The following is a 57,259-nucleotide window of genomic DNA, read 5'->3' as shown; positions in this document are numbered from 1 at the left end:
TCCAAAAACAAGAGTTGGGCCACAATAGAAGACGCCACGCTATCATTGATCTCACCGCTCAATAAAACAATGCGATCCTTTAAAAGACGCGAGTAAATATCATAGCTACGCTCCCCACGATCGGTATTCTCTATCACATAAGGAATGTATCCCATCATCTCTCCTTTTTAGCTGTTTAACCCGCTTGAGTTTTTTGAGCGTTGGGTCTCATTTTCTCTAAAATTTCTTGCTGCTCTTTAGGCAAGTTTTTATCCAACAAATAAGTCAGCACCCTATCTTCAATCATCGCCATTTTCACCGCCGCTAACATGTTATTTTTGCGGTATTGTTCAATGAGACTTTCTGGGTTTTGCCCTGTCATCATCGCCTCATAATACAAAGTTTGAAAGACTTCATTGTCATGCACGCCGATTTTTTCTTCCTTCGCTAAAGCGTCAATGATAAAAGTGATTTTCACGCTTTTGATTGCATCATTCCTAAAGCTCTCACGCTTTTCTTTGGCTTTTTCTTGGCTTTCTTGTAAGGATTTGACTTCCTCAGCTTGCATGGAATAAAGATCGTTCCTGAATAACAAATCCATTTCTTGCTCAATGATTGTTTTAGGCAAATCAAAAACAATCTTTTCATCTAAATTTTCAATCAATTGTTCTTTCAACTCTTCATTATAAAGCCTGGCTTTATTTTCTAAAAATAACTGCCCTTCAACCCTTTCTTTTAAAAGCTTTAAAGTCGCATTCTCTTCATTAGCTAGCGCAATTTTAGCGAGTTCGTCATTGATTTCTAACACTTCACGCGCTTGAATCTGGTGTAATTTCACTTTAAAAAGGGCTTCTTTGCCGGCTAAATGCTCTGCGTGGTATCCGCTAGGGAAAGTCAAAGGGAATTCTTTTTCTTCGCCCGCTTGCATGCCTAAAAGAGCCTTTTCAAAATCTTCTAGCATTTGCTTACTGCCTAAAATCACACTGAAATTCTCAGCCTTGCCCCCTTCAAAAGGCGCATTATCTATAAAGCCTTCAAAATCAATCGTTAATTTATCGTCGTTTTGAGCTTTTCTTTGAGCGTCAGTATCCACAAATTTCGCATAGTCTTTAGCGAGCTGTTTCAAACGCTCACCAATTTTTTCTTCATTTGGAATTTCTACTCCCACGCTAGGCACACACTCTTTGATCTTGTCTAAAACAATCGTGGGTTTTAAGCCGATGTCCGCTTCTATTTCAAAATGCGTGTCTTTTTTTTCAAATTTAGTGAGATTGGGGCTGCCGATTAAATCCTTATTTTCAATCCCTAATTCTTTAAGCGCATTTTTTAAAACCTCTTGAATCATTTCTTCTTGAGCGTCCTGTTCAATTTGGGCTTGATAACGGGTTTTCACTAAGCTAAAGGGGACTTTACCTCTTCTAAAGCCATCAATTTTAACTTTTTGGGCGATTTTTTGAGCGATTTTATCATAACGCTTTTCTAAATTTTCAACGGAAGGTTTAGCGCTTAAATGGGCGTTAGCGGTGTCAATCTTTTTCACTTCAAGATTCATTTTTTTCCTTAAATGGTTAAAAAATTAAATTTTTGTATCATTATAGCTTAATTTGTTTTAATTCTAGTTTATAAAAAGCGGTTTTAATTCTAGTTTTCAAAAATTTAAAAAACTAAAAATCATAAGTTGAAGTGAGATAGACAGAAATATTGCGCTTGAAATAAAGGGTGTATAAAGAGGTTTTAAAATAATCATTGGTTAAAAAGGGGATGCGCGCACCAAATTCTATCGCCCAATTCTTATACCTTGAAAAGCGGTAACGATACCCCACATTTAACATCACTTGAAACATGTAAGGGTGATAAACGCTCAAAGGATCTTTAGCCCACTTTTTAAAAATCTTTGTTTCATAAAACCAGGTTTCTCCCACGAGATTCATCCCTAAAATCAGCGTTCCAAAAGCGCGTTTGTATAAAAAGTCAGCCCCAGCGCCATAAAAAATAGCGTTAATAAAAGTCTCTTTTCTTTGCATTTTTTCTCTATAGCTTTTAGGGATCTGCGAACTCTCTCTCAAACTATCGCCCAATACGCCTTTATTTTTAAGAAAAAAACCATAGGCATAGTCCAAAGAAATATAAAAGCGGAAACCATAGCGCTCTTTTTTAGGAAAAAATTGCTTATAGCCATAAATCAAACTGACTTCAGCAAAAGGAATGTCTCGGTATTTTGAATGGTTTTCAAATTTTTCCCTGCTCTGTAGCCATGACATTTGCACCACGCTTGTGCCGTAATAATGGGAACTTTTGTCTGTGTTAAAAAGTTTTCTCTTGGGCTTTTTAGGCTCAGTGAAACATGGAGGATGGGTTTTACTCCTCAAACACTTCTTTGCTAAAAACCGCTGGTATCCTAGATCTTCTTCTTTGATGATGGTGTAAGTAACTAGATCATCAGCCCTTAAACACATGCTCAAAAAGAACGCTAAAAACCCCCTTTTAAGCAGTCTGTTCAAGCGTTCTTTTCTTATGGGTTATTTGTTTTTATCGGTTTTTTTTGTTTTTCAATTCCTTGGCGTCTTTTTGATAAGATTCTAAATTCTTTTGAGTGAGTTTTTTGTCTATTTCTTGCATGATATTTGCAAAAATCTTATTCAAAGCACTCTTAATCGCATCATTAGAATTATCCGTTCCCTTAACCATCGTGCTAACTAACCCCCCACTATGGCTTGAATGGGTGGTTTTTAAAAATTTTTCTTGGATGTCCAACTCGCTCAAATCCATCGTAAAAGAATCTAAAGATTCCCCACTCATAGGCTCTAGTATGGTAACCTTGATAAACCCAGCTGGGATTAAAACCCCTTCCATTTTATCCAAACCAGTGGAGAACAATAACCCAGGTTCTGATTTTTTCTGTATGGTCCTTTTAGGATCGGGGCGTAAAACAATTTCACCATTCATAACGATGGCCAAATACCCTTCTTTTTTTTGTGCAAAAGAAAAATCGTCTTTATCACTGCTATCTACATTAATAACCTTATAGCCCTGATTTTGCAAAATCTGTTCAACCTTGAGCGCGGTTTGATTCTTGAACTTGTTTTCATACTCTTTAGCGATATTATCGCTATATTGAAAAGCTGGCTTTAAAAGCAGAATCTTTTCATCTAACGCTTGAACTTTCTCGCTAGCTGGATGATAATTCAACTTCAAAGAGACTTCATTGGTTTCAATAATATGCGGGCTGCATCCCACTAATAAAGCCACCACGCTCGCGCCTAAAAGGCATTTTTTCCATGCAAAATCTTTAAAATGACCATTTGCTTTCATCGTTCTATCCTTGATTGTAATATTTCAGACTTCTATAACAACAAACCCGAAGCAACAACACGCTTTTGTTGTCAAAATGTTATTTTACCCTAACATCTTTAGATTATCAGTCTTTTTCTATTTTTTAGCGTTATAATCCCCGCTTTTGCCTCCACTTTTATATTCCAACATCACACCGCTAATTATCATGCTCTTATCAATGGCTTTCACCATGTCATAAATGGTTAAAAGCCCTACGCTCACACCCATAGCGCTTCCATTTCTACGCCCGTTTTAGCTTGAGTTTTGACTCTCGCATAAAGTTTAAAACTATAAGTCTCTTTTTCTTCTAAAATATCAATATCCACCCCATTGAGCATGATTGAATGGCACATGGGAATGAGCTCGCTTGTCTTTTTAGCCCCCATAATCCCAGCAATAATAGCAGTCTGTAACACCGGACCCTTTTTGACGCAATGATTAATAATAGCGTCATAAGCCTCTTTATTCATGCTGATACGACCGCTTGCTAGAGCGATTCTTTCAGTGGTTTCTTTATCCCCTATATTCACCATTTTAGGCTGATTTTCTCCATTCAAATGAGTGAGTAGCATTTTTTACCTTATTGTTTGGGGCGAAACGCTTGAATGTTTTTTTATTCACTTGCATATAATTTCCTAAAATCAAATCCACGCAATAAGGAATTGCTGGAAAAACCGCTTCTAAGCATTCTCTAATACTTTTTGGCTTACCAGGGAGATTGACAATCAAACTCTTATTCCTGATACCAGTGCTCTGGCGTAATAGAATCGCTGTAGGCACATATTTTAAACTAGTCATTCGTATAAGCTCTCCAAAACCAGGAAGCATTTTTTGGCACACTTTTTCTGTGGCTTCTGGGGTTATGTCTCTTAAAGCAGGGCCTGTGTCTCCTGTAGTAACGACTAGATCGCATTGGTATTCATCGTGCATTTTAATCAGCGATTTTTCAATCAAATCCCTTTCATCGGCGACAATTTCGTAATGGAATTCTAAAGGATTGAGCAGATATTCGCCCAACACTTCTTGTATCGCCTTACCGCTTAAATCTTCATAAATCCCTTTTGACACTCTATCGCTCGCGCTCAAAACGCCTATATGAATCGTTTGCATTTTAACTCCTTTTTAAGGCTAAAAGCCCGCTCCCTTTTAGAAGGTGGCTTCTTTGTTTAGCGTAGATGCGTTGATTATGGATTAAATCGTATTTCCAAATAGGGGCGTTACGCTTAAAATCTTCAATAAAATCTTCGTATAGTTCTAAGGCATTTTTTCTATTCTTTCCCATTAAAACGCATAAAAATGAGCTTTGTCCTATCAAAACATCGCCCAAGCTGTGCGCCATTTTTAACACCTAGCCCCCACAAACCGGTGGCAACAAACTGATCTCACATCGCCATCTTTTAAAGGCGTGTTTAAATTGTCTATTAAATGATCATTAAGGGCTATCGCGCAAACGCCTAACCACTTTTTTAAGCCCTCTTTTTCTTGTAAAATCGCTCTTAATTCCTTTAAATCACCCGCTTTGACGGAAAAATTTTCTTCTTTTATGAGTCCAAAAAATCGCACTTCTACCATCATTTACCCTTATATTAAATCTTTTTAAAACCTCTTTAAAGCGCTCATAATTTTCACAATAAATGCCCCATTTTGAGCTTTTTGACTTCCAAATACCCTTGATTGTGCTCATTAGCGCACACGATCAAGCTCTCTCTTGTTATCTCAGCGTATTTTTCTAAAGCGGCGATTTTTTTAGGGTTGTTTGTGAGTAAGCGCATTTTTTTAATGCGGTAATATTCTAAAATTTCACCCACAATACTATAATCCCTTTCATCGTCTTTAAACCCTATCATTTCATTGGCTTGAATGGTATCATAGCCCTTATCTTGCAAAGCGTAGGCATTGACTTTGTTAAATAGCCCTATCCCACGCCCTTCTTGGCGCAAATAAATCACTAGCCCCCCTTCTTTAGAAATCCTTTCTAACGCCATTTGCAACGCCCCCCCACAATCGCATTTTTGAGAGCCTAGAGCGTCGCCGGTCAAGCATTCTGAATGCAAACGCACTAAGGGGTTTTGAGAAAAATTAGGGGTGAAAACCACTAAATGATCTTTAGAACCATTAGAACCCTTTTCTCTAAAACACTGGATATAAAACTCCCCAAATTGAGTGGGTAATTTGGCTTGGTTAGAAACTTCTAATCGTTTCAAGGATACTCCTAAAATTAGTTTTAAAAACGCATCTTTTAAAAAAAGGTATTCTATCAAAACTCTTTATAATTTTTTTAAAAAGTTATTGAACGAACAACCCCATCTTTTAAAAACCTCCAACAGACTCACCGCCCCTAAAACGAGTTGATTCTTTAAAATTTGTAAGTCAAATTCAAACCATTGGGGCTTAAGCTAGAACGGATTTCATGTTTATTATGAATCCCTAAAGCTTCCCCAAGCCCTAAATCCCTGATCACAAAACCGATAGGATCCATAAGAGCGATAACTAAACGCCCTAAAAATAAAGAGCCAAAAAGCTTGCCTTTGTTGCGTTGGATATAGTGCGTGAGCTGATAAAACCCTTCCCCTAAAATGGAGCCTAATAAAGGCGTGATCACTAGATCCTGCCAGCTAGGCACTTCCACAAACGCTTCCAAGCCATATTCCCAAAAAAGCGTGGAAGTGATAAAAGAAAAAAACGCTGATACCATCCAGCTAAACCCAGCCATGCGCGGTTGCATATAATACATAGCCCCAAAATAAGGGTGCAAAATTTCATTGAAAATAAAACTATCATTGTCTAATTTGGGCCCCATGCGGACATTTTCAAACCAACTTTTGACGCCAAACTTTTCTCTATCCCAATTCGTTACGCTCTCTGGCATGAGATACAACCCCACAATCCCTATCACCAAAGACACGCCTAAAATCCCAACACTCGTGCCTAAATATTTCCAACGGCTATTTGGGGCATAAGGGATCGTATTACTCTTTTTGAACTTCTTTTTAAAGTGTTGCCAAATAAGACTTTTAGGACTCCGCCTGAGCGTTTCTTCTAATTGAATACTGTTAGCGTTTAAAACACTACAGCCCAACCCCCAAATAACAACGAAAACCACCCAAATCTTTTGGAATGTTTTTAGGAATATTTTCAATAATATTTTTAGGAATGTTTTTAATGAAATCAGCATAAACTCTATTATTACTCTCATCAGGTTGCAAACTTTATTGCTTGACTTAAAAAGAGTTTATTATACCTTAAAAACATTACAACACATTCAATGAAACCCAACAAGCCTCAAAGGCTAATCGTTTCTACAAGCTTAAGCCCAAACCCGCTCAAAGCCTTATACTGCCTGTCTTCAGAAGAGCTTAAAAGCCTGAAATCCTTTATCCCCAAATTTTTTAACACTAACGCCCCAATCCCAAAATCTTTAACGATATTGTTTTCTTTAGAATGCGTGTTCATAAAGATCAAATAACCCCCTTCGCGCTTTAAATATTCTAAAGCCTTAAAAAACACTTCAAACGCATCAGTCGTTAAAAAATCAAAATCCTCTTTGATAGGGTGGAAACGCACTAAAGGGGCTAAACCATTGGTTTTTACGCCTTTAAACTTAAAAGCGTAATGGTTTTTTTGCTGGTGGTCTAAAAAAGTGTAGCATTGCGTTTGGTGTTTTAAAAATTCTCTTTCTTCTTGGCAAAACATTTTCAGCAAACTTTCATTTTCTAAACGATAGCTAATCAAATCAGAGACATAGAGGGTTTTAAGGTTATGTTTAATGGCGAAATCGCTCAAAAATTTATCCCCTCTCCTCGCCATAGAGCCATCTTCTTTCATGATTTCACAAATCACGCTCACGGGCTTTAATCCAGCTAATTTGCATAAATCCACACTCGCTTCAGTATGACCCGTGCGCGCTAACACGCCTCCATCTTTTGCGATTAAAGGGAAAATATGCCCCGGGCGCACGAAATCGCTAGGTTTGGTGGTGTCTTTACACAGCAATTCAATCGTTAAATGCCTTTCAAAAGCAGAAATCCCGGTTTTAGCTTCTTTAGCGTCAATAGAAACCGTGAAAGCGGTCTCATGGTTAGAATCATTCACACTAACCATAGGGGGTAATTCAAATTTTTTCGCTAAATCTTTGGTTAAAGACACGCAAATCAACCCCCTAGCATGCGTGGCCATGAAATTGATTTTCTCAGGGGTAGAAAAAATCCCGGCTAAAACCAAATCCCCCTCATTTTCTCTGTCTTCATCATCCATAACAATGAGCATTTCGCCATTTTTATACGCTTCTAAAGCTTCAGTAACTCGTTTTAAGATCATTCTAACTCCCTAAGTCTTTCCCCCTAATTTCATTCAATTAAAAATTAATTCAGATTGTAAAAAAGAAATATAGCATGTTTAATAACGATTATTACTTGATTGCTTGATTCAGATACAAACCGCTAAAACCTTTAAATTAAAATTAAGGTAAAACCAAGCTTGACAGCTTACAAGCTGAAAGAGAGTTTTTAAAACTCTCTTTCATTTATGTGAATAAAGAGATCAGTTACAAATGGAAAGCAATGGGTAAAACTTTTACCATGCACCAGCATGTCTATGAGCCTATTTTTGAAGCGCTTAAAGATATTCTATCGTGAGCGCGAAAGAAATTCAAGATATTTTAAGCGCACATTACAAAAGAAAGGCGGCTTTTAGTGAGCTTGTAGATGTGATTGTGAATTTAAAAACGCAAGGCAGTTTGCAAGCGGCTCAAGAAAAAAGCGTTATAGAGCAAGCCAAACACTCTAGCGATCGATTCAACCAAGCCATTATTGAAGAAAACCAATACGCCTATTACTTAAATCATTTGGTTTCTCCTATCAGCGCGAAAGGGATTTATTTGAATCATTTGGAAATGGATTTCTTGTATGCGCGCATGCACCACATCAAAGATCCCATCAAATGGCTTTCTCAAAAGCCCTATATTAAACAAACAGAGCAAGAATTGCAAAACGCGCTTCAAGATTTTGAAAAAGACCTACCCCGATTGAAAAAATTAGGCGTTATCCCTAAAGAAATTAAAAAATAAATTTTAAGAGGGCTTTTAAGCTTTCGTTAAAAACTTCAATGGTAATATTTGCAAAGCCTAATGGTTAGTTTTTCTGATGATTAATTTTTGGGTTATACCTAAAAACTTTATCCAAGATTGAAGCGTGCTTTTATGCAAAAAACGGCCAATCCTAATGCTTAAAGGTAATTTTTTAGGCCTTTGTTTTTCGGTGTTGGAGTTTTGAGTATTCATTCCATCGCAAGCAATCGCAAACTCTTCTAACACATAGTTTTTGACCCCATGCCAATAATGCCTATCCATCACGCAATCTATAGGCATCACCCATTTTTTCGTGCTGTATTTCAATAATTTTTGCGCGGCTTTTGGGGCTAAAACATACCCTTGAGTGCCAATGCCATCTTTAAAATTTAAGATTTGAGAAACCCCTTTAACGGGAGTTTTTTGTTTAGCCACATTTTCTTCTAAATGCATCAAACGGATATAGCCTAATTCGTTGATGTGTTGATGGCAAAACTCCAAGCTCTCTTTAAAACGCTCTTTTACAATAATATCATCTTCTAAAATACAGATCGCTTCATTGAGTTCTATGCATTTTTGCCACAATGAATAATGGCTCGCATAGCACCCAAGCTCCCCAAACCCCATCCTCTTCCCACAATGCTTGAGCGCGTAAAAGAAATTTTTTAACGCGCAAGGGGGGTGTTTTTCATTCTTGCAAAAAGCCAATAAATCTTCAATCATAAAAGAAGGGTGCAAATGCTCTAAAATCAAGGGGTGTAATTGAGTGGGAGAGATTTTAGAATAGATCGCATCAAAAATTTCATAAGAGATTCCTTGAAGTTTAAGGCTCTCTAAAAGGGGGGTTATATGAGTTTCTTTTAAAGAAAAATTTTGACAGGTTTTTGGGCTTAAATGAATAATAAAAACACGCATGTTAGCCTTAATTCTTAATGCAAATAAAATCAATATTAAACAGACTTACATTCTAGCGCAAATTTTAGTAAAATACGCATCATGTTAGACGATATTCCTATTACCATTCAAAAAAGTAAAAAAATCAAAACCCTGAGCTTGAATATCACGCCCTCTTTAGAAGTGATTCTAAAAATGCCCCATTCTTGCTCTCAAGCTAGAGTGCATGCTTTTTTAAAAGAACAAAAAGCTTGGATACAAAAAACCCTTTCAGCCATGCAAGAAAAATACTCCCTTTTACACTCGCACCTAGAAACCTATCACAACAAAATCCTTGTGTTTGATGAGGTGAAAAACGCCAACGATTACACCCTAACAGAGCTTAAAAAAATCTTAAAAACTTATTTGGAGCAGAAACTCCCTTTAAGCGCTCAAAAAATGCAAACTTCATACACCCGTTTTAGCGTTAGAAACAACGCTAAAGTTTTGGGGAGTTGCTCTTATCATAACCGCTTGAGTTTTGCATTATTATTGGTTTGTGCCCAAAAAGAAGCGATTGATTATGTCATCATCCATGAGCTAGCCCACACGATCCACAAAAACCATTCCAAAAATTTCTGGCGTTGCGTGGAATCGTTTTGCCCTAATTACCGCGCTCTAAGAGAGCATTTAAAACAAAGGGTTGTTTTTTATGCCCAACTGCTCAAGCGGCTACAACCATAAATATTAAACCTTAAAAATGATAACTCACATACGCTGTGATGCTTCTAGGAGGCGCGGCTTCTTTACCATTAGGGCTAGTGCCTATCCCGCTAAACCAATATTTCATGTTAAAAATGTTATTGATTTGCAAGCTCGCATTAACGCTTTGATTTTTGCGTTCCCACAAAGTGCTAGAAATTTGCAAATTCCACACCCAATACCACGGCGTCATGCCCGCTGTTCTGGTAGTGATGGCCTCATTTTTAATCGTGGGCGCGTATTGAGTGAAAGGCACGGTGTTTAACACATCACTATAAGCGCGGCTATAAAAGAAAGAGCTCAACCCAATCGTGGTTTTAGCGTAGGTGTAGCTCGCATCTAAAATAAACTGGTGCGGGCTTACAAAAGGGAGTTTTTTACCAAAAATATCTTTTTTAGGCCATTTGGGATTGGCAGGGTTAGTAACCATCGTATGGCTTGTGATAACAGCGTCTATAAAAGTGTAGGCCGCATGGAAATTAAGCCCCCTAATAGGCGTGTAATACAATTCCAGCTCCACGCCTTGCGATCTCGCATTGACGCTCTCTGTTATCCCCATAGCGCCCGGTAAAATAATTATTCGCAAAAATCACAAAATAATTCGCATTAAAACTCACTTGATTGTTAAAATAATATCTTGATCCGCCTTCCATGACATTAAAGATTTGAAAATAATCCGTGCTTGTGCCTACAAAATTACCGATATTGCTGAATTGGGGAGGGATGTAGCTTCTTTGGTAGTTGAAATAAAACAACCAATCTTTAATGGGTTTATAGCCGATATTCACTGCCGGATTGAATTGGTTATAACGCTCTTTCGTGGTTGTTGGGGTTTGGCCTTCTTTAAAAGGGGGAGCGTCTTTTTTTTCGTAATTTAAAAAAGTGTATCTCAAGACAGGCGTGATCGTTAGCATGCCGTCATTGAAATTGATTTCATCGCTGGCATACACAGCGGTATAATTGTTGAAATTATTGATTGAAGTTCCTGCATCAAACCCACTCCCATTATTAGGCATATTAGGGTTTTTCATGGTGGTGGATCGGCGGTATAAATCTTCCGTTAAAAACCGCATTCCCATATTAAAAGTTTGTTTGACTTTACCGGTATTGATGATGAGATTGAGTTTTGGATCAAAGGCATTCACCACGAAGCGGCGGATCTGATCAAGAAATTGCCAACAAGGGCTACTCGTATCGCTATAAGAATACAAACCGCAATTAGGGTTTTTCGCGCTAATTTCTCCCTTGCCTTTAAAGGGTAAAATCTTATTTTGACTGCTGCTCATATACACGCTTTGGTATTGGTTGGAAAACCCAAAATCCCTACTCATGTCATGCGTGAAATAAGTGAATTTAAAATCTCCCCCCACTTTCCTATCCGGATCGCCAAAATAATTTTGATACACAATCCCAAAACGCTTGGCTCGCCCCCCATCTTGATTGTCAGGGCGCTCATTAATGAAGCGGTTATAGGCATAATCTTGCGCACTCAAAGTGCCTGGATGGTAAGAGTTGTATTGATAATACTGGTAATAAGCTTTAAAAGTGTTGGTCGCATTAATCTTATAAACCGCATCAAGCAAGTAGTTTTGCACCTTTGTGGGGCTGTTTTGCCTGAAACCTTGTCCGTTAATCCAATTGCCCTGCATACTAATGCCTATATGTTTGCCTAGCATTCCAGCTGTTCGCCCATAAGTGTTAAACAGCATCTGATTGCCTAAAGTTTGGGCTAAAGGCTTGCCTTTTTCTTTGGGATCTACAAAATTCCCATTAGAGGATCGCCCCAAAAAGTGATCCTTTCAGCCGCTTGATTTTCCCACTCTTTAGGGATTTCTTTAGTGATGATATTCACCACGCCTCCAAAAGTGTTAGGGCCGTATTGGACGCTCGTGCCCCCTTTAATCACATCAATCCTATCCACTGACTGGAAAGTAACAGGGAAAATCGCCAGTTCAATATTGGAATACGGTGCACCATAAATGGGGATACCATTGACTAAAATCATGCCCGTATTGCTGTGCCCGTTACCGCCCCCACCAAAACCGCGCACCAAAATTTTAGGCAACACGCCTGTGCCTGTAGCGTCTCTGATTTGAATCCCTGGCACATTTTGCAAAGCGTTTTCAATATTCAAATTACCCGTTTTTTTGAGTTGTTTGTTGGAAATCACCGTGCGAGAGCTTGTGGAATTACGCGCTTCTTCGCTTTGCCATGAAAGCGGGGTGCTTGAATTGAATTTTTGCTCGGTGGTTGTAACTTTTTTTAAAAAATAGTGCTTATCTTTGCCAACCAAAGAATTAAAAGACAAAAAAGTCAAAGTGTATAACGCTAAAAAATAAGGGGTTTTTACTCTCAAATAACCATTCATTATGATAACCTTTCTCGTTTAATTCAAACCGATGTATACTTACTAAAATAATTATTATAATTACCTTAAATTTTGAAGTTTGATTTTATTGATTTACAATTTGTTATCAAAACAATTTGAAACAGGTTTTTTGTGTTTTTTAACAGCCGCTAAAGCGCTTTTTAAAACAGAATGTTATGGGAGTTTTAGAATGCGTTGTTTATCAATTTGACGCAGAAACCATCACAACCGCTATCGCAAAACCAGCGTCATGGCTGATGCTTGCGCTCAAGCTTTGGATGTTGAAATAATCCATTTTTTCTTTGGAAAGGGTGATTAAGGGGGCGTTTTTAGGGCTTTTAGAAATATGCATATCCAAAAAGCTCAATTCCTTACCAATGCCTACTTGAAGGGCTTTAGAGCAAGCCTCTTTAAGCGCGAAAAACCCGGCGATACTGCTGGATTTATCCTTACATAAAACAATCTCACTTGGCGATAAAAAACGCTCTAAAAACTTCATTTTAAAGCGTTTTACACACTTTTCTACCCTAGCAATAGAGACAATATCTATGCCAATCATTTAAAATTATTGGATGATAAAATCGGTGAAAAAGACATTTTTAATAAAGCCATCAATCAAAAACGAATTCAGATGGCTCTTAATTTCATCTTTAAGCTTGTTTTTGCCCTTGTTGGTAACCACTTCTTCCACGCTTTTAGATGATAGAATTTCTATGATCGTGTCTTTAATCGCTGTATCTTTAACCTTAACTTCATTTAAAAGCTTTTCATTACTCAATTCTAACGAAATAGAAGCCTTAAGGTAGCGTCTGCCGTTTTGAGAGACCAAATTCACCGCAAAAGGTGCATCAATCGCATACAAAGGCCCAAGCACCAAATATTGCTGGATATTAGAACCTTCTTTAGCCTCTTGATTTTTGTTCGCCATAGGATTAGCTTGAATTTCTTGGGTGTTTTTAGAAGCGTTTTCTTTAGATTCTTCCTTATTCCCCATAAGCAGCATGATAATCACCCCTACCAATAAAAGCATCACTAACACGCTTCCAATAATGACAAATAAAAGGGCTTTGCTTTTTTTGGGGGGTTGTTGCGCGGTATTTTCTTGTTCTTCTGCCATGCCTATTCCTATTGAAAATAAGTTAAAGTGGTTTTTCCAAATTTTTTCTGTTTGATTATAGCTAAAGTTGCAAGACTTTTAGGCATTTCATGCACGCTTTCATGCTCAAAAACCACTAAAAGATTTTTTTGATTCGAGCGTTTCAATAACATTTCTAAAGCTTGAAAACACTTTTCATAAATCCCTAAAAATCCGCTTGTTTCAAAAGGAGGATCAAAATAAAGGATATTCAAAACGCCATCTTTTAAACACAGAGAGGGCAAAAGCTTGAAAGCGTCATCTAAAAAGGTTTGAATTCCAATTTCCTTTTTCAGGCGGTTTTTAAAGAGGGAAATATTTTCTAAAAGTGTGGCGTAAGCGCTTTTGTTTCGCTCAAAAAACACCGCGCTTTTAGCCCCCCTACTCAAAGCCTCCAAACCCATAGAAGCGCTGCCTGAAAACACTTCTATAAAATGCGCGCTTATAATTTCTGCTTGCAAGGTGTTAAAAAACGACTCTCTTACGATCGCTTTCGTGGGGCGCGTGCTAGAAATTTTAGGCAAATTCAAGCCTAATCCCTTACAAGCCCCCCCAATAATCTTAAATTTTTTTACTGGCTGATGATTTGGCATAATTTGTGGGTGTATTCTTCTAGTAATTGCTGGATCTTTTGCTCTTTAGAAAATGGGATTTCTTCGCAAGGTTTTTCGCTCTCTTTTAAAGCGTGATAAAAATTTTTTATATCTTCTTTCACGCTCTGTTTAGTGAAAGGCTTTCTTAAGCGCTCTTCTATAAAGCATAGGGGCTTATTGGTTTCTAGCTTTCCATCATCGCTTAAAACAAAGTCGCACACTTCCATAGGAGAAAGACAATCGCTCAAATAAAATTCCAAACTCCTTTGGATCAACAAAGACTTGCAAGAAAGAAAAATTTTCAAAAAACCCCTTTTATCCCATCAATTTAAATTGTTTCAAATTATAGCAATTCTTTCTTTTAAGCACCATATTAAATAAATAAATTCAAAAATTGTTTCATTTTGTAAAAAAGTTAAAAAGAATGTTAAAAGTAGAGTTTAAATAACATCGTTTTTTTTTTTTTGTATAATGCTCGGCGAAGGTAAGAGCAAAAGGCGTTTTATATTCCTTCCTTCTTTACTATAACTTAGCATTTTAATAAACTTTTTCGTTAAAATGTCTTGATGCTCTTACCTTTAATTGAGAAAGCAAGTTAGCCTCTCTCAACTTTTCACACAAACTAATCTTGAAAGCGTAGTGTTTAAATAGTAAATACTTAGTATTTAATATTCTAAAATCCAATATACCAATCCCCTCCTTAAAAATACGCAAACTCTTTATTATTTAGATTGTAAAATGCTTTACATTTTATTTTTTTTCACAAACTCTAACGCTTTGAAACGCTCCCCCAAGCCCCCAGGGCTAATTAAGGGCTTGATTTTAGCCGCTTCTTTTAGATACCTTTCATAACTCACGCTCTTTGAAAATGTTTCTAATAATTCCATAAGCCCCATATCCAATAAAGCGTTAGCCTGCGATTTGAAGAATGAAAATTGTGCATGGTGTTTTTCAAACAAAAAACGCACCAGAGAAAAATTGACATCATAAGTCAGATCACTCTTTTGATACAAAGAAGCTAGATTGTTTAAAATATCCTTAAAATCCAGCGCTTGGTGGTTTTTAAAGGCCCTTAAATGCATGTCTTTTCTCTCTGTTTCATCGCCATAATCAAAGCTCAAAAACACCCAAGAATAAGCCTCATTCAATTTCTCTAACAAATCCTTAATAAAAGCGTTCAAAAATAACGGCGCACACCCTTGTTGTAAATCCAAATTTTTAAGAAGTTCTTTAGTGGGTTCATCAATACCGCCCCAAACGCCCTTATGATTATGGGTAATAAAAAGCATTTGATTATCTTTAATGATCTCGCAAGCGAACGCATCAAACAATTCATTAGAGACAACAAACGCGCTTTTTTTTTCTTTAAAATCAAGCTCTTCCAAACTGCAACTGATCAAATCCAATTGCGTGGCTTGTTTAAAAATAATTCGTTGGAGTTTTTGCAATTCCTTTAAAGGCTCACAGCTGATAAACTCGCATTTTTCCATGACACCCACGCTCAAAGCGTTTAAAAAACTGGCTATGTCGCTCAAAAAATGCCCATGATGAGAGCCAATTTCTACAATTTTTAAAGGCAAAAATAATTTTTCTTCTTCTAAAAGCTTGATGATATAAAACGCAATAGTGCCCCCAAAAAACTTACTCAAAGACACCGAAGTGTAAAAATCCCCTTTTTGACCGATTACAGCCTTTCTGTAATACCCCTTTTCTCCATAAAGCCACTCTTGCATGTAATTCCCAAACGATCGCACGATTTTCCTTTCATTAAACCCATCTCAATCAACAATAACAGACCACTATTCTAGTCAAAATCGCCTTATTTTTGCGCTATGATATTCAATAATGATGACTTTTTAAGCTAGTTTGAAGGGAGTTTAGAGTTTGGAAATTTTAAGGCGAGAATGCGGGGCGGTTGAAGAAAACGCTTATATTGTGAAGCTTTCTAGTGGGATAGATTTTATTATTGATCCTGGATTTTCTAGCAGCGAATGGGTGTTAGAAAACGCCAAAAACCCTAAGGCGATTTTAATCACGCATGGGCATTATGATCATGTATGGGATAGCGCTCAATTGTTAAAAACCCTTAAAGACACCCCCATTTACGCCCCCAAAGACGATGTGTTCATGCTAGAAAATGATATTTTCCATTTAGGCATGCCGGTTTTTAGCCCTTCGTTTAGCGTGCCTTGCAATAAGGGTTGCACCACTTTAGAAATAGAAAACACTACCATTAAATATTGGCATTTTCCCGGACACACGCCCGGTTGCTCTATCATAGAAATAGGAGGGGTGATTTTTAGCGGGGATTTTATTTTTTATCGCAGCATTGGCCGTTATGATTTCCCTTATTCTAATGAAAAAGACATGAAAGAGTCCCTGTTAAGGTTTCAAAATTTAGATTTCCCTAAAGACATAGAGATTTATCCAGGGCATGGGGATAAAACAAGTTTTTTTGCTGAAAGAGAGCATTCTAAAATTTGGGTTTCAAGGATGACTTGATTGTTAAGCCGGCTAGAAAAAGAGCGTTATTTACACCATATCATGCTAGAAGATGTGGGCGAAGAAGACCAATTGAAGCTTTTAAAATCTAGCGTTTTAGTCGTTGGGGCTGGGGGTCTTGGATCAGCGGTTTTAATGTATTTGTGTGCCGCTGGGATAGGAAAAATAGGTGTTGTAGATTTTGATGTGGTAGATATGAGTAATTTGCAACGCCAAATTATCCATTCACAGGATTTTTTAAACCAATCTAAAGCCTCTAGCGCGAAAGCACGCTTAAAACAACTCAATGCTGGTATTGAAATAGAGACTTTTGAAGAACGCTTTAAGGCTCATAACGCTCTTTCTCTGATAGAGCCTTATGATTTTATCATAGACGCTACAGACAATTTCAACGCTAAATTTTTGATCAATGACGCTCGTGTGTTAGCCCAAAAACCCTATTCGCATGCCGGGGTTTTAAAATACAGGGGACAAAGCATGAGCGTTTTACCCAATAGCGCATGCTTAGCGTGTGTTTTTGATAAGCCCCCTAAAAAGGGATTAAATCCTATTTCATGGCTTTTTGGGGTCTTACCCGGGGTTTTAGGGTATATCCAAGCGAGCGAATGCCTTAAATATTTTTTAGGGTTTGAAACTTTACTTATAAATACTTTACTTATAGCCGATATTAAAACGATGGATTTTAAAAAAATTCAAGCACCCAAAAACCCTGAATGTAGGGTTTGTGGCACGCATAAAATCACGCATTTACAAGATTATGAAATTTAGATTAAGGGGTAAGTTTTGGATTTATCAACCATACTAGGCTTGGTATTGGCGGTCGCTTCTATTTCGTTAGGCGATATTTTAGAAGATGGCAATCCGTTGCACATTATCCATTTGAGTTCAGTCATCATCATCGTGCCTACTTCGCTTTTTGCCGCTATGACAGGCACGCATGCTCGTTACGTGAAAGCCGCTTACAAAGAGATAAAAATTGTTTTTTTAAACCCTAAAATCAATTTAAACGAAACCATTAAAAATTTAGTGGAATTAGCCACTTTAGCCAGAAAAGATGGGGTGTTGAGTTTGGAGGGGCGAGTGGCACAAATTGAAGACGATTTCACCCGTAATGGCTTGTCTATGATCATAGATGGCAAGGATCTCAAATCCGTTAAGGAAAGCTTAGAAATCAGCATTGAAGAAATGGAAGAGTATTACCACGGTGCCGCTCATTATTGGGAGACTGCCGGCGAGACCGCTCCTACTATGGGGTTAGTGGGGGCGGTTATGGGGCTTATGCTAGCCTTGCAAAAACTAGACAATCCGGCTGAAATGGCAGCAGGGATCGCTGGGGCTTTTACGGCTACTGTTACAGGGATTATGTGTTCTTATGCGATTTTTGGCCCTTTTGGGCATAAGCTCAAGGCTAAGTCTAAAGATATTATTAAAGAAAAAACCGTTCTTTTAGAGGGGATTTTAGGCATCGCTAATGGGGAAAACCCAAGGGATTTAGAAAACAAACTCTTAAACTACATCGCTCCCGGTGAGCCTAAAAAATCTCAATTTGAGGGCTAAACATGGCTAAGAAAAACAAACCCACCGAATGCCCCGCCGGCGAAAAATGGGCGGTTCCTTATGCGGATTTTTTGTCGTTGTTGCTCGCGCTTTTTATCGCTCTTTATGCCATTTCAGCGGTCAATAAATCCAAAGTGGAAGCCTTAAAAACCGAATTCATTAAGATTTTTAATTATGCTCCCAAGCCAGAGGCGATGCAGCCGGTTTTAGTGATCCCCCCTGATTCAGGGAAAGAAGAAGAGCAAATGGCGAGCGAAAGCTCCAAACCGGCTTCGCAAAATACCGAAACAAAAGCCACTATCGCTCGCAAAGGCGAAGGCAGTGTTTTAGAGCAAATTGATCAAGGCTCTATTTTAAAGCTCCCCTCTAGTTTGTTGTTTGAAAACGCTGCATCAGACGCTATCAATCAAGACATGATGCTTTATATTGAACGGATCGCTAAAATCATTCAAAAACTCCCTAAAAGGGTGCATATTAATGTGAGAGGTTTTACAGACGACACGCCTTTAATTAAAACCCGTTTTAAAAGCCATTATGAATTAGCCGCCAATCGCGCTTATAGAGTGATGAAAGTCCTTATACAATACGGCGTAAATCCTAACCAATTGTCTTTTTCTTCTTACGGATCCACAAACCCTATTGCGCCTAATGACTCCCTAGAAAACAGAATGAAAAACAATCGTGTGGAAATCTTTTTTTCAACCGATGCGAACGATTTGAGTAAGATCCATTCTATTTTAGATAATGAGTTCAACCCCCACCAAGAATGAACCATGAATAAATTTTTTCTCTTCATCTTTCTTTTTTTAGTGAGCCTTATTGCTAGAGAAAAGGACGCTTCTTCAAACCTTTTTGATTTGATTGATAAAGGGATCAACAGAGAACAAGAATTAAAAGAGCAGGAGCAAAAAATGCGCTTAAAACTGGCTCAAAGCCCTTTAGTGGCTTTAGAGATTGTCCCCCAAGAAACGCCCTATTTAGAATGGCAAGGGGCTAGGGAGTCGTATTATTTAAAGGTGAGCGCTGTAGTGGAGAGCGTGGTTATCTTAAAAATTGACATCAATCAAGGGCGTTCTTGCTCGCTCTACCCCACGCCTAAAAGCGTTTCTTTAGTAAGGAATCAAAGCGTAGCCTATGAGATTTTATGCGAAAACCAGCCGTTATGGATAGAAGTGAGCACGAATTTAGGCAAACGCACCTTTCAGTTTTAATTTTTCCACCGGTTTTATAAACATTTGATGCTATAGTTGTTGGCATGAATGAAAATTTTTGGTATAGAATGATAAAAAAATAGGTTTGGTTACATCTTAAAATGAACGCTTTAAAATATCTGATCAAAGAATTTCATGATCGCTTCATTTATTTTATAGACTTACTCGCGCAGCATTTTATCATCGTTGCGCTTTCTAGCTTTCTCGTGCTAGTCTTTGGGGTTTTGATTGGGGTTTTTGTGTTTTATAACTCAAAGGCTAGGGCGTTTTTGCTCCCTGTGGTGAATTTCCTTTACACCATCCCATCGCTTGCGTTATTCGCTTTATTCATTCCTGTGATTGGGGTGGGGTTAAAAAACGCGCTTTTGGTGTTGGTCTTATACGGCTTATTACCCATTGTCCATAGCACTTATAACGCTTTAAAAGAGGTGAGAGAAGAGGTGATTAAGGCCGCTATCGGTCTAGGGTGTAACCCAAAAGAGTTGTTTTTTAGGGTGCGATTCTTGCTCGCTATCCCTCAAATTTTAGTGGGCTTAAGGATTGCGGTGGTGATGTTAGTAGCGATGGCTGGGATTGGGGCACTCATTGGGGCTGGGGGCTTAGGGCAGGCTATTTTTAGAGGGCTAAACACGCAAAACACCACGCTTTTAGTGGCGGGTAGTTTGATTATTGCTCTTTTTAGTGTTTTAGCGGATAAATTTGTGAGCGTCTTTCAGCATGAAAACGCTTTGCAACGCCTAATTTCTCAAAACGCCACCCAAAAACAAAAAAGAAAAGTTTATCTTAATTTAGCGGTGTTGTTTTTTTTATTGCTAGCGAGCGTGTTATGGCTCATTCCTAGAAACACCACAGAAGAAAAGCCCTTAGTCGTGGCGACAAAACCTAGCAGCGAGCAGTATATTTTAGGCGAGATTTTAAGCCTTTTGTTAGAAAAACACCATATTCCTATCAAGCGAGCATTTGGCATTGGTGGGGGGACGATGAATATCCATCCGGCATTGCTTAGTGGCGATTTTGATTTATATGTGGAATATACCGGCACCGCTTGGGTGAATACGCTCAAAAACCCTTTGACTCAAAAAGTGGATTTTGAAACGATTAAAAAGCGTTATGAGAAGGAATTTAATCTTTTATGGGTGGGGCTTTTGGGCTTTAATAACACCTATTCCTTAGCGATTTCTAAAGAAGACGCTCAAAAATACGCTATTGAAACTTTCAGCGATTTAGCCTTTCATAGCCCAAATTTTGATTTTGGAGCGGAGTTTGACTTTTTTGAAAGAGAGGACGCTTTTAAGGGCTTAGTGAAAGCTTATCGCTTTCATTTTAGAAGTTTGCATGAAATGGATATTAATTTGCGTTATAAAAGTTTTGAATCCCATAAAATCAACGCTTTAGATGTCTTCACTACAGACGCTCAAATCAAAGAGCTGGATTTAAAAGTGCTTAAGGACGATAAAGGGTTTTTCCCTAATTATCAGGCCGGTATTGTTATAAGAAAAGAAATGGTGAAAAAGTATCCAGAAGCGTTAAAAATCTTAGAACAATTAAATTCAAAAATTAACGATGAAATGATGCAAGATTTAAACTATCAGGTGGAAGTGTTGAAAAAAGCCCCCAAAATAGTAGCTAAAGATTTTTTAGAAAGATTGGGGTTATAGCATGAAAGAAATCGTCAAAATAGAGAATGTGTCTTTTAACTACCACAATCGCACTGTTTTTAAGGATTTTAATTTAAGCATTCAAGAAGGGGATTTTTTATGCGTTTTAGGGGAGAGCGGGAGCGGTAAAAGCACGCTTTTAGGATTGATTTTAGGGCTTTTAAAACCCAGTCTGGGGAGCGTTAAAATCTTTAATGAGACCCTTTCAAACAACGCTTTTTTACGCCAAAAAATAGGCTATATCGCTCAAGGCAATTCCTTATTCCCTCATTTAAACGCTCTACAAAACATGACTTTTTGCCTTAATTTGCAAGGCATGGATAAACAAGCCGCTCAAAAAGAAGCCAAAGCCTTAGCGTTAAAAATGGGGTTAGATGAGAGCCTTATGGATAAATTCCCCAATGAATTGAGCGGGGGTCAAGCCCAAAGAGTGGGCATTATTAGGGGGATTATCCACAGGCCAGAACTCATTTTATTAGACGAGCCTTTTAGCGCTTTAGATAGTTTTAATCGTAAGAATTTGCAGGATCTTATCAAAGAGATACACCAAAATTCTCACGCTACTTTCATTATGGTAACGCATGATGAAGCCGAGGCTCAAAAGTTAGCCACAAAAACCCTAGAAATCAAAGTCCTTAAATAAGAGCGGTGGTTTTAAGGCTGATTTAAAAATTCTGGCGTAGTGTTGTTAGCGGGCGTTTGCATAGAAGAATTAGAGCTGTTTGAGGTTTTTTTAGCGGGTTTTTCATTGAATGGGGGGGCTTTATAGCCACAAGCTTGAATGTTTAGCGCTACAAGCGTTAAAAAGCATGTTAAGATAAGTTTATGGAACACAATATTTTCTCCTTACTCATTCAAAAAAAGTCTTATAAAAAGCTTGAAACTCTTTTGAAACTCAAAAAGCTTAAGGTTTTTATGCCTTTAAGTTTACAAGAAAATTTGCTTTTTATCTTCATAAAAGGCTCTAAATTGCTTTTTGCGTTTAAAGATCTTTGGGCTTCTAAAGAATTTAACCAGCGATTCGCTAAAGAAATCAGCCATTTTTTAAACACGCAAGGGCATGCTTATGGGTTTAACGGACTGATGGGATTAGAAATTTTAGGTTATGTGCCTAAAGATTCCTTAGAAAAAGCCAATTTTTATGCCCCCATTAAAAAACAAGCCCGATTTTATCGCCCTAGTGCTTTAGGGTTGTTCCATAACCCCATTAAAGACGCTCGTTTGCATGAATGTTTTGAAAAAGCGCGCTCTTTGATCCACTACCAACGAAGTTTTTTTGAGAAGTAAATGGCTTATTTATTGTCCAGTTTGAAAAACCTTTCTAACAGTAGCGGCGTGTATCAATATTTTGATAAAAACCGCCAATTACTCTATATCGGTAAGGCGAAAAATTTAAAAAAACGCATCAAAAGCTATTTTTCTGTCCGTAATAATGAAATCACGCCCAATTATCGCGCCAGCTTACGCATCCAAATGATGGTCAAACAAATCGCTTTTTTAGAAACCATTTTAGTAGAAAACGAACAAGACGCTTTGATTTTAGAAAATTCTTTAATCAAACAGCTCAAGCCCAAATACAACATTCTTTTAAGAGACGATAAAACTTACCCCTACATTTATATGGATTTTTCCACTGATTTCCCTATCCCTTTAATAACACGAAAAATTTTAAAACAGCCTGGCGTTAAATATTTTGGCCCTTTTACAAGCGGGGCTAAGGATATTTTAGACAGCTTGTATGAATTGCTCCCGTTAGTTCAAAAGAAAAATTGCATCAAAGATAAAAAGGCATGCATGTTTTATCAAATAGAGCGTTGTAAAGCCCCATGCGAGAATAAAATCACCAAAGAAGAGTATTTAAAAATCGCTAAAGAATGTTTAGAAATGATTGAAAATAAAGACAAACTCATCAAAGAGCTTGAATTAAAAATGGAGCGCCTTTCTAGCAACTTGCGTTTTGAAGAAGCCCTCATTTATAGGGACAGGATTGCAAAAATCCAAAAAATCGCCCCTTTCACTTGCATGGATTTAGCCAAACTCTATGATTTGGATATTTTTGCTTTTTATAGTGGGAGCAATAAGGCGGTGTTAGTGAAAATGTTCATGCGTGGGGGTAAAATCATTTCTTCAGCGTTTGAAAAAATCCACTCTCTCAATGGGTTTGACACTGATGAAGCGATGAAACAAGCCATTATCAATCATTACCAATCGCATTTGCCTTTGATGCCTGAACAAATCTTATTGAACGCTTGCTCTAATGAAACGCTTAAAGAATTGCAAGAATTTATCTCTCATCAACACTCTAAAAAAATCGCTCTTAGTGTTCCTAAAAAAGGCGATAAGCTCGCTTTAATAGAAATCGCTATGAAAAACGCTCAAGAGATTTTTAGCCAAGAAAAAACCTCTAATGAAGATCTGATTTTAGAAGAAGCGCGATCGCTCTTTAAATTAGAGTGCATGCCTTATAGGGTAGAAATCTTTGACACAAGCCACCATGCCAACAGCCAATGCGTGGGGGGAATGGTCGTGTATGAAAATAACGAATTTCAAAAAAACTCTTATCGGCGCTACCATTTAAAAGGCTCTGATGAATACACTCAAATGAGCGAATTGCTCACTAGAAGGGCTTTAGATTTTGCTAAAGAGCCACCGCCTAATTTGTGGGTGATTGATGGAGGGAGGGCGCAATTAAACATCGCTTTAGAAATTTTAAAAAGCAGCGGGAGTTTTGTAGAAGTGATCGCTATTTCTAAAGAAAAAAGAGATTCTAAAGCTTATCGCTCTAAAGGGGGCGCTAAAGATATTATCCATACGCCTAGCGATACTTTTAAATTGCTCCCTAGCGACAAACGCTTGCAGTGGGTGCAAAAATTGCGCGATGAAAGCCACCGGTATGCGATAAACTTCCATAGATCCACTAAACTTAAGAACATGAAACAAATCGCTCTTTTAAAAGAAAAGGGCATAGGAGAAGCTAGCGTGAAAAAATTGTTGGATTATTTCGGGAGTTTTGAAGCGATAGAAAAAGCGAGCGAGCAGGAAAAAAACGCTGTTTTGAAAAAACGAATTTAAAAGGAAAAGGCATGAAAAAAAGATTGAATATAGGGCTTGTGGGTTTAGGGTGTGTGGGGAGCGCAGTCGCTAAAATCTTACAAGAAAATCAAGAAATCATTAAAGACAGAGCCGGCGTGGGAATTGGTATTAAAAAAGCGGTGGTGCGAGATGTGAAAAAGCACAAAGGCTATCCTTTTGAAATCAGTAATGATTTAGAAAGCCTGATAGAAGATGAAGAGATTGATATTGTCGTGGAGCTTATGGGTGGGGTTGAAGCGCCTTATCTTTTAGCTAAAAAAACTTTAGCCAAACAAAAAGCCTTCGTTACAGCCAATAAAGCCATGTTAGCGTATCACCGCTATGAATTAGAACAAATCGCTAAAAACACCCCCATAGGCTTTGAAGCGAGCGTGTGTGGGGGTATCCCTATTATCAAGGCTTTAAAAGACGGCTTGAGCGCTAATCACATCCTTTCTTTTAAAGGGATTTTAAACGGCACAAGCAATTACATTTTAAGCCAGATGTTTAAAAATCAAGCGAGCTTTAAGGACGCTTTGAAAGACGCGCAACATTTAGGCTACGCGGAATTAAACCCTGAATTTGACATTAAGGGCATTGATGCGGCACACAAATTATTGATTTTAGCGTCTTTAGCGTATGGCATTGATGCGAAATTAGAAGAAATTTTAATTGAAGGCATTGAAAAAATAGAGCCAGACGACATGGAGTTTGCTAAAGAATTTGGTTACAGCATTAAACTTTTAGGCATCGCTAAAAAACACCAAGATTGCATTGAATTAAGGGTGCATCCAAGCATGATTAAAAATGAATGCATGCTCTCTAAAGTGGATGGGGTGATGAACGCTATAAGCGTTATAGGGGATAAGGTGGGCGAGACTTTGTATTATGGGGCTGGGGCTGGGGGAGAGCCTACCGCAAGCTCGGTCATTAGCGATATTATAGAAATCGCAAGGAAAAAAAGCTCTTTAATGCTAGGCTTTGAAACCCCTCAAAAACTCCCCCTGAAACCCAAAGAAGAAATCCAATGCGCTTATTATGCGCGTTTGTTGGTGAGCGATGAAAAAGGGGTTTTTTCTCAAATTAGCGCGATTTTAGCCCAAAATGATATTTCGCTCCACAATGTCTTACAAAAAGAAATCCCGCATTCTAACAAGGCTAAAATCTTATTTTCCACGCACACCACCAACGAAAAGTCTATGCTGAACGCCCTTAAAGAGCTTGAAAGTCTAAAAAGCGTGTTGGACACCCCTAAAATGATCCGTTTGGAAAATTGAATGCACTTTTTGAATAACAAGCATAAGCAAAAAGGCTTAAAGGCTGAAGAAGAAGCTTGCGAATTTTTAAAAACGCTGGGTTTTGAAATGGTGGAAAGGAACTTTTTTTCAAAATTTGGCGAAATTGATATTATCGCTTTTAAAAAAGGGGTGTTGCATTTCATTGAAGTCAAAAGCGGGGAAAATTTTGATCCCATTTATGCGATCACGCCGAGCAAATTAAAAAAGATGGTTAAAACGATCCGCTGTTATTTGTCCCAAAAAGATCCCCATAGCGATTTTTGCATTGACGCTGTTATTGTGAAAAATGGTAAATTTGAGCTTTTAGAAAATATCACTTTTTAGATTTTTATCCAAAATCAATGCGTTTTCATTAACATTCTTAAGCTAATATAATTCTCGTTAATCAAAATCATATATTTAGGAGTAACCAATGAGTCACTATATTGAATTAACTGAAGAAAATTTTGAAAGCACCATTAAAAAAGGGGTTGCGTTAGTGGATTTTTGGGCACCATGGTGTGGTCCTTGTAAGATGCTATCCCCTGTGATTGATGAATTAGCTAAAGAATATGAAGGTGAGGCTAAGGTTTGTAAAGTCAATACTGATGAGCAAGAAGAATTGAGCGCGAAATTTGGTATTAGAAGCATTCCTACGCTTTTATTCACAAAAGATGGCGAAGTCGTCCATCAGTTGGTGGGCGTGCAAACTAAAGTTGCTTTAAAAGAGCAATTAAACAAACTTCTAGGTTAGTAGCCATGATAGATTGCGCGATTATTGGAGGTGGTCCTGCAGGTTTGAGTGCGGGACTTTATGCCACTAGAGGCGGTGTTAAAAACGCTGTTTTATTTGAAAAAGGAATGCCTGGGGGGCAAATCACTGGCAGTAGTGAGATTGAAAACTATCCGGGCGTTAAGGAAGTGGTGAGCGGGTTGGATTTCATGCAACCATGGCAAGAGCAGTGTTTTCGCTTTGGCTTAAAGCATGAAATGACCGCTGTTCAAAGGGTTTCTAAAAAAGACTCTCATTTTGCTATTTTAGCAGAAGATGGCAAGACTTTTGAAGCTAAGAGCGTGATTATCGCTACCGGTGGTAGCCCTAAACGCACAGGCATCAAGGGCGAGTCAGAATATTGGGGTAAAGGCGTTAGCACTTGTGCGACATGCGATGGCTTCTTTTACAAAAATAAAGAAGTAGCGGTGCTTGGTGGAGGCGATACCGCCGTAGAAGAGGCGATCTATCTAGCCAACATCTGCAAAAAAGTCTATCTCATCCACAGAAGGGATGGTTTTAGGTGTGCGCCTATCACTTTAGAGCATGCCAAAAACAATGATAAGATTGAGTTTTTAACCCCTTATGTGGTGGAAGAAATCAAGGGTGATGCTTCTGGCGTGTCTTCTTTAAGCATTAAAAATACAGCCACTAATGAAACAAGAGAATTAGTCGTGCCGGGGTTTTTTGTTTTTGTGGGTTATGATGTGAATAACGCTGTGTTGAAACAAGAAGACGACTCCATGCTATGCAAATGCGATGAGTACGGCTCTATAGTCGTGGATTTTTCCATGAAAACGGATGTTCAAGGCTTGTTTGCAGCAGGAGATATTCGCATTTTTGCCCCTAAGCAAGTGGTTTGTGCTGCAAGCGATGGTGCTACGGCAGCCTTAAGCGTGATTTCTTATTTAGAACACCATTAAATCAAGATTATAACCCTAGATTTAGGGTTATGAGTTCTCGCTTCAAACATTCATTGGATCTTCAAAACCTGTAGGTTTTTGTAGCCGTGATGCGATTTTATTCGCATGGTGTTGGTTTTTAGCTAGATATTAATCATCAAATTTAAAAAAAGTTTTATTGTAAAATGTAGCCTAAAAACGATATACTCTATTAAAAATTATGAGGAGTTTGGCTTGCGTGTTTTTATCATTTCTTTAAATCAAAAAGTGTGCGATAAATTTGGTTTAGTTTTTAGAGACACCGCAACTTTACTCAATAATATTAATGCCACCCGCCACAAAGCGCAAATTTTTAATGCGATTTATTCTAAAACTTTTGAAGGCGAGTTGCACCCTTTAGTTAAAAAGCATTTACACCCTTATTTCATCACGCAAAACATCAAAGACATGGGGATTACAACCAATCTAATCAGTGAGGTTTCTAAGTTTTATTACGCTTTAAAATACTATGCGAAGTTTATGAATTTGGGAGAGCTTGGGTGCTATGCGAGCCATTATTCCTTGTGGGAAAAATGCATAGAGTTAAATGAGCCCGTTTGTATTTTAGAAGACGATATAACCCTAAAAGAGAATTTTAAAGAGGGATTGGATTTCTTAGAAAAACACATCCAAGAACTAGGCTATGTGCGTTTAATGCATTTGCTGTATGATGCCAATGTAAAAAGTGAGCCATTGAACCATAAAAACCACGAGATACAAGAGCGTGTAGGAATCATTAAAGCTTATTCTCATGGGGTGGGGACGCAAGGCTATGTGATCACGCCCAAGATTGCCAAAGTTTTTTTAAAATACAGCCAAAAATGGGTTGTTCCTGTGGATACGATAATGGACGCTACTTTTATCCATGGTGTGAAAAATTTGGTGTTACAATCTTTTGTGATCGCTGATGATGAGCAAATCTCTACGATAGCACGGAAAGAAGAACCCTATAGCCCTAAAATCGCCTTAATGAGAGAACTCCATTTTAAATATTTGAAATATTGGCGGTTTGTATAGCCAATAATAAAAAATACTAAAGAGCGTTTTAAAGCGTTAGTTGTCCCTATTTGATTAGAACAAAACCAGTTTTTAATCGCCTTTTTAAAAATAGATTAAAATTTTAAATGATTCTAAAAGGGTTTTAACCCCTTTTAGCTTCTATGCATGATCTAAATAAAATGCGTTAAGAGAATGAAAGTGCATTAGAAAATGATTTTCTAATTTTCTAATGCTATTAAGATTTTTTAGGATTAGCTTCGGTTACTCTAATCGTTCTGCCCATAAAATCCGTATTATCCAATTTAGCAATCGCTTCACTAACGCCCTCTTCTTGCATTTCTACAAAGCCAAAACCTTTAGGTTTCTTCGTTTCTCTGTCATAAATTAGCTTGACATTAAAAACTTTGCCAAATTGACTGAAAAGCTCCTTGACTTGCTCGCTAGTAGCGCTATAAACCAAATTCCCTACATAAATGTTTTTCAAGATAAAATTCTCCGGTAAAAAAAATGACAACATACCCATAAGAATATGAAAAAGTTATAAAAAAGTAACACTTCTAAAACCCAAACACATCCAAAACAGAAGTATGCCAGATTTTATCTAATGATTGCTTAAAAAATTATAAAAGCTATTAAAATTGGGTATTGATAATAAAATACGAAAGAATTCACACAAGCAAGCGGTAATTTTAAAAAGCGTTATCAAAGAATGAAGCATGGTTTCAAAACCACTCCCTATCCTTTCAAAAGCTTTACCACAAAACAAAGTTTTAAAAAAACAATATTAAAGCCAAACAAGAATGTTTTGCTCAATGCCCTTCATCGGTTAAAACAGCCCCTGCCAAATACACATAAGTGAGAATCATAAAAACAAAAGCTTGTAAAATCCCCATAAAAAACAAGACCATAAAAGGCGCTACAGGAACAGCCCAAGGCACTAATAAAAGCATGATGAGCAAGAACATGTCATCGCCCTTGATATTCCCAAACAAACGAAACGATAAAGACACGATCCTAGAAAAATGCGAGATGATTTCAATAGGGAACATGAAAGGAGCGAGCCACTTCACAGGGCCTGCAAAATGAGCGAAATACTTAAAAAAGCCCTGCACTCTAATGCCTTCAAAATGGTAATAAAAAAACACAATCAGCGCTAAAACCAGCGTAAAGCTCCAGCTAGCCGTAGGGGATTCAAAACCAGGAATGATGCCTATCATGTTAGAAAAAAAGACATACAAAGCGATCGTGCCAGCTAAAGGGAAGTACTTGCGGGCTAATTCTTCGCCGATAATATCCTTAGCCACGCTCAAAATCGCGCTAATGATGCTCTCATACACATTCTGCAAACCCATAGGCACCATCTGCATTTTACGCAATGCGCCAAGCGAGATTAAAAACATCAAAACCGCTGTCAAAACCACAAAAAACCCGGTGATAAAATCATGATTGGAGCTAAAAAAATTAGCAATAGTAAATACTCTGTGTTCCATGAAAAAGTTTCTCTAAGCCTTATTGAAAATTTCCTTAATTGTAGCAAGTAAGTTTTAAAAACTCATTAAACCAAGCTTTTTAACGAGTTTTTTGACGATTTGTCTTGTTTTCTTTTAAAATTCACCCATAATAATTAGGGGCTTCTTTAGTAATATCTACGCCATGCACATGGCTTTCTTTTAACCCCGCGCTAGTGATTTCTACAAATTCAGCGTTTTGATACAATTCCAAAATATTTTTCGCCCCCTGATACCCCATAGAAGAGCGCACTCCCCCTACTAATTGGAAAATCATATCCGAAACCTTACCACGATAAGGCACACGCCCCTCAATGCCTTCTGGGACTAATTTTTCACTCGCCACGCCCTCTTGAAAATACCTGTCAGAACTCCCTTTGGTCATAGCCCCAATGCTGCCCATACCCCTATAGCTTTTATATTGCCTCCCTTGATAGATCATAAAATCCCCTGGAGATTCTTCTGTGCCAGCGAGTAAAGAGCCTATCATCACGCTTGATGCCCCCAAAGCCAGAGCCTTAGCCACATCGCCTGAATAACGGATCCCTCCATCTGCAATCACAGGAATATCAAATTTAGACGCCACTTCTACGCAATTATCAATCGCGCTCACTTGAGGCATTCCCACCCCAGCCACAATCCTAGTGGTGCAAATGCTTCCTGGCCCAATACCCACTTTAATAGCGTCCGCTCCCGCATTAATCAAATCGCTTGTGGCTTCTTTAGTTACTACATTCCCCACAATTACATCCACTACCAAGCTTTTTTTAATCTCTTCTAAAGTGTGTAAAATATTAGCTGAATGCCCATGTGCACTGTCTAACACCAACGCATCCACCCCAGCTTTAACTAACATTTCAGCCCTATCCAACTGCCCCACTCCAATAGCCGCCCCCACTCTCAACCTCCCAAAATCATCTTTATTGGCCTCAGGGTATTCAATGCGTTTTTGAATGTCCTTAATCGTGATTAAGCCTTTTAAAACATTATCTTTATCCACAATGGGCAATTTTTCAATCTTATGCTTGTGCATCAAATCGCTCGCTTCATCCAAACTAATGCCCACATGAGCGGTAACTAAAGGCATTTTAGTCATCACATCGCCCACTTTTTTACTCAAATCGGTTTCAAAGCGCACATCTCTGTTGGTTAAAATCCCGATCAACAGCCCCTTATCATCTACCACAGGCACGCCTGAAATCTTGTAATTATCCGTTATGACTTTAGCGTCCGCTAGCGTCCTGTGCACATGGATAAAAATAGGATCATTAATCACCCCGCTCTCACTTTTTTTAACTTTAGTGATTTCTTTAACTTGCGTTTGAATATCCATGTTTTTATGCACGATGCCAATACCCCCAAGGCGCGCCATAGCGATAGCGGTTTTATGCTCTGTAACCGTATCCATAGCCGCGCTAATAAAGGGGATATTCAAACTAATGTTTTTGGTTAGGCGAGACTTTAAGCTCACATCTTTAGGTAAAACGCTGGATTTTCTAGGCACCATCAACACATCTTCAAAAGTCAAAGCCCTTTGTAAAATTCTCATTTTCTATCCTTAATCTAATTTTAAATCTAATTCTTGCTCTAAAGCGTAAGAAACATCTAAAAGGCTTTGCTCATCAAAAGCCTTAGCAATGAATTGCATCCCTATAGGCAAGCCTAAAGGATCTTTAGCGACCGGTAAAGAAAGAGCCGGCAAACCGCTCAAATTCGCCCCAATCGTGTAAATATCGCTCAAATACATTTCTAAAGGGCTTGCATGGTAATTGAATAAGTGGGCGGTCGTAGGTGCTACAGGGGTGAAAATCAAATCCACTTCTTCAAAAATCTTATTGTATTGCTCTTTAATCATCAAACGCATTTGCTGGGCTTTCAAATAATAAGCGTCATAATACCCACTGCTTAAGACAAAATTCCCTAACATGATGCGCCGTTTCACCTCATCGCCAAAACCTTCACTACGGCTTTTGAGATACAATTCTTTCAAATCTTTAATATTTTGAGCCCTTCTCCCGTAACGCACCCCATCAAATCTGGCCAAATTTGAACTCGCTTCAGCCATGCTGATAATATAATAAATAGAGATTTGATAATGCGAATCCAACATCTTTTTTTCCACAATCTCATGCCCCATTTCTTTCAAGGCTTTAAGGGTGTTTTCATAAGCGAGTTGCACTCCATTGCTCGCATCTTTAATGTGATCTCTTAAAATAGCGATTCTAAAGCGTTTGTCTCTGTTAAGGTTTTTAAAGGTTTGCACGGGTTTGAGATTAGCGCTCGTGGAATCCTTACTATCATGCCCGCTAATAGCGTCAAATAAAATAGAAGCGTCTTCCACATTTTGCGTGATAGGCCCGATTTGATCAAAACTAGAACAATACGCAATCAAACCATAACGGCTCACCCTCCCATAAGTGGGTTTTAACCCCACGCACCCGCAATAACTAGCCGGCTGCCTGATAGACCCGCCCGTATCGCTCCCTAAAGCCGCCACCGCTAATCCGCCAGCGACTGCTGCCGCGCTCCCTCCGCTACTCCCTCCAGGCACTCTGTTTTTGTCTCGTGGGTTTTTAGTGATCCCATAGCAACTAGACTCTGTGGTGCTTCCCATCGCAAACTCGTCCATGTTAGAAAGCCCAAACCCTGCCATGCTGTTTTGGTGCAAGTTTTCAATCACGCTCGCATGATAAGGAGCGATATAGCCTTCTAAAATCTTACTGGAGCAAGTGATTTCCCACCCCTTAACGCTGATATTGTCTTTAATAAGGATCGGCACCCCTTTAGCGCTAGCGCCATTAAGGCTAGGGGCTTTAATATAAGCGTTCAAATCTGAAGCTCTAACCTTAGCGTCAATTTCGTTTTTAAGGGTTTCTAATTCATCTTGGGATAAAGAAAGGGCTTGTTTTAAAGTGATCATGTTTTTAGCCTTACAAAAAATTTAATGGTAGTTTAACATGCTTAGATACAAAACGAGCTTATAAGAGCGTTTTTAAAAAGCACTCAACCTGCTTGGCTAAATCTTTTAAACTGGAGCTGTTGTCTATAATATAATCGCTCATGGCGCGTTTTTGCCCTATATCCATTTGACAAGATAAGCGCTGCAAGATTTCAGCTTCTTTGAGTTTGTCTCGCTCTAAAAGGCGCTCAATTTGTAAGGCCCTTGGTGCATAGACTAAAACCACCTTACTCACAGGATAGCGTTTTTTACCCCCCACTTCAAAAAACAAAGGGATGTCTAAAAAATACGCTTGATGATTCTTTTCTAATTCATAGGCCTTTTTAAGCATGCACTCACGGATTAAGGGGTGTAAAAAACCCTCTAGCCATTTTAACTCATTAGCCTTTTGAAACACGATCGCCCCAAGTTTTTTTCTGTTTAAAATACCCTTTTCTAAAATCTCTGATCCAAAATGTTGGGCGATTTTAAACCGGTACTCTTGCAATAACTGGTGGGCGATCTTATCCGCATCTAAAATGTGATAACCTTGCGATTCTAGTATTTTAATGGTGGTGCTTTTACCGGTGCCTATCCCCCCTGTGAGAGCGATAGCGTTTTTTAAAACCATTTTAAGATTTGATATTGTCTTTCAAGACTTCTTGTAAATTTTTAGGCAAAGCGAATGCAGCCCTATGAATGTCTTCGTTATAGTATCTCACGCTTTTTAGCGCTTCTATTTTTGGCGTTATTAAATCTTTTAAGGGGTGGGTTTTAAAAGAAGCGTAAATATAACCCTTATTGCTCAAAATCCTTAAAGGTGCTACAAAAGGCATGGCAACAGAAAAAAACCCGCCCATGTTTTTAAGGGCGTTTTGCATGCTCACATGCTCTAATAATGGGTGTTTGGCTACAGAAATAAACACCCCATCTTCTTTAAGCATTCTTTTTAAACCATCAATTTTATGAATATCCGGCTCTTGCAAGCAAAGAATCAAATCGTATTTTTTAATGTCTAAATCTAAGAGTTGTTTAGCGTGCGTGAAATTCTTGTTGTTTTTCACTTCATGGAAATGGTGGAAAAAACTAATGAAGCTGTCTAAAATCTTTTCATCCGCTTGCACAAAATCTATATGCGTGTCGTATTTAAAAAGCTGGTGGGCTAATTCCAAATCAAACCCATCCACAATCAAAATCTCTTTAAGCTCTTTCTTGGTGCAACCCCCCATATGAGCGAGCAACTCGCTTTCAATGTGCAAAAAATTCTTGAACAGCAATTGGTAATTAAGCATCGCAATTTCACCAAAATCCTTAGATTTAAAAATCTCTAAGACATTATGCTCGCTTCTAACATCTAATAATTTCGCTTCTATGGTGTATTCTTTACGCAAATACGGCGTGATTTCTTGGGTGATCCACATAAACACTCCTTAGCTTACTTTTTAACAATATCCATGCCTTTGAAAGGCTAACATGCTACCCAAAAAATCTAAATTATTGTAACAAAAGCCTAGTTTTGGCATTCTAAAAAAAGTTCCGTATCGCTCTTAAAGCGCTCTTTTTTAAAATCCAAATCAATACTGATGGCTTTATGCTGGCTGTCTAATTTATCGGTTGAATGCTTTTTCAACACCATTTGACACTTTTGAATCTCAATAGTATCTAAAGCCTTATCCCCTATCGTATAAAGATCATCGCTCTTTTTTTCTAAGAGAAAGGATTCATAAAAAGGCCTTAAACTCAAATCGCTGCCATTCGTGGTATAAACATACGAAGAAATTTTGCCCTTAAATTGCGCGATTTGCGTTTTAGTGTCATTAAAAGTGAAAGTTTGGATCTGGCGATCTTTGTCGTTTTGATCTTTTAAAAAACGCTTCAAGGCTTTGGATTTGATTTCTATCAGCCATTGATCCCCTTCTTTACTCATAATAATATCCCCGTCCTTTAGGGGGTAGAAATTCTGTTGGGAATATTCAATGAGTTTGGGATTTTTTGTTTTTCTTTTAGGTTTGTAGAGGAACGGGTTTTTTGTATCGTTATTGGCAGTGTTGTTGTCAGGCTCATTTGGGTATAAGGGCGGGTTTTTTCCATTATTATCGTTTGGCTCATTCAATAAAATCACAGGAGTTTCGGGGTTAAAAAAATTATCTTCATCCTTAGTCAGTTGGGCGAAAGCGTTCCTTTCCTCTATAGGCTGATGCACCATGTTTTGTAAAAAAATCGTTTCGCTAAAGACTTCATAATCCGAATCCACATAGCTAGGGCGTTTAGAGCCGTCATTTTCTTGCTCTTGGGCTTTTTTTTGCAACTGGATAAACCTCTCTTGCGAGCAAGCTAAAAAGCCTATTAAAACCACTACCACCACGCCTATTTTTTTGACTAAAAACAACGCTAGACCCTTATTTAAGCTTTAAATAACTATAATATTGTAATCTAATTTTGATTAAAGTGAAACTACAAGTAAAATGAATACAAGCCATAAAACTTTAAAAACCATTGCGATTTTAGGCCAACCTAATGTGGGGAAAAGCTCGTTGTTTAACCGCCTGGCTAGAGAAAGGATCGCTATCACTTCAGATTTTGCAGGCACTACACGAGACATTAACAAACGAAAAATCGCATTGAATGGCCATGAAGTGGAATTGCTGGATACAGGGGGCATGGCTAAAGACGCTCTTTTGTCTAAAGAAATCAAAGCCCTTAATTTAAAAGCCGCTCAAATGAGCGATTTGATTTTATATGTTGTGGATGGTAAATCCATCCCTAGCGATGAAGATCTTAAGCTTTTTAGAGAGGTTTTTAAAACCAACCCTAACTGCTTTTTAGTGATCAATAAAATTGATAACGACAAAGAAAAAGAGCGAGCTTATGCGTTTTCTTCTTTTGGCATGCCAAAGAGTTTTACTATTTCCGTTTCGCACAATAGAGGCATTAGCGCATTAATTGATGCGATATTGAGCGCACTGAATTTAAATCCAATCCTAGAGCAAGATTTGGATGCGGATATTTTAGAAAGCTTAGAAACCCCTAATAACGCATCAGAAGAAGAAAATAAAGAAGAAGTCATTCAAGTAGGCATCATTGGGAGGGTGAATGTGGGCAAAAGCTCGCTCTTAAATGCGCTCACGAAAAAAGAAAGGAGCCTTGTCTCTAGCGTGGCTGGCACTACCATTGACCCCATAGATGAAACCATTCTAATAGGCGATCAAAAAATTTGCTTTGTGGATACCGCTGGCATCAGGCATAGGGGTAAAATTTTAGGCATTGAAAAATACGCACTAGAACGCACGCAAAAAGCCTTAGAAAAATCCCACATCGTGCTTTTAGTTTTAGATGTGAGCGCTCCTTTTGTGGAGTTGGACGAAAAGATCAGCTCTTTAGCGGATAAACATTCTTTAGGCATCATTCTTATTTTAAACAAATGGGACATCCGCTACGCCCCTTATGAAGAGATCATGGCCACTTTAAAAAGGAAATTCCGCTTTTTAGAATACGCCCCCGTGATCACGACCAGCTGCTTAAAAGCGCACCATATGGATGAAATCAAGCATAAAATCATAGAAGTCTATGAGTGTTTTTCCAAACGCATTCCCACGAGCTTGCTCAATAGCGTGATCAATCAAGCCACCCAAAAACACCCCTTACCAAGCGATGGAGGGAAATTAGTGAAAGTGTATTACGCCACGCAATTTGCCACCAAACCCCCTCAAATCTCTCTTATAATGAATCGCCCTAAAGCCTTGCATTTCAGTTACAAACGCTATTTGATCAACACCTTAAGGAAAGAATTTAATTTTTTAGGCACGCCTTTAATCCTTAACGCTAAAGATAAAAAGAGCGCCCAACAAAATTAAATTTTTTATGCATTAAACCCCCTTAAAAAAGCGTTTTTGCTTGATTTATCTTTAGGATTTGATTATAATTATCCATCAATCAGTCAAGCTAAGCGATCAAATCGCTTGGTTTTAGCATCTATCAGAAAAGGGGTTATCCACATGAACAAAGGGGAATTTATTGATTTGGTTAAAGAAGCGGGTAAATACAACAGTAAAAAAGAAGCCGAAGAAGCGATCAACGCCTTTACTTTGGCGGTAGAAACAGCTTTAAGCAAAGGTGAAAGCGTGGAGTTGATCGGTTTTGGCAAATTTGAAACCGCAGAGCAAAAAGGCAAAGAAGGCAAAGTGCCAGGAAGCGATAAAACTTATAAAACCGAAGACAAGCGGGTGCCTAAATTCAAACCCGGTAAAATCCTTAAACAAAAAGTTGAAGAAGGCAAGTGAATTTGATCCACTCAGCAAGGGGCTTATCAATAGATTGTAAGTTTCTTGCTCTCTTATATAATTATAATGTCCTTTAATGTCCTTGTAGCTCAGCTGGATAGAGCGTATGATTCCTAATCGTAAGGTCGTGGGTTCGAATCCCGCCAAGGACACCACTCGCATTATTTTTACTATCATAGGAATTTAAATAGTCGTTGTTTGTGTTTTTGATGAAAAAAGCAAGTCATAACCTCTTAAATTAAAAAAGTGCTCTTTAAGGGGTTTTAGTCTAGGGTTGTAGGGGGAAATTTTTCAAAATGTCTCCTACCCCCTTAAGAAAATGAATTTAAAAATCAAACTTTAAAAAAATGAGTTTTATCGTAAAATAAAATCTTAAAACGATAAAATTAAGCCATTAAAATCCCCTTTTTTAAAAAATTGAGTTATCCCTACTAAAAATTTAGGAAAGCCAAAAATAGATCATAATCCCCTAGACTTTAAATTAAAACCCACTAGCCTTATAAGCTTAATAAGAATATCCGCATGACAAATCCATTCAAAAATGATATAATAGACTTGATGAACTCATTTTAAGGAAAATACCCATGCGTTTGCACTCTGCCTTTTTTGGTATCAATTCATTGCTTGTTGCCACTCTTTTGATAAGTGGTTGCGGTCTCTTTAAGAAGCGTAACACTAACGCTCAGCTAATCCCCCCTTCAGCTAATGGCTTGCAAGCCCCCATTTATCCCCCAACCAATTTCACCCCCAGAAAGAGCGTTCAGCCTCTCCCAAGCCCTCGCCTTGAGAATAACGATCAGCCCATCATTAGCTCTAATCCCACTAACGCTATCCCTAACACCCCCATTCTCACGCCTAATAATGTCATTGAATTGAACGCAGTGGGCATGGGTGTGGCTCCAGAATCCACCATTTCGCCCTCTCAAGCCCTAGCTTTGGCCAAACGGGCGGCTATTGTTGATGGCTACCGCCAATTGGGTGAAAAAATGTATGGTATCAGAGTGAACGCTCAAGACACCGTCAAAGACATGGTTTTACAAAATTCCGTGATTAAAACCAGAGTCAATGCCCTCATTCGTAACGCTGAAATCACTGAAACCATCTATAAAGACGGCTTGTGTCAAGTCAGCATGGAGCTTAAATTAGACGGCAGGATTTGGTATCGTATTTTGAGCGGATCGAGAGGATAAACTCTCTTATTCTCAATCATGCGGTATTTTAGAAGCGCTTTTTTATTATTTTTCATGACGCTTTTTTTTGTCTCTTGCTCCAAGCACCCTTTTTCTAAGCAAACCCCTAAGACTAAGGAGCAGATCAGACAAGAAGAAGCTCGTAAAAAAAGAGAAGAGACTTTGAATGCCTTGCGCCAATTCAGGCTCATTTATATTAACACACCGGTTTTTCGCTTTTATGATTACGGCACGATTAAAACCGATAAAGATCATAATATTGAAATAACCCTTTATAAGCTCAGCCAAAGAGTGGGCGATATTTATATGACTAAACGAAACATTTGTTTTAGCCAAAAATGTTCGGCTAAATGGATTGCTGCAAGGGATTTGTTTGGTAAGGTGAGCTATGGGGATTTGTTTGATGACATTGTTTTAGGGAGGGATATTTTCAAAGGTTTAGGAAAACGCCACCTAACCCCTGAATATATGATCCAAAGGTTTCAAAAAAGCGGGGAAATTATCCTTTATGAAAGAAAAAACGGCCTGATTTCTTTCCAGAATTTGACGCAAAAAATTGCTATTAGGATTGAACCCTATGAGCCTTCTTTGCAAGATTTAGAAGATAATGAAAACGCTGACAGCGAGCTCCAATGAAAAACTTTTCCCCACTCTATTTTTTAAAAAAGCTCAAAAAACGCCATTTAATCACTTTAAGCCTGCCCTTGCTTTCTTATGCCAATGGCTTTAAAATCCAAGAGCAAAGTTTGAACGGCACGGCTTTAGGCTCGGCGTATGTCGCTGGGGCTAGGGGCGCTGACGCTTCCTTTTATAACCCGGCGAATATGGGCTTTACGAACGATTGGGGTGAAAACAGAAGCGAATTTGAAATGACCACCACTGTGATCAATATCCCGGCCTTTAGCTTTAAAGTCCCTACGACTAATCAAGGCTTGTATTCGGTTACGAGTTTAGAAATTGATAAAAGCCAACAAAATATTTTAGGCATCATCAACACTATAGGGCTTGGCAATATCCTTAAAGCGCTTGGCAATACGGCTGCTACCAATGGCTTGCAACAAGCTTTCAATCGCATTCAAGGGCTAATGAACTTGACCAATCAAAAAGTCGTAACCCTCGCTTCACCGCCTGACACTCAAATCGTGAATGGCTGGACAGGAACGACTAATTTTGTTTTACCCAAATTCTTTTATAAAACGCGCACGCATAACGGCTTCACTTTCGGGGGGAGTTTTACCGCTCCTAGTGGGTTGGGCATGAAATGGAATGGTAAGGGAGGGGAATTTTTGCATGATGTTTTCATCATGATGGTAGAGCTTGCCCCTAGCATGAGCTATACTGTTAATAAGCGCTTTTCAGTGGGTGTAGGCTTAAGGGGGCTTTATGCGACCGGGAGCTTTAATAACACCGTTTATGTGCCTTTAGAGGGTGCTTCGGTTTTGAGCACGGAGCAAATTTTAAATTTACCCAACAATGTTTTTGCTAATCAAGTGCCAAGCAACATGATGACTTTATTAGGCAATATTGGCTACCAACCGGCGCTTAATTGTCAAAAAGTCGGTGGGGATATGAGCGATCAAAGCTGTCAAGAGTTTTATAACGGCTTGAAAAAAATCATGGGTTATAGCGGTTTAGTGAAAGCGAGCGCGAATCTTTATGGCACGACTCAAGTCGTGCAAAAATCCAACGGGCAAGGCATATCGGGGGGCTATAGAGTGGGTTCGAGTTTGCGTATCTTTGATCATGGCATGTTTTCTGTGGTGTATAATTCTTCAGTTACATTCAATATGAAGGGCAATTTAGTGGCTATCACAGAGCTTGGCCCTTCTTTAGGGAGCGTTTTGACTAAAGGCAGCTTGAATATCAATGTTTCACTCCCCCAAACCCTAAGCCTAGCCTACGCCCACCAATTTTTTAAAGACCATTTAAGAATAGAGGGGGTGTTTGAGCGCACCTTTTGGAGTCAAGGGAATAAATTTTTAGTCACCCCTGATTTTGCGAACGCCACTTACAAGGGCTTAAGCGGAACGGTGGCTTCACTAGACTCTGAGACGCTTAAAAAAATGGTAGGCTTAGCGAATTTTAAAAGCGTGATGAACATGGGGGCTGGCTGGAGGGACACCAACACCTTTAGATTAGGGGTAACTTACATGGGTAAAAGCTTGCGTTTAATGGGCGCTATTGATTATGACCAAGCTCCAAGCCCCCAAGATGCGATAGGCATTCCGGATTCTAATGGCTATACTGTGGCTTTTGGGACTAAATACAATTTTAGGGGCTTTGATTTGGGTGTAGCGGGGAGTTTCACTTTTAAAAGCAACCGCTCCAGTTTGTATCAATCCCCAAACATTGGGCAATTAAGAATCTTTAGCGCCTCTTTAGGCTATCGCTGGTAAGAAAAAGAAAAAACATGCTAGACAACAAAACGGTTTTAATCACCGGTGGCACTGGGAGTTTTGGCAAACGCTTTGCGCGTAAAGTTTTAGACACCACCAACGCTAAAAAAATCATTGTTTATAGCCGAGATGAATTAAAACAAAGCGAAATGGCAATGGAATTTAATGATCCCAGGATGCGTTTTTTTATCGGCGATGTGAGGGATTTAGAACGCTTGAATTACGCTTTAGAGGGCGTGGATATTTGCATCCATGCAGCCGCGCTCAAGCATGTGCCCATCGCTGAATACAACCCCCTAGAATGCATTAAAACCAATATCATGGGAGCGAGCAATGTGATTAACGCATGCTTAAAAAACGCCATCAGCCAAGTCATCGCCCTAAGCACCGATAAAGCCGCTAACCCCATTAACCTCTACGGCGCGACTAAATTGTGCAGCGATAAGCTCTTTGTGAGTGCAAACAATTTCAAAGGCTCTTCTCAAACGCAATTTAGCGTGGTGCGTTATGGTAATGTGGTGGGGAGTCGTGGGAGCGTGGTGCCGTTTTTTAAAAAATTAGTCCAAAACCAAGCGAGTGAAATCCCCATTACAGATATCCGCATGACAAGATTTTGGATCACCTTAGATGAGGGGGTTTCTTTTGTGCTTAAAAGCTTGAAAAGAATGCATGGGGGTGAAATTTTTGTGCCTAAAATCCCTAGCATGAAAATGACGGATCTCGCTAAAGCCCTAGCCCCCAATACCCCTACTAAAATCATAGGCATTCGCCCGGGCGAAAAACTCCATGAAGTGATGATCCCTAAAGATGAAAGCCATTTAGCCCTAGAATTTGAAGACTTTTTCATCATTCAGCCCACTATAAGCTTCCAAACGCCTAAAGATTACACGCTCACCAAACTCCACGAAAAAGGCCAAAAAGTCGCCCCCGATTTTGAATACAGCAGCCATAATAACAGCCAATGGCTAGAGCCTGATGATCTATTGAAATTACTATGAATTTTTTAGAAGATTTATTTTACCCCTTAAGATTATTAGAAAACAAGCGCGTTTTATTGCTCGTAAGCGGCTCTATTGCAGCGTATAAATCCCTAGAATTAGTGCGTTTGTTGTTTAAAAGCGGGGCTAGTGTTCAAGTGGTGATGAGTAAGGGCGCAAAAAAATTCATCAAGCCCTTAAGCTTTGAAGCTTTGAGCCATCACAAGGTCTTGCATGACCATAATGAAAAATGGTATTACAACCACCAAAACGCATTGCACCATAACCACATCGCATGCGGCTCTAATGCTGATTTACTCATCTTTGCCCCTTTAAGCGCTAACAGCCTGTCTAAAATCGCTCACGCTTTAGCGGATAATATCATAAGCACGACTTTTTTAGCTTGCGCTTCCCCTAAAATCCTAGCCCCTAGCATGAACACCAACATGCTTAATTCCCCCATCATTCAAAGCCATTTAAAACGCTTAAAAGATTTTAATCACATTATTTTAGACACGCAAAACGCCCTTTTAGCATGCGACACTAGAGGCGATGGAGCGATGGCTGAGCCTTTAGAAATCCTTTTTAAATCCGCTCAAACGCTCTTAAAAGACGCTTATTTTGAAAACAGAGAAGTCATAGTAGTAGGCGGCGCGAGTATAGAAAAGATTGACAGCGTTAGAATCATTAGCAATCTTTCTAGCGGGATCCAAGCGAGCGCTTTAGCTCTAGCGTTATATTTTAAGGGAGCGAAAGTGACTTTGATTGCATCAAACTTCCCTACCCCCTTGCCTAAAGAAATCGCAAGCGTCCCGGTCAGCGACACCGCTTCTTATGAAAACGCCCTGAATAACGCCGCTAAAAACTTGCAAAAACATGCCTTAAAACCCCTACTCTTTAATTTAGCCGCCATTAGCGATTATGTGCCTAAAACTTCTTTTAACCATAAGCTTAAAAAAAGCGAACTGGGCGAAACCCTAAACATTGAATGCGTTCAAAATAAGGATTTACTGGCTTCTATCAATCCCAATCAATTCGTTAAAATCGGTTTTAAAGCCGAAGACGATCAACAAAACGCCATCAAAAACGCTCAAAATCTTTTAAAACCTTCTCAAGATAACGGCAAGGATTGTTCCATGGCCGCTTTGAATCTCATTAAAGATTCACGCCCTTTTGGCTCATTAGAGAATGAATTGTGGCTCTTTAGCCATCATAAAACCCAAAAAATCCATTCTATGAACAAATTGGAAGCGAGCTTTAAAATCCTTGATTTTATCAAAGACAACGCCCTTTAATGCTAGAAGCCCTAAACGCCATCAACCAACTTAACGCTCTTGATTCCAAAAACGCCACGCACCATTTTAACGCTACTTTACCCATTCTGTTAAAGGTTTTAGAAAAACAAGATAAAGATCTTTTTCTTTTGCAAGTGGGTAACAGGATTATCCCCACCAAAAGCGAACAGGAATTAAAAATCAATCAGCCTTATTTTGCGACCATGCAAAGAAACCAGCTGGGCGATATTGTGCTTAAAAATTTAGTGCCTGCCCCAAAAATTTTAGACGCATTAGACGATTTGCCCGCCCTTGAAATGAAACAAATAAAAGAAATATTGAGCGCCAAAGACAATACCCCTTTAAAAGAATATAAAGAACTTTTGAGCGAAAAATTAGTCCATGCTAAAAATCCGCAAGAATTTTTGAATACGGCCAACATGCTTCTAAGCTTGCAATCGCAGGTTTTAAGCTTTGTGGTTGAAAACGAACGCAAAAAAGCTTTTTTGCAAGTGAAAGCCAAAAAACAAAGCGTTGATTTTTACGCTCTGTATCCTAATTTGGGCGAAATTGGCGGCGTTATTTACTTGAAAGAAAAAGAAAAACAGCTTTTTTTAAAAACCACCCTCCAAAGGACTAAAGAAATTTTAAAAGAGGCTCAAAACACCCTTTTAGGCTTTTCTTGCGTGGAAATTGCATGCGAAAAAACCCCCATGCTTTTTGCCTTTGAAGAGCGTTTGTTGGACACGCTAGGGTAGAAAAATTTTGGAATTTTAGAATTCCTCACGCATTTTTTAAAAGTTTTTCAACCGCTAAGGCTTTATCTTTGGCTTGCGTGATCGCGCTAATGACTGCGATGCCGCTGAATTTTTGCAATTTTGAAGCGTTATCTGTCGTGATGCCCCCAATCGCTATGAGGGGTTTTTCCACCCCGCTATCTCGTATTTTTTGTAAAAGCTCTACGCCTACAACTTGTTTGATGTCTTTTTTAGATTGCGTGGGAAAAATAGGGCCTACCCCTAAATAGGATACGCCGTCTAAATGGTGCGCTTTTAGAGCCTGCTCTAAAGTATTGACGCTCAAACCTATAAAAAGGTGCTTTTTGCATAAGGCTATTACCTCTTCTATAGCCATGTCTTCTTGCCCCACATGCACGCCATCAGCCTTTAATTCTAGCGCGAGTCGCGCCTCATCATTGACAATAAAAGGCACGCCGTATTTTTTGCATAATTTTTGACACTCTAGGGCTAGTTGTTTGATCTTAATGGGATCTTGTAAGGCTAAATCGCCTTTTTGGCGGAATTGAAACGCTGTGATTTTAGATTCTAAAGCCAATTGTAAAGCGTCTAAAAGCGCGTTTGTCCGATCGCCTTTTATATGGTAGAAATCTTGCGAACCCGCCACAAACATGAGTTTCAAACAATTCGCATCAAACATGCTTATTGATACTCCATAAATTCAAAGGCCCATGCCCATGCCCGATATTTAAAGGGTTTTGAATGATGGTAGTTAAAAGATCTTTAGCCCTTGTAATAGCGTTTTTTAAATCCAACCCTTGAGCGAGTAAGCCCACAATCAAGCTAGACAAAACACAACCCGTGCCATGCGTGTTTTTCGTGTTGAACCGCTTGGCGTTTAGGATAAATTCAGCGTCTTCTAAAAACACCCAATCGTTGCTAAATTCCCCTTGAAAATGCTCTGTATGCCCCCCTTTAATCACAGCGTTTTTAACGCCTAAATCCCTTAAAACGCCCATCGCTTTTGAAGCGCTTTTATCGTCTCGCACTTGAACGCCTGTGAGTGCATAAACTTCAGGGAGGTTAGGGGTTAGTAAATCGGTTTTAGGCAAAAGGCGTTTTTTTAAGCTTAAAATCGCCTCTTCTTCTAAAAGCAAAGCCCCGTTCTTTGCCACCATCACCGGATCTAAAACGCACAACCCAAAATCACAAGTTTCTAAAGTGTCTGCTACGCATTCAATGATTTGAGCGTTGCATAACGCTCCCATTTTGAACGCTTTGATAGAAAAATCATCTCTAATGGCTAAGATTTGCGCTTTCACGCTTCCAACACTCAAGGGATAAACCCCATGCACGCCCTGTGTGTTTTGAGCGGTTATACAAGTGATCACGCTTGTCCCAAACACGCCAAAAGTTTGAAACACTTTCAAATCGGCCTGTATCCCAGCGCCCCCACCGCTATCGCTACCGGCAATGCTTAAAACTTGCGGGTAAATTTTCACAACTCTTCCTTAATAAGGCTGTTTTCTAACTTGATGGGCAAGCTTAGAGCGTCTAAAAAATAAAACAAGAACGAACCATTAGAGCCGTTATTTTCTAACACTTTTTTTTGCGCGCTAAAAGCGGCTTGTTTATAGAAAGCGCAAAGTTGCACCACAGAATCTAGGGGGTCTTTTTTCAAACTTAAAAAGCTCGCGCACGCTGCTGTGTGCAAACACCCAGCCCCAGTAATGACGGCTAAATACTCGCTCCCCCCAGTAACGCTAAAAACTTTTTTCCCATCGCTCGCATAATCTATTTTACCCGTCATTACCGCTATCACAGAATATTTTTGAGCCGCTAGTTTGACAATTTCTATAGGCGTGGCGGGATGCTTGGAATCTAACCCCTTACTTCCGCAAGAAATACCCACTAAAGATCCTAATTCTGCAGCATTACCCCTAAGCACGCTAATCCCTTCGCTTTCTAAAAGCTCTAAACTGGTGTCATGACGCAAAGCGCTTGCTGAACACCCCACAGGATCTAACACAATGGGTTTATTCAAAGCCTTGTAATGTTTGATAGCCTCTTTAGCGCATAAAATGGTGCGTTCATTGAGAGTGCCAATATTGATAGCGAGCGCGTCAGAAATTTTTGCCAAATCTTGCATTTCAGCAATGGCATCACTCATTAAAGGCGATGCCCCTAAGGAGAGCAAACCATTAGCCACAAATTGCGCCACCACATAATTGGTGATATTATGCACTAAGGGGCGTTTTTGGCGTAATTCTTTTAACATTTTAAACCTCCTTAAACTTTCTTTGATTTTACAAAAAAATCCATTAAGCGGCGCTGTCTTTGAGTTTTAATTTAAAAGCGTTCAAAAATGAACTATTTTTCCTTAACCTCATCTTTTTTAACCCCATTTTTCTTGAATATATGGCTAGTGAGATCACAAAAGCGGTAGAAAAAACGAGAAAGGCTTGCAGCGACTTTTTCTTTCACCTCTTGATAGCGCGAATTTTTGTTAAACCTGGAGGGTTTTTCTTCAATGATTTTAGGGAATTCCGTCCCGCTGAAATTAATTTCGCCCCCCCTAAAGGCATGCTGCATGAACGAATAGGCTTTTTCTTCATTCAAGCGGTTTTTTTCTATGATATTTTGGAATTCCTCTTCTCTTTTTTGGTGGATATACTCTTGAAAATACGCATGGACTTCTTGGTCTTTGTTGTATTTGTCAATGAAATCCATGATCAAATCTTTTTTATTCCTTAACTCTATGCTGGAGTTGATAATCGGCTCTATTTTGGTTTTAACGCCTTGAATTTCTACCCCATGCTCTTTAGCGAACTCTTCAATTAAATTCAAAATATAGTCAATATTGACTTCCACTTGCTTAATGAGTTCAATTTCAAAAATCAAATCGTCGTTAATCTCTTCTTTATCCTTCCCTTTTTCTGGCCTCATTTCATCGTAAAAATCAAGGTATTTGCTTTGATAGTCTTGAAAATCCCTTGGGTTGATGTAATCGTCTTTTTTAAAATTTTCAAAGCTGTTTAAAATATTTTCTAATTTCAAAATCTTGCCAAAAAGCTTAATGAAATCCTTTTTCTGTCTTTCTGAAATGATGGGCTCTTTTAACGGGAATTCTGTTAAAAGTCTTTCAATCAAACGCTCATAACCCTCGTATTCTTTATTGTTATCCGCATAGCCTTTCAAATAATCTTCATATTTTCTTAATAGCGCAATAGACCTGGCGTCCTTGTTGCCAAAAAGCATGAGAGCGTCATTTAAATCTTGCTCTAAATCCCTAAAACACACGATATTCCCATGCGTTTTAACGCTATCTAAAATGCGGTTTGCGCGTGAAAAAGCCTGAATTAGCCCATGGTATTTTAAGTTTTTATCCACCCAAAGGGTGTTGAGCCTTGTAGCGTCAAACCCAGTCAAGAACATGTTCACCACCATTAAAAGATCGATTTTGCGATCTTTTACTTTTTGAGAAAGATCCTTATAATAACTTTGGAATTTTTGATCCGAAGTGTCAAAAGAAGTGTCAAACATTTCATTATAATCCGCAATCGCGTCCTCTAAAAAATCCCTTGAGCTTTTGTCTAGATGGGTAGCGCTTTCATTGTTTTCATCTTCTAATATATCAAGTTCTTCATTAGCGCTATAGCTAAAAATGGTAGCGATTTTAAGGTCGTGTTTTTCTTCTTTAAAAGCCCGGTAGTATTTTTTCAGCGCTTCTATACCAGAGCATGCCAGAATGGAATTGAATCTTTTATTTTTAGTGGCTTGATTGAAACGCTCCAAAATGCATCGCGCGATTTCTTTAATCCTTCTGTTGTCTAAAAGGGCGTTTTTTTCATCAACCGCTCTAACCTTATGGTCTTTAATGCCCTCTTTAGCTTTAATGGTGTTATGGTATTCCACTCTAAAGGGCAAAACATTTTTATCCCTGATCGCATCAATAATGGTGTATTGGTGGAGGCAATTCCCAAATTTCTGCTCTGTCGTGCCTAAAGGGTTGTTTTTATCGCAATTTTCTGCAAAAATGGGCGTGCCTGTGAACCCAAAAAGGTGGTATTTTTTAAACGCTTTAGTGATGGCTTGGTGCATTGAGCCTAACTGACTCCTGTGGCATTCATCAAAAATCATCACCACTTCTTCATTAACGATCGCATGCCCTTTAAGGTGGGATTTAACGAATTTGTCTAATTTTTGGATCGTGGTGATAATGATTTTAACGCTAGGGTTTTCAAGCTGTTCTTTTAAAATCCTGGTGCTGGTGTTGGAATTAGCGCAATCTTTTTGGAATTTATCGTATTCTTTCATGGTTTGGTAGTCTAAATCCTTTCTATCCACCACAAACAAGACTTTTGAAACGCTTTCTAATTCTCTAGCTAAAATTGCGCTTTTAAAGCTCGTTAAGGTTTTACCGCTCCCTGTCGTGTGCCAGATAAGGTAGGCGTATGAATACGCATGGTGTTTAGCTTTAGAGCAAAAATTGAGCGTTTTTAAAAAGGTTATCGTGGATAAACAAAATGGTTTTAATGCATTCTATAGGGCTTATGAAAGTTTAGAAAAATCTCTACAAGAGCGTTATTTAGAAAGCGCTAAAACAAGGCGTATTGCTTTTATTGGATTGTGAGCCATTATTAAGCGAAGTCATAGGGAGTTCGCAAAATGAAATCACCCTATCATTGCAAAAAGACAAACTGGGTGAAATGGGTGATATCCGGGATATTTTAATTTATTTTGACAGGTTTTGCATAGGATTAAGCATTAAGCATAACCATGAGGCCATAAAGCATTCTAGGCTTTCTAAAGACTTGGATTTTGGAGAAAAATGGCTGGGCGTTAGAGTGTCTCAAAATGACAAAGACACTATAAAACCACTCTTTGAAAGACTAGAAAACGCTAAAAAAGAAGGCATGTTATGGAGGGATTTCCCCAATAAAGAACAAGAAATTTATGCCCCATTATTACAAGCTTTTAAAAAAGAAGTTTTAAGAATTAATGAAAACAAGAATAATAAAGTCCCACAAAAAATGGTGGAGTATTTGCTAGGCAAATACGATTTTTACAAAGCGATTTTGTTAGAAAGAGAACAAAAAACCAAATTAGAGGCATACCATTTTAATAACACTCTCAACCGCAGCGTGAAAAATAAGCCTAAAAGAATTATCCCTTTAAGCAAATTGCCTACTAGAATGGTTTATTTTGATTTCAAACCCAAAAGTTTCAATACATTAGAGTTATTTTTAAATGAAGGGTGGTCATTTTCATTACGGATCCATAATGCAAGCTCCAGGGTAGAACCGAGCTTGAAATTTGATATAAAATTGCTTTCAAAACCTGAGAGTGTTGCAGTTTTTATAGTGGGGTTTTAGGCAAACCAAAAAGCTTTATTCTCATCAAATACTGATAATTAAAACTTTATTGTTATTTTTTTTAAATAATGGGATTTTGGTTATTGTATAATTTTGTCATAAAACTTATTTTTTAATCAAATAAGTTATAATCGCCCTTTTAAAGGTCATTTTTAAAAGGGGTTTGAATGGTATTTGACAGAACAATAAGCGTAAGAGAAAAAAAAGTAGCTAAAACGCTTGGGATTGTGGGGGTGGTCTTTTTTATTTTGTTTGGCATCGTGATAAGCGGGGTGGCTTTTCAAAAAGAGTGGGTGCAACAATTGGATTTATTTTTTACAGACTTGATCCGCAACAACCCAGCCCCCATTCAAAAAAGCGCGTGGCTTTCTTTCGTGTTTTTCAGCACATGGTTTGCGCAAAGCAAGCTCACCACTTCTATCGCTTTACTCATTAGCTTGTGGTTTGGGTTTCAAAAACGAATCGCTTTGGCGTTGTGGTTTTTTCTTAGCATTTTATTAGGCGAAATCACCTTAAAACTCCTTAAGCATTTTGTGGCGCGCCCACGCCCTGCAACTAATGGCGAACTAGGCGAACTGGCTTTTGCGCATGGCTTTAGTTTCCCTAGCGGGCATGCTTTAGCTTCAGCGCTTTTTTACGGCTCTTTGGCGTTGTTGTTATGCTATTCTAACGCCAATCATCGCACCAAAACGATTGGCGCTGTGGTTTTGCTTTTTTGGATTTTTTTAATGGCGTATGATAGGGTTTATTTAGGGGTGCATTACCCTAGCGATGTTTTAGGAGGGTTTTTATTAGGGGTTGCTTGGTCGTGCTGCTCTTTAGCACTCTATTTAGGGTTTTTGAAACGCCCTTACAAAATCGCTTAAAGCGTTTTTTAAAAAGAAAGTTATGAGTTAGGGTATAACTCCTCTTTTGTTTTAATCTCATCAAATTCATCTTTATAGCGGTTTTGGTGGTTTGGGTCATAATCCACGACGCTCTTTAAAAAACCGCTGAATTCTCTATTTTTTTCGCTAAGCTCTGAAGCCACGGTGTAATCAATTTTTTCTTTGTATTTAGCGTTCAATAAAATAGCGCTTTTATCCTCATCCGTTCTCAAATCAATCACGCCAATCCCAAAACTCGCATGCAAACGCTTCAACAAGTCCATGAGTTTGGGATTATGCGTATCAATATGATGGCCCACTAAATACCCCTCATTAGCCCAAGAGCTGTTAGAAATCGCTTGAAAATAACACTCCCTGCAATTATGTACGCTGATTTCTTTTTTCAATTCAAAGCTCACCAGTTTAACGGGTAAGGTATCAAATTTCTTAGAAAAAGCGATTAAATTTTCATTAGACCATTCAGCGTGCAAAAACCTAACCCCAACCATGTCCGGATAAAGCCACCTGTCCATGCCTTTTGGCGATTTTGAACTCCCTTCGTGAAAAATGGTTTTCGTATAGCATTTCAAATTTTCATTATAAAAAGCCATGCAAGTTAAAAAGGGGTGCAAATCTCTTTCATGCATGCTTTTAGCGCTCGGAATGCTTGAGACTTTTTCAGTGTTTAAAACCGACTCTTTAGCCGCACCTTTTAAAGCGATTAAAACCGGTTTTTCTTGCGCTTTGAAAAAAGGCAGCTCTTCGCCCTTGTTTAAGGCTGTATAAATAACAGCGCTAACGCTCTGATCGGGAGTGTTGCCCCCATAATCAAACATCTTTTCAATCTTCTTTTCTTCAAAAAGCTCTTTGGCTTTATCATAAACCAAAGTAACCTTAATAGGCCCTGTAATTTCTAAAACGCTTTGAACGATTTCAATATCTTGTGGTTTCATTTTTTGCTCGCTAAATACTCTTCATAACTGCCTTTAAAATCAATGATTGAAGCGCCTTTAGGGCTTGGGATTAATTCAATAATCCTGTTAGCATACGCATCAATGAGCTCTCTGTCATGGCTTATGCAAATCACTGCCCCATCAAATTTAAAGAGCGCTTCGCCTAAAGCGATAATGGCTTCTAAATCCAAGTGGTTGGTTGGCTCATCTAAGACTAAGAAATTCCCCCCCTCTAGCATGAGCTTGGATAAAACCATGCGGTGTTTTTCGCCCCCGCTTAAAGCGTTCACGCATTTTTCTTGCTCTTCGCCATTAAAAAGCATCCTCCCTAAAGCGTTCCTAACCTCAGCGCTTTCAATCTTTTTATTGAAATTAAAGAGCCATTGATACAAGGTCTCTTCCCCACTGATTTCTTCGCTCACATTCTGCGGGAAATAGCCTTTTGAAACGGTCGCTCCCCATTTCACCACGCCCTTATCAGGCTTTAACTCTTCTACTAAAATTTTACAAAGCGTGGATTTACCCACGCCATTTGGCCCTATGAGAGCGATTTTATCTTTAGGCATCACTTTCAAGCTCACTTGATTTAAAATGATTTGCCCGTCATAACTTTTAGAGATGTTTTCGCACTCTAAAGCTTCATTACCAATGGTGCGTTTAGGTTTAAAAATAATGCTAGGATCCCTCCTGCTAGATACCGCTAAGCTTTGAATGTCTAATTTATCTAGTTGTTTTTGGCGGCTAGTGGCTTGCTTGGCTTTAGAAGCGTTAGCACTAAATCTGGCGATAAATTTTTCCAATTCTTCTTTCTCTTTGAGTTTTTTATTGTATTCGGCCTCTTGCTGTTTAATAATCAAAGTGGAAGCGATATACCAATCGTCATAATTCCCGCTAAATTCGCGCACGCTGTGAAAATCCAAATCTAAAATATGCGTGCATACCGCATTTAAAAAATGCCTGTCATGGCTGATGACTACCATCGTGCCTTCATGGCGTTTGAGGTTGTTTTCTAGCCATTCAATGGCGTTTAAATCCAGGTTGTTGGTCGGCTCATCTAAAAGCAAAATATCCGGTTTGGGGAATAAGACTTGAGCGAGAAGGATTTTAAATTTATCGCTGCTTGGCAAGGTTTTCATCAAATCATTGTGCCTAGAATTAGGAATACCTAAATCTTCTAGGATTTTTTCAATCACCACTTCGCATTCATACATGGGATCTTCTTCCACGCAAATGGTTTCTAACTCCCCTAATCTGGCATTCACTTTATCATCGCTCAAATCGCCTTCGGTGTATAAGCGCTCTTTTTCTTTGATAGCGTCATACAAACGCTTATTGCCTATCAAAACCGCATCTTTAAGGCTCAAATCTTCAAAAGCGTATTGATCCTGCCCTAAAACCCCCATTCTCATCCCGCTTGTGATGATAACTTCCCCACTGCTACAATTAATGCTCTTGCTCAAAATCTTTAAAAAAGTGGATTTTCCTGCCCCATTAGCCCCAATCAGCCCGTAGCGTTTGTTTTTATCCAGCTTGATATTCACATTTTCAAACAATTTTTTAGTCGCATAGCGTTGCGTTAAGTTGATGGTTTGCAGCATCTTATGATTTCCTTATTTTTTGTGATCAGACTTATAGAAAGTTTATTGTAGCGTAGCTTGTATTTTTTTTGTATATAATGTTAGTTCTCATCATCTCACTTAAGGGTTTTTGTTTTGTTATTCAACACGCCGTTATTCTTTGCTTTTTTGCCTATTGGTTTTTTAGGGTATTTTATCTTGCAAACTTATGTTAAAAATCCCCTATTCCCTAAACTATGGCTAGTATTGGCTAGTTTGTTTTTTTATGCTTTTTGGAATGTGAAATATTTGCCCTTATTGGTTGGCTCTATTGTGTTTAATTATTTTGTGGCTTTGAAAATCCATCAAACCCAGCCAAATGCATAATAAAAGTCACCAAAAAACTAGAGGATTTTATTCAAAAACACAGCGATAAACGCTTTATTTTATGGACAAGAACGGACTCACTCTTAAAATACAAGGTTTATAATCACACCATTTTAACACGCAATTTAAACGCCATTCACAACGCCTTAAAAGCGCTTTTAAAATACCCTAATGCAGAAATCCATGACCTACGCGCCATGCCATTAGCTAAAGAGATAAAACACTATAAGGATATAGGGCACTATGATCCCATAGGTTCCAAAGAAGTCCTGCAAGCCATAGCGAGCAAGAAACACCTGCTTAATCCAAACAACATTGATTCTTTCAAGCAAAAACTCATCCAAATGATAGAAAACTATCAAATCCCTAAAGAAATTCAAAATTAGGGCTAATTTTTATTAGCGAAATGCCTTTCAATGCAATCGCATAAGATGTGGATCATAAGAATGTGCATTTCTTGGATTCGTGGGGTATCATCGCTAGGGACAATCAAAGCCATATCGCTTAAAGGCTTCATTTTCCCCCCATCACGCCCCGCCAAACTAAGCGTTTTCATCCCTAAATTTTTGGCTTTTTCATAAGCTTTTAGGACATTTTTGGAATTACCGCTTGTAGAAATCCCTATCAAAACATCGTTTTTTACCCCTAGCGCTTCTACTTGTCTGGCAAACACTTCTTCATAACCATAATCGTTCGCAATGGCGGTGAGAGCTGAGGTATCGGTATTAAGGCTTATCGCGCTCAAACCTTTCCTTTCCAATTTATAGCGCCCTGTCAATTCAGCGGCAAAATGCTGCGCATCGCTAGCGCTCCCCCCGTTACCGCAAATAAGGATTTTCCCTTGATTTTCTAAAGTTTCTATCAAAAAATGAACGCTTTGCTTTAACGCTTCTTGCAAACTCTCTAAACTTCTTTCTAACGCTTCCTTATGGGCTAAAAATTCTTTTTTAATCAAACCATCAATCATTGCATGTCCTTTTAATTTTTTCTATGATAGCGCTTGTGGAATAACCTGCTTCAAACTCCATCAAACGGGTTTCTTTAGCAAACTCGCTCCCTATGACTTCTTTATTGAGATAGTCCGCTCCCTTGACTAAAATATCAGGCTTTAGGGCTTGAATTAATTTGATTGGCGTGTCTTCTTCAAACACCACAACATAATCCACGCAAGACAGACTCGCTAAAAGAAACGCTCTGTCTTTTTCACCCACTATGGGGCGTTTATACCCTTTAAGCCTTTTAACAGAAGCGTCGCTATTTAACCCTACAATGAGAATGTCCCCTAAAGCTTTAGCCTTTTGCAAATAACTCGCATGCCCTTTATGGAGGATGTCAAAACAGCCATTGGTGAAAACGATTTTTTGCTGATGGTGTTCTAAAATTTCTAACAGCTTTTCTAAAGGGAGGATTTTAGGGTGCGTTTGGTTTAAAATCAAAGCGATTTCTTCTAAACTCGCTAACGCGCTCCCCATTTTACCCACCACCACAGCCGCAGCCGCATTGGCAAACTCGCAAGCATCTTTTAGGCTCATCGATTCTAATAAAGAGAGCATTAAAGACGCTATCACCGTATCGCCTGCACCGGTTACATCATAAACTTCTTTAGCGATAGTGGGGCAATTGATTAACTCGCCTTTTTCTAAAAAAGCGATGCCTTGTTCACTCAAAGTCACTAAAGGCATGGCGATATGATAAGTTTCTTTTAAGATTTGGAGCGCTTTTGATAAATGCGCATGGCTGTCTAACTTCAAGTGGAGCACTTGCTCTAATTCAGTGCGATTAGGCGTGATCAAACTCGCATGAGAATATTTGCTGTAATCCTTCCCTTTAGGGTCGCATAAAATGAGCTTGTGGTGTTTGTTGGCTAGAGCGATCATTTTTTGAGTGAGTTCAAAATCCAACACGCCCTTATTGTAATCTGAAAGGATAACGCCATCTATTTCATGGATTTTTTCTGTGAAAAAATCTAAAAGTTTTTTTCTCAAATCAGCGTTTAAAGGGTCTTTGATTTCCTTATCCACGCGCGCGATTTGCTGGTTTTGCGCGATGATGCGCGTTTTGAGCGTGGTGCAACGGGTTTTATCTGTTAAAATGCCTGAAGTGTCAATCCCCCTTGCTTTTAAAGCGCTAATAAAATGCTTGCCCTCTAAATCATCGCCCACTACCCCACATAAAAAAACTTTAGCTTTTAAAGAGATGAGGTTATTAGCCACATTAGCCGCTCCACCTAAATTCTTGCTCTCTCTTTGGACTTCTAAAACAGGCACAGGGGCTTCAGGCGAAAGGCGTTCGCTCTTCCCCCACAGGTAATAATCAGCGATGAGATCGCCCACGACTAGGATTTTTTTCATGCGTGCTACTCTTTAAAAATCGCATGGATATGGGGCAAATAATCTTTAATACCGCTTTCTAAATCGTATAAAGGGGCGTAATCTAAATCCAAAATAGCAGGTTCAATATGCGCTTGGGTGTGCTTTTGGAAAAAAGCATAAGGGTTTTTAATATAGCTCACTTTAAAATCCCCTAAATGCTCTTTTAAAACGCTAACTATTTCATTATAACTTCTGGCTTGGGAATAACCCACATTATAAACCCCGCTTTTTTGAGCCTTCATCGCTTTCACATTCGCTTGGATCACATCTTCAATATAGACAAAATCCCTTAATTGCTCGCCAAATTCAAAAAGCTTGACTTCCTTAAACGCCATTGCACTTAAGGCGAGTTGCAAAACCATAGAAGCGGTTTTTTCTTTATAAAATTCCCTAGGCCCATAGACATTAAAATACCTTAAGCCCACTTGAATATGGTCATTTGAATGAGAGAGGACAAATCCGTCCATGCAAAGCTTGGAAAAGCCATAAACACTTTCAGGACTTTCGTTTGAGCCTACCACATTGGGGGTTTTGGTGTTGCCATAAACGCCCGCTGAAGAAGCGTAAATCACTTTAGCCTTTTTTTGGCGAGCGATTTCTAAAAGGTTTAAAAAAGCCTGATAATTGGTTTTCATCACTAATTCTTGATCCAGCATGGTCGTATCAGAGATAGCGGCTTGATGGAACAAATAATCAAAATGCAATTTTTCTAAACGCCTTAAATCTAAGGGGTTATTAATATCAGCTATAACCACCTCACCCTTAAAACCGATTAAATTTTTAAAATGCCCTAAAGAACTGGGGCGGTTATTACTAGAGAGCATGTTACTACGAAACTTATCCAAAACCACTACTTTAGCTTTAGGGTGGTTCTCTTGAAAATAAAAGGCTAGATTACTGCCTACAAAACCAGCCCCACCGGTGATTAAAATTGTTTGATTTTCTAATTCATCATCAATATAACGCATTATTATCCTTATTTAATCCAATTGATCATCTCTTTAAGATTTTTACATTGTATCCAAGAATGAGAAGTTTTTAAAAAATTTGTGGTCAATAAAAGGTTATTTTTAACTTTAGCGTTCAAGCCGGCTAACATGTCGCTTTCCTTATCGCCTACCATAAAAGATTGCTCCAAGCAAATGTGATGCTCTTTAGCGGCTTGTAAAATTAAAGAGGGTCTTGGCTTTCTGCAAGCACAATTTTCTTCTGGGGCGTGCCTGCAAAAATAGACGCCATCCAAATTGAAACCCAATTCTTTAAGCAAGCTTTCTTGGAGGTATTCGGTGAGTTGTTCAAAATCTTTAAGGGTGTAATAACCCCGGTTGATCCCAGATTGGTTGGTGATTAAAAGCAGTTTGTAGCCTAAAGATTTCGCATGGTTTAGTAATTCAAAAATCCCTTTTTGAAACTCAAAATCTTCTTTTTGACTCACATAGCCTTTATCAATATTAATAATGCCGTCTCTGTCCAAAAAAAGGGCTTTGTTAGTGGCGCTCATGAAAGTGGTCTTCTTGCTGTTGTGTGGTGTTATTTTGATGGTGCATCATATGGGGTGTTTGGTGGTTAATGAGCATGATCCCCATATAAAGGGCATAAAGCCCAAAAACCCCCATTAAACCTTTAGACAAAAGATTGAAAAATTTCCTGTAAGAAATGGAAATTTTACTTAAAAAAATCCCCATTAAAAACAACGGCACGCTGGTTCCAAGCCCAAAAGAAAGGCCTAGCATCGCTCCCATAAACGCACTATGACTGAGAATCACGCTCGCTAAAAACGAATACACCATCATGCAGGGTAAAAACCCGTTCAACACGCCTAAGAAATACAACCCTAGAATGTTTTGAGATTGCAAGGTTTTTTTCATCAAAAAAGAGATGAAAGGGATTTGAAAGCTTAATTTTTCCACTTTAGCTCCCAAGAGCGCTAAAAGGATTAAAACAACTCCCATGCTCATCAATAAAACACCTCTAAAACCCATACTCACACTAAGACTATGCCCTAAACCTGCCGTTATAGCCCCTAAGAACATGTAGGTGCTGATTCTCCCTACATTATAAAGGGCATGGCAAATAAGCTGGTAAGAAAAGCTTGTAACTTTAGAAAATCTTATTTGACTAAACGCACTCACAATCCCCCCACACATGCCCACACAATGCCCTAAAGACATGCTTAAAGCGGCTAAAAACATGCCCAAAAAACTCAAATTGTGCGTCATTTGCATTCTAATATCCCTGCTTTTTTAAGAGCGGTTTCCATGCCGTCAAAAACCAAGCGCTCCTTGCAAACAGAATGAGGTAAAAACGCGCTCAAATACTTCGCATCGCCCCCACAAAGATAGATTTTTTGATT

57 protein-coding genes, 1 tRNA gene and 9 pseudogenes (2 of these 67 only partly in view) are annotated in these 57,259 nt (G+C 38.6%); 29 read left to right on the top strand and 38 right to left on the bottom strand.

Annotated elements, in window-relative coordinates:
• The 11 genes and pseudogenes from clpP to AA974_RS02520 form a co-directional block, all read right to left on the bottom strand.
• Positions 1-155 carry the 5' end (the start) of an ATP-dependent Clp endopeptidase proteolytic subunit ClpP gene (clpP, locus tag AA974_RS02575; protein WP_000540573.1) on the bottom strand. 433 nt of this gene lie to the left of the window's left edge, so the window shows 155 of its 588 coding nt (coding positions 1-155); the start codon lies at positions 153-155; its stop codon lies beyond the left edge, outside the window.
• A gap of 20 nt (positions 156-175) precedes the next feature.
• Positions 176-1,531, bottom strand: a complete 1,356-nt coding sequence (gene tig / locus AA974_RS02570; RefSeq protein ID WP_064433296.1) for a trigger factor — start codon at positions 1,529-1,531, stop codon at positions 176-178.
• Positions 1,532-1,643: 112 nt separating this feature from the next.
• Positions 1,644-2,480 carry an outer membrane protein gene (locus tag AA974_RS02565; protein ID WP_064433295.1) on the bottom strand — a complete coding sequence of 279 codons (837 nt, stop codon included), beginning with the start codon at positions 2,478-2,480 and terminating at the stop codon, positions 1,644-1,646.
• Positions 2,481-2,508: 28 nt separating this feature from the next.
• Positions 2,509-3,291 (bottom strand): flagellar sheath lipoprotein HpaA, encoded by a 783-nt coding sequence (gene hpaA, locus AA974_RS02560; RefSeq protein WP_064433294.1) that lies wholly within the window; start codon positions 3,289-3,291, stop codon positions 2,509-2,511.
• Positions 3,292-3,408: 117 nt separating this feature from the next.
• Positions 3,409-3,884: pseudogene (gene moaC, locus AA974_RS02555) on the bottom strand (cyclic pyranopterin monophosphate synthase MoaC).
• A gap of 8 nt (positions 3,885-3,892) precedes the next feature.
• A pseudogene (mog, locus tag AA974_RS02550) lies at positions 3,893-4,422 on the bottom strand (molybdopterin adenylyltransferase).
• A 1-nt stretch (position 4,423) separates the two neighbouring features.
• Positions 4,424-4,660: pseudogene (locus AA974_RS02545) on the bottom strand (molybdenum cofactor biosynthesis protein MoaE); the annotation flags it as partial.
• A pseudogene (locus AA974_RS02540) lies at positions 4,661-4,884 on the bottom strand (MoaD/ThiS family protein).
• Between the two features lie 53 nt (positions 4,885-4,937).
• Positions 4,938-5,516, bottom strand: a complete 579-nt coding sequence (gene ribA, locus AA974_RS02535; protein ID WP_000825071.1) for a GTP cyclohydrolase II — start codon at positions 5,514-5,516, stop codon at positions 4,938-4,940.
• A 152-nt stretch (positions 5,517-5,668) separates the two neighbouring features.
• A complete protein-coding gene (locus tag AA974_RS02525) occupies positions 5,669-6,415 on the bottom strand; it encodes a DUF3943 domain-containing protein (protein WP_230380957.1) in 747 nt (248 codons plus the stop codon).
• 179 nt (positions 6,416-6,594) lie between these two features.
• Positions 6,595-7,629: a bifunctional 3,4-dihydroxy-2-butanone 4-phosphate synthase/GTP cyclohydrolase II gene (locus tag AA974_RS02520; RefSeq protein WP_064433290.1), complete on the bottom strand. Its 1,035-nt coding sequence runs from the start codon at positions 7,627-7,629 to the stop codon at positions 6,595-6,597.
• 313 nt (positions 7,630-7,942) lie between these two features.
• Here AA974_RS02520 and AA974_RS07905 point away from each other — a divergent pair, with 313 nt between their 5' ends.
• Positions 7,943-8,377 (top strand): hypothetical protein, encoded by a 435-nt coding sequence (locus tag AA974_RS07905; RefSeq protein ID WP_230380956.1) that lies wholly within the window; start codon positions 7,943-7,945, stop codon positions 8,375-8,377.
• Between the two features lie 57 nt (positions 8,378-8,434).
• On the opposite strand, the gene AA974_RS02510 is transcribed toward AA974_RS07905, so the two are convergent.
• Positions 8,435-9,292 carry a glycosyltransferase family 25 protein gene (locus AA974_RS02510; RefSeq protein WP_064433289.1) on the bottom strand — a complete coding sequence of 286 codons (858 nt, stop codon included), beginning with the start codon at positions 9,290-9,292 and terminating at the stop codon, positions 8,435-8,437.
• 81 nt (positions 9,293-9,373) lie between these two features.
• Here AA974_RS02510 and AA974_RS02505 point away from each other — a divergent pair, with 81 nt between their 5' ends.
• Complete coding sequence (locus AA974_RS02505) at positions 9,374-9,994, top strand: M48 family metallopeptidase (protein WP_064433288.1); 621 nt, start codon at positions 9,374-9,376, stop codon at positions 9,992-9,994.
• 10 nt (positions 9,995-10,004) lie between these two features.
• Here the strand turns inward: AA974_RS02505 and AA974_RS02500 are convergent.
• The 6 genes and pseudogenes from AA974_RS02500 to AA974_RS02475 form a co-directional block, all read right to left on the bottom strand.
• Positions 10,005-12,380: pseudogene (locus AA974_RS02500) on the bottom strand (TonB-dependent receptor family protein).
• A 202-nt stretch (positions 12,381-12,582) separates the two neighbouring features.
• Positions 12,583-12,939: a holo-ACP synthase gene (acpS, locus tag AA974_RS02495; RefSeq protein ID WP_064433287.1), complete on the bottom strand. Its 357-nt coding sequence runs from the start codon at positions 12,937-12,939 to the stop codon at positions 12,583-12,585.
• A 6-nt stretch (positions 12,940-12,945) separates the two neighbouring features.
• Positions 12,946-13,497 carry a flagellar basal body-associated protein FliL gene (gene fliL / locus AA974_RS02490; protein ID WP_064433286.1) on the bottom strand — a complete coding sequence of 184 codons (552 nt, stop codon included), beginning with the start codon at positions 13,495-13,497 and terminating at the stop codon, positions 12,946-12,948.
• An 8-nt stretch (positions 13,498-13,505) separates the two neighbouring features.
• Complete coding sequence (rsmD, locus tag AA974_RS02485; protein ID WP_064433285.1) at positions 13,506-14,108, bottom strand: 16S rRNA (guanine(966)-N(2))-methyltransferase RsmD; 603 nt, start codon at positions 14,106-14,108, stop codon at positions 13,506-13,508.
• Positions 14,087-14,413 carry a hypothetical protein gene (locus AA974_RS02480; RefSeq protein WP_064433284.1) on the bottom strand — a complete coding sequence of 109 codons (327 nt, stop codon included), beginning with the start codon at positions 14,411-14,413 and terminating at the stop codon, positions 14,087-14,089. Before AA974_RS02480 ends, rsmD begins: the two co-directional genes overlap by 22 nt.
• 438 nt (positions 14,414-14,851) lie before the next feature.
• The gene (locus tag AA974_RS02475) at positions 14,852-15,862 is read right to left on the bottom strand and encodes a class I SAM-dependent methyltransferase (RefSeq protein WP_064433283.1); all 1,011 of its coding nucleotides are present in this window, start codon (positions 15,860-15,862) and stop codon (positions 14,852-14,854) included.
• 130 nt (positions 15,863-15,992) lie between these two features.
• Here AA974_RS02475 and AA974_RS02470 point away from each other — a divergent pair, with 130 nt between their 5' ends.
• The 7 genes from AA974_RS02470 (at position 15,993) to egtV (ending at position 21,679) form a co-directional block, all read left to right on the top strand.
• Positions 15,993-16,610 (top strand): MBL fold metallo-hydrolase, encoded by a 618-nt coding sequence (locus AA974_RS02470; RefSeq protein ID WP_064433282.1) that lies wholly within the window; start codon positions 15,993-15,995, stop codon positions 16,608-16,610.
• The gene (locus AA974_RS02465) at positions 16,611-17,378 is read left to right on the top strand and encodes a HesA/MoeB/ThiF family protein (protein WP_064433281.1); all 768 of its coding nucleotides are present in this window, start codon (positions 16,611-16,613) and stop codon (positions 17,376-17,378) included.
• A 15-nt stretch (positions 17,379-17,393) separates the two neighbouring features.
• Positions 17,394-18,167 (top strand): flagellar motor stator protein MotA, encoded by a 774-nt coding sequence (gene motA / locus AA974_RS02460; RefSeq protein ID WP_000366185.1) that lies wholly within the window; start codon positions 17,394-17,396, stop codon positions 18,165-18,167.
• 2 nt (positions 18,168-18,169) lie between these two features.
• Positions 18,170-18,937 carry a flagellar motor protein MotB gene (gene motB, locus AA974_RS02455; protein WP_064433280.1) on the top strand — a complete coding sequence of 256 codons (768 nt, stop codon included), beginning with the start codon at positions 18,170-18,172 and terminating at the stop codon, positions 18,935-18,937.
• Between the two features lie 3 nt (positions 18,938-18,940).
• The gene (locus AA974_RS02450) at positions 18,941-19,378 is read left to right on the top strand and encodes a hypothetical protein (protein WP_064433279.1); all 438 of its coding nucleotides are present in this window, start codon (positions 18,941-18,943) and stop codon (positions 19,376-19,378) included.
• A 101-nt stretch (positions 19,379-19,479) separates the two neighbouring features.
• Positions 19,480-21,036, top strand: coding sequence for an ergothioneine transport permease/ergothioneine binding protein EgtU (gene egtU / locus AA974_RS02445; RefSeq protein WP_064433278.1), 1,557 nt, complete (start codon positions 19,480-19,482; stop codon positions 21,034-21,036).
• Position 21,037: 1 nt separating this feature from the next.
• Positions 21,038-21,679 carry an ergothioneine transport ATP-binding protein EgtV gene (gene egtV / locus AA974_RS02440; RefSeq protein ID WP_064433277.1) on the top strand — a complete coding sequence of 214 codons (642 nt, stop codon included), beginning with the start codon at positions 21,038-21,040 and terminating at the stop codon, positions 21,677-21,679.
• Positions 21,680-21,690: 11 nt separating this feature from the next.
• On the opposite strand, the gene AA974_RS02435 is transcribed toward egtV, so the two are convergent.
• On the bottom strand, positions 21,691-21,870 hold the full coding sequence (locus AA974_RS02435; protein ID WP_064433276.1) for a hypothetical protein: 180 nt from the start codon (positions 21,868-21,870) through the stop codon (positions 21,691-21,693).
• Here AA974_RS02435 and AA974_RS02430 point away from each other — a divergent pair.
• From AA974_RS02430 to AA974_RS02400, 7 genes are all read left to right on the top strand, one after another.
• Positions 21,862-22,323 (top strand): hypothetical protein, encoded by a 462-nt coding sequence (locus AA974_RS02430; protein ID WP_064433275.1) that lies wholly within the window; start codon positions 21,862-21,864, stop codon positions 22,321-22,323. The two genes, AA974_RS02435 and AA974_RS02430, sit on opposite strands and share 9 nt — an antisense overlap.
• Complete coding sequence (gene uvrC / locus AA974_RS02425; RefSeq protein WP_064433274.1) at positions 22,324-24,108, top strand: excinuclease ABC subunit UvrC; 1,785 nt, start codon at positions 22,324-22,326, stop codon at positions 24,106-24,108.
• Between the two features lie 11 nt (positions 24,109-24,119).
• Positions 24,120-25,385 carry a homoserine dehydrogenase gene (locus AA974_RS02420; RefSeq protein WP_064433273.1) on the top strand — a complete coding sequence of 422 codons (1,266 nt, stop codon included), beginning with the start codon at positions 24,120-24,122 and terminating at the stop codon, positions 25,383-25,385.
• A complete protein-coding gene (locus AA974_RS02415; protein ID WP_064433272.1) occupies positions 25,386-25,730 on the top strand; it encodes a YraN family protein in 345 nt (114 codons plus the stop codon).
• 88 nt (positions 25,731-25,818) lie between these two features.
• Positions 25,819-26,139, top strand: coding sequence for a thioredoxin (gene trxA / locus AA974_RS02410; protein ID WP_064433271.1), 321 nt, complete (start codon positions 25,819-25,821; stop codon positions 26,137-26,139).
• Positions 26,140-26,144: 5 nt separating this feature from the next.
• A complete protein-coding gene (trxB, locus tag AA974_RS02405; protein WP_064433270.1) occupies positions 26,145-27,080 on the top strand; it encodes a thioredoxin-disulfide reductase in 936 nt (311 codons plus the stop codon).
• A 213-nt stretch (positions 27,081-27,293) separates the two neighbouring features.
• Positions 27,294-28,115 carry a glycosyltransferase family 25 protein gene (locus AA974_RS02400; protein WP_064433269.1) on the top strand — a complete coding sequence of 274 codons (822 nt, stop codon included), beginning with the start codon at positions 27,294-27,296 and terminating at the stop codon, positions 28,113-28,115.
• A 217-nt stretch (positions 28,116-28,332) separates the two neighbouring features.
• On the opposite strand, the gene AA974_RS02395 is transcribed toward AA974_RS02400, so the two are convergent.
• From AA974_RS02395 to AA974_RS02365, 7 genes are all read right to left on the bottom strand, one after another.
• Positions 28,333-28,581: an RNA-binding protein gene (locus AA974_RS02395; protein WP_000790557.1), complete on the bottom strand. Its 249-nt coding sequence runs from the start codon at positions 28,579-28,581 to the stop codon at positions 28,333-28,335.
• Positions 28,582-28,906: 325 nt separating this feature from the next.
• Positions 28,907-29,587, bottom strand: coding sequence for a F0F1 ATP synthase subunit A (locus tag AA974_RS02390; protein ID WP_064433268.1), 681 nt, complete (start codon positions 29,585-29,587; stop codon positions 28,907-28,909).
• A gap of 121 nt (positions 29,588-29,708) precedes the next feature.
• Entirely contained in the window at positions 29,709-31,154 is a 1,446-nt protein-coding gene (gene guaB / locus AA974_RS02385; protein WP_064433267.1) for an IMP dehydrogenase, read from the bottom strand.
• A gap of 9 nt (positions 31,155-31,163) precedes the next feature.
• Positions 31,164-32,525 carry an Asp-tRNA(Asn)/Glu-tRNA(Gln) amidotransferase subunit GatA gene (gatA, locus tag AA974_RS02380; protein ID WP_064433266.1) on the bottom strand — a complete coding sequence of 454 codons (1,362 nt, stop codon included), beginning with the start codon at positions 32,523-32,525 and terminating at the stop codon, positions 31,164-31,166.
• 58 nt (positions 32,526-32,583) lie between these two features.
• Entirely contained in the window at positions 32,584-33,174 is a 591-nt protein-coding gene (gene coaE / locus AA974_RS02375; RefSeq protein ID WP_064433265.1) for a dephospho-CoA kinase, read from the bottom strand.
• Between the two features lies 1 nt (position 33,175).
• A complete protein-coding gene (locus AA974_RS02370) occupies positions 33,176-33,964 on the bottom strand; it encodes a spermidine synthase (protein ID WP_064433264.1) in 789 nt (262 codons plus the stop codon).
• 89 nt (positions 33,965-34,053) lie between these two features.
• Positions 34,054-34,932 (bottom strand): hypothetical protein, encoded by an 879-nt coding sequence (locus AA974_RS02365; RefSeq protein ID WP_064433263.1) that lies wholly within the window; start codon positions 34,930-34,932, stop codon positions 34,054-34,056.
• A gap of 76 nt (positions 34,933-35,008) precedes the next feature.
• Here AA974_RS02365 and der point away from each other — a divergent pair, with 76 nt between their 5' ends.
• The 9 genes from der (at position 35,009) to AA974_RS02320 (ending at position 43,418) form a co-directional block, all read left to right on the top strand.
• Positions 35,009-36,397 carry a ribosome biogenesis GTPase Der gene (gene der / locus AA974_RS02360; RefSeq protein WP_064433262.1) on the top strand — a complete coding sequence of 463 codons (1,389 nt, stop codon included), beginning with the start codon at positions 35,009-35,011 and terminating at the stop codon, positions 36,395-36,397.
• Between the two features lie 141 nt (positions 36,398-36,538).
• Positions 36,539-36,823 (top strand): HU family DNA-binding protein, encoded by a 285-nt coding sequence (locus AA974_RS02355; protein ID WP_064433261.1) that lies wholly within the window; start codon positions 36,539-36,541, stop codon positions 36,821-36,823.
• 78 nt (positions 36,824-36,901) lie between these two features.
• A tRNA-Arg gene (locus tag AA974_RS02350) sits at positions 36,902-36,978 on the top strand.
• A gap of 429 nt (positions 36,979-37,407) precedes the next feature.
• Positions 37,408-38,013: an LPP20 family lipoprotein gene (locus AA974_RS02345; RefSeq protein ID WP_064433260.1), complete on the top strand. Its 606-nt coding sequence runs from the start codon at positions 37,408-37,410 to the stop codon at positions 38,011-38,013.
• 18 nt (positions 38,014-38,031) lie between these two features.
• Complete coding sequence (locus AA974_RS02340; RefSeq protein ID WP_064433259.1) at positions 38,032-38,649, top strand: HP0838 family lipoprotein; 618 nt, start codon at positions 38,032-38,034, stop codon at positions 38,647-38,649.
• Positions 38,646-40,409, top strand: coding sequence for an OmpP1/FadL family transporter (locus AA974_RS02335; RefSeq protein ID WP_064433258.1), 1,764 nt, complete (start codon positions 38,646-38,648; stop codon positions 40,407-40,409). The genes AA974_RS02340 and AA974_RS02335 overlap by 4 nt, the downstream gene beginning before the upstream one ends.
• 14 nt (positions 40,410-40,423) lie before the next feature.
• A complete protein-coding gene (pseB, locus tag AA974_RS02330; RefSeq protein ID WP_064433257.1) occupies positions 40,424-41,407 on the top strand; it encodes a UDP-N-acetylglucosamine 4,6-dehydratase (inverting) in 984 nt (327 codons plus the stop codon).
• Positions 41,404-42,681 carry a bifunctional phosphopantothenoylcysteine decarboxylase/phosphopantothenate--cysteine ligase CoaBC gene (coaBC, locus tag AA974_RS02325; protein WP_064433256.1) on the top strand — a complete coding sequence of 426 codons (1,278 nt, stop codon included), beginning with the start codon at positions 41,404-41,406 and terminating at the stop codon, positions 42,679-42,681. The genes pseB and coaBC overlap by 4 nt, the downstream gene beginning before the upstream one ends.
• Positions 42,681-43,418: a hypothetical protein gene (locus AA974_RS02320; RefSeq protein ID WP_064433255.1), complete on the top strand. Its 738-nt coding sequence runs from the start codon at positions 42,681-42,683 to the stop codon at positions 43,416-43,418. The genes coaBC and AA974_RS02320 overlap by 1 nt, the downstream gene beginning before the upstream one ends.
• A 25-nt stretch (positions 43,419-43,443) precedes the next feature.
• Here the strand turns inward: AA974_RS02320 and thiE are convergent, their stop codons facing one another.
• From thiE to AA974_RS02300, 4 genes and pseudogenes are all read right to left on the bottom strand, one after another.
• Positions 43,444-44,097: a thiamine phosphate synthase gene (gene thiE, locus AA974_RS02315; protein ID WP_064433254.1), complete on the bottom strand. Its 654-nt coding sequence runs from the start codon at positions 44,095-44,097 to the stop codon at positions 43,444-43,446.
• Positions 44,090-44,899 carry a bifunctional hydroxymethylpyrimidine kinase/phosphomethylpyrimidine kinase gene (thiD, locus tag AA974_RS02310; RefSeq protein ID WP_064433253.1) on the bottom strand — a complete coding sequence of 270 codons (810 nt, stop codon included), beginning with the start codon at positions 44,897-44,899 and terminating at the stop codon, positions 44,090-44,092. Before thiD ends, thiE begins: the two co-directional genes overlap by 8 nt.
• Positions 44,896-45,675, bottom strand: coding sequence for a hydroxyethylthiazole kinase (gene thiM / locus AA974_RS02305; RefSeq protein WP_064433252.1), 780 nt, complete (start codon positions 45,673-45,675; stop codon positions 44,896-44,898). The genes thiD and thiM overlap by 4 nt, the downstream gene beginning before the upstream one ends.
• Positions 45,676-45,767: 92 nt before the next feature.
• Positions 45,768-47,840 (bottom strand): annotated as a pseudogene (locus tag AA974_RS02300) (type I restriction endonuclease subunit R, EcoR124 family); the annotation flags it as partial.
• A 46-nt stretch (positions 47,841-47,886) separates the two neighbouring features.
• Here AA974_RS02300 and AA974_RS02295 point away from each other — a divergent pair.
• Positions 47,887-48,772: pseudogene (locus AA974_RS02295) on the top strand (HaeIII family restriction endonuclease).
• Positions 48,773-48,939: 167 nt separating this feature from the next.
• Entirely contained in the window at positions 48,940-49,638 is a 699-nt protein-coding gene (locus tag AA974_RS02290; protein WP_064433250.1) for a phosphatase PAP2 family protein, read from the top strand.
• A gap of 20 nt (positions 49,639-49,658) precedes the next feature.
• Here AA974_RS02290 and AA974_RS02285 read toward each other — a convergent pair whose 3' ends face one another.
• Both AA974_RS02285 and AA974_RS02280 read right to left on the bottom strand, forming a co-directional pair.
• The gene (locus AA974_RS02285) at positions 49,659-50,591 is read right to left on the bottom strand and encodes a COG2958 family protein (protein ID WP_064433249.1); all 933 of its coding nucleotides are present in this window, start codon (positions 50,589-50,591) and stop codon (positions 49,659-49,661) included.
• Complete coding sequence (locus AA974_RS02280) at positions 50,588-52,189, bottom strand: ABC-F family ATP-binding cassette domain-containing protein (RefSeq protein WP_064433248.1); 1,602 nt, start codon at positions 52,187-52,189, stop codon at positions 50,588-50,590. The genes AA974_RS02285 and AA974_RS02280 overlap by 4 nt, the downstream gene beginning before the upstream one ends.
• Positions 52,190-52,303: 114 nt before the next feature.
• Between AA974_RS02280 and AA974_RS02275 the strand changes: the two are divergent.
• Positions 52,304-52,531, top strand: a pseudogene (locus AA974_RS02275) (MBOAT family protein); the annotation flags it as partial.
• 5 nt (positions 52,532-52,536) lie between these two features.
• Positions 52,537-52,920 (top strand): annotated as a pseudogene (locus AA974_RS07535) (hypothetical protein); the annotation flags it as partial.
• Between the two features lie 2 nt (positions 52,921-52,922).
• Here the strand turns inward: AA974_RS07535 and gmhA are convergent.
• The 6 genes in view from gmhA to AA974_RS02240 are tightly spaced (at most 8 nt apart) and all read right to left on the bottom strand, a layout consistent with a single transcriptional unit that may run on beyond the window.
• A complete protein-coding gene (gmhA, locus tag AA974_RS02265) occupies positions 52,923-53,501 on the bottom strand; it encodes a D-sedoheptulose 7-phosphate isomerase (RefSeq protein ID WP_064433246.1) in 579 nt (192 codons plus the stop codon).
• Positions 53,494-54,885 (bottom strand): D-glycero-beta-D-manno-heptose-7-phosphate kinase, encoded by a 1,392-nt coding sequence (rfaE1, locus tag AA974_RS02260; protein ID WP_064433245.1) that lies wholly within the window; start codon positions 54,883-54,885, stop codon positions 53,494-53,496. Before rfaE1 ends, gmhA begins: the two co-directional genes overlap by 8 nt.
• Before the next feature lie 5 nt (positions 54,886-54,890).
• Positions 54,891-55,874: an ADP-glyceromanno-heptose 6-epimerase gene (gene rfaD / locus AA974_RS02255; protein ID WP_064433244.1), complete on the bottom strand. Its 984-nt coding sequence runs from the start codon at positions 55,872-55,874 to the stop codon at positions 54,891-54,893.
• Positions 55,875-55,882: 8 nt separating this feature from the next.
• The gene (gene gmhB, locus AA974_RS02250; RefSeq protein WP_064433243.1) at positions 55,883-56,407 is read right to left on the bottom strand and encodes a D-glycero-beta-D-manno-heptose 1,7-bisphosphate 7-phosphatase; all 525 of its coding nucleotides are present in this window, start codon (positions 56,405-56,407) and stop codon (positions 55,883-55,885) included.
• On the bottom strand, positions 56,394-57,131 hold the full coding sequence (locus tag AA974_RS02245) for a sulfite exporter TauE/SafE family protein (protein ID WP_064433242.1): 738 nt from the start codon (positions 57,129-57,131) through the stop codon (positions 56,394-56,396). The genes gmhB and AA974_RS02245 overlap by 14 nt, the downstream gene beginning before the upstream one ends.
• On the bottom strand, positions 57,122-57,259 hold the 3' portion of the coding sequence (locus AA974_RS02240; protein ID WP_064433241.1) for a type III pantothenate kinase. The gene runs 528 nt beyond the window's last position; 138 of the gene's 666 nt are visible here — the last part of the coding sequence; its start codon lies beyond the right edge, outside the window — the gene reads right to left on this strand; it ends in the stop codon at positions 57,122-57,124. The genes AA974_RS02245 and AA974_RS02240 overlap by 10 nt, the downstream gene beginning before the upstream one ends.

It is taken from the genome of Helicobacter pylori (genome assembly GCF_001653475.1).
In the GTDB taxonomy this organism is placed as follows: domain Bacteria; phylum Campylobacterota; class Campylobacteria; order Campylobacterales; family Helicobacteraceae; genus Helicobacter; species Helicobacter pylori_CM.
This window is presented reverse-complemented; position numbering and strand designations above follow the sequence as displayed.

What these genes read in the sequence shown, in the direction of transcription:
- fliL (WP_064433286.1), bottom strand. Translation starts at nt 13,497, where the DNA reads ATGGCAGAAGAACAAGAAAATACCGCGCAACAACCCCCCAAAAAAAGC.
- uvrC (WP_064433274.1), top strand. Translation starts at nt 22,324, where the DNA reads ATGGCTTATTTATTGTCCAGTTTGAAAAACCTTTCTAACAGTAGCGGC.
- thiM (WP_064433252.1), bottom strand. Translation starts at nt 45,675, where the DNA reads ATGTTAAAAGAATTACGCCAAAAACGCCCCTTAGTGCATAATATCACC.
- trxA (WP_064433271.1), top strand. Translation starts at nt 25,819, where the DNA reads ATGAGTCACTATATTGAATTAACTGAAGAAAATTTTGAAAGCACCATT.
- rfaE1 (WP_064433245.1), bottom strand. Translation starts at nt 54,885, where the DNA reads ATGAAAAAAATCCTAGTCGTGGGCGATCTCATCGCTGATTATTACCTG.
- AA974_RS02390 (WP_064433268.1), bottom strand. Translation starts at nt 29,587, where the DNA reads ATGGAACACAGAGTATTTACTATTGCTAATTTTTTTAGCTCCAATCAT.
- AA974_RS02355 (WP_064433261.1), top strand. Translation starts at nt 36,539, where the DNA reads ATGAACAAAGGGGAATTTATTGATTTGGTTAAAGAAGCGGGTAAATAC.
- coaBC (WP_064433256.1), top strand. Translation starts at nt 41,404, where the DNA reads ATGAATTTTTTAGAAGATTTATTTTACCCCTTAAGATTATTAGAAAAC.
- pseB (WP_064433257.1), top strand. Translation starts at nt 40,424, where the DNA reads ATGCTAGACAACAAAACGGTTTTAATCACCGGTGGCACTGGGAGTTTT.
- AA974_RS02510 (WP_064433289.1), bottom strand. Translation starts at nt 9,292, where the DNA reads ATGCGTGTTTTTATTATTCATTTAAGCCCAAAAACCTGTCAAAATTTT.
- gatA (WP_064433266.1), bottom strand. Translation starts at nt 32,525, where the DNA reads ATGATCACTTTAAAACAAGCCCTTTCTTTATCCCAAGATGAATTAGAA.
- acpS (WP_064433287.1), bottom strand. Translation starts at nt 12,939, where the DNA reads ATGATTGGCATAGATATTGTCTCTATTGCTAGGGTAGAAAAGTGTGTA.
- AA974_RS02430 (WP_064433275.1), top strand. Translation starts at nt 21,862, where the DNA reads ATGGAACACAATATTTTCTCCTTACTCATTCAAAAAAAGTCTTATAAA.
- AA974_RS02345 (WP_064433260.1), top strand. Translation starts at nt 37,408, where the DNA reads ATGCGTTTGCACTCTGCCTTTTTTGGTATCAATTCATTGCTTGTTGCC.
- AA974_RS02370 (WP_064433264.1), bottom strand. Translation starts at nt 33,964, where the DNA reads ATGTGGATCACCCAAGAAATCACGCCGTATTTGCGTAAAGAATACACC.
- gmhA (WP_064433246.1), bottom strand. Translation starts at nt 53,501, where the DNA reads ATGATTGATGGTTTGATTAAAAAAGAATTTTTAGCCCATAAGGAAGCG.
- gmhB (WP_064433243.1), bottom strand. Translation starts at nt 56,407, where the DNA reads ATGAGCGCCACTAACAAAGCCCTTTTTTTGGACAGAGACGGCATTATT.
- coaE (WP_064433265.1), bottom strand. Translation starts at nt 33,174, where the DNA reads ATGGTTTTAAAAAACGCTATCGCTCTCACAGGGGGGATAGGCACCGGT.
- motB (WP_064433280.1), top strand. Translation starts at nt 18,170, where the DNA reads ATGGCTAAGAAAAACAAACCCACCGAATGCCCCGCCGGCGAAAAATGG.
- guaB (WP_064433267.1), bottom strand. Translation starts at nt 31,154, where the DNA reads ATGAGAATTTTACAAAGGGCTTTGACTTTTGAAGATGTGTTGATGGTG.
- hpaA (WP_064433294.1), bottom strand. Translation starts at nt 3,291, where the DNA reads ATGAAAGCAAATGGTCATTTTAAAGATTTTGCATGGAAAAAATGCCTT.
- rfaD (WP_064433244.1), bottom strand. Translation starts at nt 55,874, where the DNA reads ATGCGTTATATTGATGATGAATTAGAAAATCAAACAATTTTAATCACC.
- egtU (WP_064433278.1), top strand. Translation starts at nt 19,480, where the DNA reads ATGAACGCTTTAAAATATCTGATCAAAGAATTTCATGATCGCTTCATT.
- AA974_RS02505 (WP_064433288.1), top strand. Translation starts at nt 9,374, where the DNA reads ATGTTAGACGATATTCCTATTACCATTCAAAAAAGTAAAAAAATCAAA.
- AA974_RS02290 (WP_064433250.1), top strand. Translation starts at nt 48,940, where the DNA reads ATGGTATTTGACAGAACAATAAGCGTAAGAGAAAAAAAAGTAGCTAAA.
- egtV (WP_064433277.1), top strand. Translation starts at nt 21,038, where the DNA reads ATGAAAGAAATCGTCAAAATAGAGAATGTGTCTTTTAACTACCACAAT.
- tig (WP_064433296.1), bottom strand. Translation starts at nt 1,531, where the DNA reads ATGAATCTTGAAGTGAAAAAGATTGACACCGCTAACGCCCATTTAAGC.
- AA974_RS02450 (WP_064433279.1), top strand. Translation starts at nt 18,941, where the DNA reads ATGAATAAATTTTTTCTCTTCATCTTTCTTTTTTTAGTGAGCCTTATT.
- AA974_RS02335 (WP_064433258.1), top strand. Translation starts at nt 38,646, where the DNA reads ATGAAAAACTTTTCCCCACTCTATTTTTTAAAAAAGCTCAAAAAACGC.
- rsmD (WP_064433285.1), bottom strand. Translation starts at nt 14,108, where the DNA reads ATGCCAAATCATCAGCCAGTAAAAAAATTTAAGATTATTGGGGGGGCT.
- AA974_RS02415 (WP_064433272.1), top strand. Translation starts at nt 25,386, where the DNA reads ATGCACTTTTTGAATAACAAGCATAAGCAAAAAGGCTTAAAGGCTGAA.
- AA974_RS02320 (WP_064433255.1), top strand. Translation starts at nt 42,681, where the DNA reads ATGCTAGAAGCCCTAAACGCCATCAACCAACTTAACGCTCTTGATTCC.
- der (WP_064433262.1), top strand. Translation starts at nt 35,009, where the DNA reads ATGAATACAAGCCATAAAACTTTAAAAACCATTGCGATTTTAGGCCAA.
- AA974_RS02520 (WP_064433290.1), bottom strand. Translation starts at nt 7,629, where the DNA reads ATGATCTTAAAACGAGTTACTGAAGCTTTAGAAGCGTATAAAAATGGC.
- thiE (WP_064433254.1), bottom strand. Translation starts at nt 44,097, where the DNA reads ATGTTTGATGCGAATTGTTTGAAACTCATGTTTGTGGCGGGTTCGCAA.
- trxB (WP_064433270.1), top strand. Translation starts at nt 26,145, where the DNA reads ATGATAGATTGCGCGATTATTGGAGGTGGTCCTGCAGGTTTGAGTGCG.
- AA974_RS02245 (WP_064433242.1), bottom strand. Translation starts at nt 57,131, where the DNA reads ATGCAAATGACGCACAATTTGAGTTTTTTGGGCATGTTTTTAGCCGCT.
- AA974_RS02340 (WP_064433259.1), top strand. Translation starts at nt 38,032, where the DNA reads ATGCGGTATTTTAGAAGCGCTTTTTTATTATTTTTCATGACGCTTTTT.
- AA974_RS02280 (WP_064433248.1), bottom strand. Translation starts at nt 52,189, where the DNA reads ATGCTGCAAACCATCAACTTAACGCAACGCTATGCGACTAAAAAATTG.
- AA974_RS02420 (WP_064433273.1), top strand. Translation starts at nt 24,120, where the DNA reads ATGAAAAAAAGATTGAATATAGGGCTTGTGGGTTTAGGGTGTGTGGGG.
- AA974_RS02285 (WP_064433249.1), bottom strand. Translation starts at nt 50,591, where the DNA reads ATGAAACCACAAGATATTGAAATCGTTCAAAGCGTTTTAGAAATTACA.